Source organism: Aliiroseovarius conchicola (genome assembly GCF_041403445.1).
GTDB lineage: Bacteria > Pseudomonadota > Alphaproteobacteria > Rhodobacterales > Rhodobacteraceae > Aliiroseovarius > Aliiroseovarius conchicola.
Map to the genome: position 1 here is coordinate 57,672 of NZ_JBGEHL010000001.1, position 57,671 is coordinate 115,342.

52 protein-coding genes and 1 pseudogene (2 of these 53 cut by a window edge) are annotated in these 57,671 nt (G+C 56.0%); 21 read left to right on the forward strand and 32 right to left on the reverse strand.

Annotated elements, in window-relative coordinates:
- The 4 genes from V6N04_RS00255 to V6N04_RS00270 all read right to left on the reverse strand — a co-directional run.
- A protein-coding gene (locus V6N04_RS00255) for an ABC transporter ATP-binding protein (RefSeq protein WP_371168105.1) crosses the window boundary here: on the reverse strand, positions 1-45 show its beginning. It extends 1,053 nt beyond the left edge of the window; the window shows 45 of its 1,098 coding nt (coding positions 1-45); its start codon is at positions 43-45; the stop codon falls past the left edge of the window.
- Between the two features lie 5 nt (positions 46-50).
- Positions 51-944 carry a carbohydrate ABC transporter permease gene (locus V6N04_RS00260; protein WP_371168106.1) on the reverse strand — a complete coding sequence of 298 codons (894 nt, stop codon included), beginning with the start codon at positions 942-944 and terminating at the stop codon, positions 51-53.
- A complete protein-coding gene (locus V6N04_RS00265) occupies positions 937-1,809 on the reverse strand; it encodes a carbohydrate ABC transporter permease (protein ID WP_371168107.1) in 873 nt (290 codons plus the stop codon). The genes V6N04_RS00260 and V6N04_RS00265 overlap by 8 nt, the downstream gene beginning before the upstream one ends.
- A gap of 63 nt (positions 1,810-1,872) precedes the next feature.
- Positions 1,873-3,117 carry an ABC transporter substrate-binding protein gene (locus V6N04_RS00270; protein WP_371168616.1) on the reverse strand — a complete coding sequence of 415 codons (1,245 nt, stop codon included), beginning with the start codon at positions 3,115-3,117 and terminating at the stop codon, positions 1,873-1,875.
- A gap of 233 nt (positions 3,118-3,350) precedes the next feature.
- Here V6N04_RS00270 and V6N04_RS00275 point away from each other — a divergent pair, with 233 nt between their 5' ends.
- Positions 3,351-4,085 (forward strand): response regulator transcription factor, encoded by a 735-nt coding sequence (locus tag V6N04_RS00275; protein WP_371168108.1) that lies wholly within the window; start codon positions 3,351-3,353, stop codon positions 4,083-4,085.
- Positions 4,085-5,533 (forward strand): sensor histidine kinase, encoded by a 1,449-nt coding sequence (locus tag V6N04_RS00280; RefSeq protein ID WP_371168109.1) that lies wholly within the window; start codon positions 4,085-4,087, stop codon positions 5,531-5,533. Before V6N04_RS00275 ends, V6N04_RS00280 begins: the two co-directional genes overlap by 1 nt.
- A gap of 52 nt (positions 5,534-5,585) precedes the next feature.
- Here V6N04_RS00280 and V6N04_RS00285 read toward each other — a convergent pair whose 3' ends face one another.
- The 4 genes from V6N04_RS00285 to V6N04_RS00300 all read right to left on the reverse strand — a co-directional run bounded on the left by V6N04_RS00285 (position 5,586) and on the right by V6N04_RS00300 (position 10,606).
- On the reverse strand, positions 5,586-6,020 hold the full coding sequence (locus V6N04_RS00285; RefSeq protein ID WP_371168110.1) for a universal stress protein: 435 nt from the start codon (positions 6,018-6,020) through the stop codon (positions 5,586-5,588).
- Positions 6,017-8,629 carry a TRAP transporter permease gene (locus V6N04_RS00290; protein WP_371168111.1) on the reverse strand — a complete coding sequence of 871 codons (2,613 nt, stop codon included), beginning with the start codon at positions 8,627-8,629 and terminating at the stop codon, positions 6,017-6,019. Before V6N04_RS00290 ends, V6N04_RS00285 begins: the two co-directional genes overlap by 4 nt.
- Positions 8,630-8,772: 143 nt before the next feature.
- A complete protein-coding gene (locus tag V6N04_RS00295; RefSeq protein ID WP_371168112.1) occupies positions 8,773-9,741 on the reverse strand; it encodes a TAXI family TRAP transporter solute-binding subunit in 969 nt (322 codons plus the stop codon).
- Positions 9,742-9,772: 31 nt separating this feature from the next.
- Positions 9,773-10,606 (reverse strand): MurR/RpiR family transcriptional regulator, encoded by an 834-nt coding sequence (locus V6N04_RS00300; protein WP_371168113.1) that lies wholly within the window; start codon positions 10,604-10,606, stop codon positions 9,773-9,775.
- A 129-nt stretch (positions 10,607-10,735) separates the two neighbouring features.
- On the opposite strand from V6N04_RS00300, the gene V6N04_RS00305 reads away from it, so the two are divergent.
- The 4 genes from V6N04_RS00305 (at position 10,736) to V6N04_RS00320 (ending at position 17,499) form a co-directional block, all read left to right on the forward strand.
- Positions 10,736-12,055 carry an aspartate aminotransferase family protein gene (locus V6N04_RS00305; protein ID WP_371168114.1) on the forward strand — a complete coding sequence of 440 codons (1,320 nt, stop codon included), beginning with the start codon at positions 10,736-10,738 and terminating at the stop codon, positions 12,053-12,055.
- Positions 12,052-12,825 (forward strand): 3-keto-5-aminohexanoate cleavage protein, encoded by a 774-nt coding sequence (locus V6N04_RS00310; RefSeq protein WP_371168115.1) that lies wholly within the window; start codon positions 12,052-12,054, stop codon positions 12,823-12,825. The genes V6N04_RS00305 and V6N04_RS00310 overlap by 4 nt, the downstream gene beginning before the upstream one ends.
- 415 nt (positions 12,826-13,240) lie before the next feature.
- Entirely contained in the window at positions 13,241-14,383 is a 1,143-nt protein-coding gene (locus tag V6N04_RS00315; protein ID WP_371168116.1) for an efflux RND transporter periplasmic adaptor subunit, read from the forward strand.
- Entirely contained in the window at positions 14,380-17,499 is a 3,120-nt protein-coding gene (locus V6N04_RS00320) for an efflux RND transporter permease subunit (protein WP_371168117.1), read from the forward strand. Before V6N04_RS00315 ends, V6N04_RS00320 begins: the two co-directional genes overlap by 4 nt.
- Before the next feature lies 1 nt (position 17,500).
- Here V6N04_RS00320 and V6N04_RS00325 read toward each other — a convergent pair whose 3' ends face one another.
- From V6N04_RS00325 to V6N04_RS00335, 3 genes are read right to left on the reverse strand one after another with little or no spacing between them, the layout of a single operon-like run.
- A complete protein-coding gene (locus V6N04_RS00325; RefSeq protein WP_371168118.1) occupies positions 17,501-18,277 on the reverse strand; it encodes a LamB/YcsF family protein in 777 nt (258 codons plus the stop codon).
- Between the two features lie 9 nt (positions 18,278-18,286).
- On the reverse strand, positions 18,287-19,297 hold the full coding sequence (locus tag V6N04_RS00330) for a 5-oxoprolinase subunit C family protein (protein WP_371168119.1): 1,011 nt from the start codon (positions 19,295-19,297) through the stop codon (positions 18,287-18,289).
- A complete protein-coding gene (locus V6N04_RS00335) occupies positions 19,294-20,049 on the reverse strand; it encodes a 5-oxoprolinase subunit B family protein (RefSeq protein WP_371168120.1) in 756 nt (251 codons plus the stop codon). The genes V6N04_RS00330 and V6N04_RS00335 overlap by 4 nt, the downstream gene beginning before the upstream one ends.
- 309 nt (positions 20,050-20,358) lie before the next feature.
- Between V6N04_RS00335 and V6N04_RS00340 the strand changes: the two genes are divergently transcribed.
- From V6N04_RS00340 to V6N04_RS00350, 3 genes are read left to right on the forward strand one after another with little or no spacing between them, the layout of a single operon-like run.
- Positions 20,359-22,569, forward strand: a complete 2,211-nt coding sequence (locus V6N04_RS00340; protein WP_371168121.1) for a hypothetical protein — start codon at positions 20,359-20,361, stop codon at positions 22,567-22,569.
- 19 nt (positions 22,570-22,588) lie between these two features.
- A complete protein-coding gene (locus V6N04_RS00345; protein ID WP_371168122.1) occupies positions 22,589-24,538 on the forward strand; it encodes a caspase family protein in 1,950 nt (649 codons plus the stop codon).
- 39 nt (positions 24,539-24,577) lie between these two features.
- On the forward strand, positions 24,578-25,630 hold the full coding sequence (locus V6N04_RS00350) for a hypothetical protein (protein ID WP_371168123.1): 1,053 nt from the start codon (positions 24,578-24,580) through the stop codon (positions 25,628-25,630).
- A 5-nt stretch (positions 25,631-25,635) separates the two neighbouring features.
- On the opposite strand, the gene V6N04_RS00355 is transcribed toward V6N04_RS00350, so the two are convergent.
- Entirely contained in the window at positions 25,636-25,896 is a 261-nt protein-coding gene (locus tag V6N04_RS00355) for a DUF2312 domain-containing protein (protein ID WP_371168124.1), read from the reverse strand.
- A 150-nt stretch (positions 25,897-26,046) separates the two neighbouring features.
- Between V6N04_RS00355 and V6N04_RS00360 the strand changes: the two genes are divergently transcribed.
- Entirely contained in the window at positions 26,047-26,262 is a 216-nt protein-coding gene (locus V6N04_RS00360; RefSeq protein ID WP_371168125.1) for a hypothetical protein, read from the forward strand.
- Here V6N04_RS00360 and V6N04_RS00365 read toward each other — a convergent pair.
- From V6N04_RS00365 to V6N04_RS00400, 8 genes are all read right to left on the reverse strand, one after another.
- The gene (locus V6N04_RS00365) at positions 26,255-28,351 is read right to left on the reverse strand and encodes a 3-hydroxyacyl-CoA dehydrogenase NAD-binding domain-containing protein (protein WP_371168126.1); all 2,097 of its coding nucleotides are present in this window, start codon (positions 28,349-28,351) and stop codon (positions 26,255-26,257) included. The two genes, V6N04_RS00360 and V6N04_RS00365, sit on opposite strands and share 8 nt — an antisense overlap.
- A 213-nt stretch (positions 28,352-28,564) precedes the next feature.
- A complete protein-coding gene (locus V6N04_RS00370) occupies positions 28,565-28,777 on the reverse strand; it encodes a hypothetical protein (protein WP_371168127.1) in 213 nt (70 codons plus the stop codon).
- 66 nt (positions 28,778-28,843) lie between these two features.
- A complete protein-coding gene (locus tag V6N04_RS00375; RefSeq protein WP_371168128.1) occupies positions 28,844-29,170 on the reverse strand; it encodes a TraR/DksA family transcriptional regulator in 327 nt (108 codons plus the stop codon).
- Positions 29,171-29,262: 92 nt separating this feature from the next.
- The gene (locus V6N04_RS00380) at positions 29,263-30,279 is read right to left on the reverse strand and encodes a FliM/FliN family flagellar motor switch protein (protein ID WP_371168129.1); all 1,017 of its coding nucleotides are present in this window, start codon (positions 30,277-30,279) and stop codon (positions 29,263-29,265) included.
- Between the two features lie 64 nt (positions 30,280-30,343).
- Entirely contained in the window at positions 30,344-33,046 is a 2,703-nt protein-coding gene (locus tag V6N04_RS00385) for an ATP-binding protein (RefSeq protein ID WP_371168617.1), read from the reverse strand.
- A 2-nt stretch (positions 33,047-33,048) separates the two neighbouring features.
- Complete coding sequence (locus tag V6N04_RS00390) at positions 33,049-33,351, reverse strand: hypothetical protein (protein ID WP_371168130.1); 303 nt, start codon at positions 33,349-33,351, stop codon at positions 33,049-33,051.
- 54 nt (positions 33,352-33,405) lie between these two features.
- Positions 33,406-33,774 (reverse strand): response regulator transcription factor, encoded by a 369-nt coding sequence (locus V6N04_RS00395; protein WP_371168131.1) that lies wholly within the window; start codon positions 33,772-33,774, stop codon positions 33,406-33,408.
- Between the two features lie 131 nt (positions 33,775-33,905).
- The gene (locus V6N04_RS00400) at positions 33,906-35,249 is read right to left on the reverse strand and encodes a short-chain fatty acyl-CoA regulator family protein (protein WP_371168132.1); all 1,344 of its coding nucleotides are present in this window, start codon (positions 35,247-35,249) and stop codon (positions 33,906-33,908) included.
- Between the two features lie 259 nt (positions 35,250-35,508).
- Between V6N04_RS00400 and V6N04_RS00405 the strand changes: the two genes are divergently transcribed.
- The 6 genes from V6N04_RS00405 (at position 35,509) to aat (ending at position 39,697) form a co-directional block, all read left to right on the forward strand.
- Complete coding sequence (locus V6N04_RS00405) at positions 35,509-35,790, forward strand: glucose-6-phosphate isomerase (RefSeq protein ID WP_371168133.1); 282 nt, start codon at positions 35,509-35,511, stop codon at positions 35,788-35,790.
- A gap of 118 nt (positions 35,791-35,908) precedes the next feature.
- Entirely contained in the window at positions 35,909-36,451 is a 543-nt protein-coding gene (locus V6N04_RS00410) for a LuxR C-terminal-related transcriptional regulator (protein ID WP_371168134.1), read from the forward strand.
- A 163-nt stretch (positions 36,452-36,614) separates the two neighbouring features.
- On the forward strand, positions 36,615-37,028 hold the full coding sequence (locus V6N04_RS00415) for a hypothetical protein (protein ID WP_371168135.1): 414 nt from the start codon (positions 36,615-36,617) through the stop codon (positions 37,026-37,028).
- 150 nt (positions 37,029-37,178) lie between these two features.
- Positions 37,179-37,670 (forward strand): acetyl-CoA carboxylase biotin carboxyl carrier protein, encoded by a 492-nt coding sequence (accB, locus tag V6N04_RS00420; protein WP_371168136.1) that lies wholly within the window; start codon positions 37,179-37,181, stop codon positions 37,668-37,670.
- Positions 37,671-37,680: 10 nt separating this feature from the next.
- Complete coding sequence (gene accC / locus V6N04_RS00425; RefSeq protein ID WP_371168137.1) at positions 37,681-39,033, forward strand: acetyl-CoA carboxylase biotin carboxylase subunit; 1,353 nt, start codon at positions 37,681-37,683, stop codon at positions 39,031-39,033.
- The gene (gene aat, locus V6N04_RS00430; RefSeq protein WP_371168138.1) at positions 39,017-39,697 is read left to right on the forward strand and encodes a leucyl/phenylalanyl-tRNA--protein transferase; all 681 of its coding nucleotides are present in this window, start codon (positions 39,017-39,019) and stop codon (positions 39,695-39,697) included. The genes accC and aat overlap by 17 nt, the downstream gene beginning before the upstream one ends.
- Here the strand turns inward: aat and V6N04_RS00435 are convergent.
- The 12 genes and pseudogenes from V6N04_RS00435 to V6N04_RS00490 form a co-directional block, all read right to left on the reverse strand.
- On the reverse strand, positions 39,661-40,023 hold the full coding sequence (locus tag V6N04_RS00435) for a DUF2155 domain-containing protein (RefSeq protein ID WP_371168139.1): 363 nt from the start codon (positions 40,021-40,023) through the stop codon (positions 39,661-39,663). The genes aat and V6N04_RS00435 overlap by 37 nt on opposite strands.
- On the reverse strand, positions 40,020-40,475 hold the full coding sequence (gene mlaD, locus V6N04_RS00440) for an outer membrane lipid asymmetry maintenance protein MlaD (RefSeq protein ID WP_371168140.1): 456 nt from the start codon (positions 40,473-40,475) through the stop codon (positions 40,020-40,022). The genes V6N04_RS00435 and mlaD overlap by 4 nt, the downstream gene beginning before the upstream one ends.
- Before the next feature lie 44 nt (positions 40,476-40,519).
- Entirely contained in the window at positions 40,520-40,894 is a 375-nt protein-coding gene (locus tag V6N04_RS00445; RefSeq protein WP_371168141.1) for an NADH:ubiquinone oxidoreductase subunit NDUFA12, read from the reverse strand.
- 77 nt (positions 40,895-40,971) lie between these two features.
- Positions 40,972-41,460, reverse strand: coding sequence for a hypothetical protein (locus V6N04_RS00450; protein WP_371168142.1), 489 nt, complete (start codon positions 41,458-41,460; stop codon positions 40,972-40,974).
- Between the two features lie 7 nt (positions 41,461-41,467).
- Positions 41,468-42,736: an ATP-dependent Clp protease ATP-binding subunit ClpX gene (gene clpX, locus V6N04_RS00455; protein ID WP_371168143.1), complete on the reverse strand. Its 1,269-nt coding sequence runs from the start codon at positions 42,734-42,736 to the stop codon at positions 41,468-41,470.
- A 162-nt stretch (positions 42,737-42,898) separates the two neighbouring features.
- Positions 42,899-43,528: an ATP-dependent Clp protease proteolytic subunit gene (locus tag V6N04_RS00460; RefSeq protein WP_371168144.1), complete on the reverse strand. Its 630-nt coding sequence runs from the start codon at positions 43,526-43,528 to the stop codon at positions 42,899-42,901.
- Positions 43,529-43,765: 237 nt separating this feature from the next.
- Positions 43,766-44,617 (reverse strand): annotated as a pseudogene (locus tag V6N04_RS00465) (ABC transporter permease); the annotation flags it as partial.
- A 5-nt stretch (positions 44,618-44,622) separates the two neighbouring features.
- Positions 44,623-45,897 (reverse strand): ABC transporter permease, encoded by a 1,275-nt coding sequence (locus tag V6N04_RS00470; RefSeq protein ID WP_371168145.1) that lies wholly within the window; start codon positions 45,895-45,897, stop codon positions 44,623-44,625.
- 127 nt (positions 45,898-46,024) lie between these two features.
- Positions 46,025-47,131: an extracellular solute-binding protein gene (locus tag V6N04_RS00475; protein ID WP_371168146.1), complete on the reverse strand. Its 1,107-nt coding sequence runs from the start codon at positions 47,129-47,131 to the stop codon at positions 46,025-46,027.
- A gap of 108 nt (positions 47,132-47,239) precedes the next feature.
- Positions 47,240-48,340: an ABC transporter ATP-binding protein gene (locus V6N04_RS00480; protein WP_371168147.1), complete on the reverse strand. Its 1,101-nt coding sequence runs from the start codon at positions 48,338-48,340 to the stop codon at positions 47,240-47,242.
- A 402-nt stretch (positions 48,341-48,742) separates the two neighbouring features.
- Positions 48,743-49,951 carry an aminopeptidase P family protein gene (locus V6N04_RS00485; RefSeq protein WP_371168148.1) on the reverse strand — a complete coding sequence of 403 codons (1,209 nt, stop codon included), beginning with the start codon at positions 49,949-49,951 and terminating at the stop codon, positions 48,743-48,745.
- 196 nt (positions 49,952-50,147) lie between these two features.
- Complete coding sequence (locus V6N04_RS00490) at positions 50,148-50,909, reverse strand: metallophosphoesterase family protein (RefSeq protein ID WP_371168149.1); 762 nt, start codon at positions 50,907-50,909, stop codon at positions 50,148-50,150.
- Between the two features lie 373 nt (positions 50,910-51,282).
- On the opposite strand from V6N04_RS00490, the gene V6N04_RS00495 reads away from it, so the two are divergent.
- The 5 genes from V6N04_RS00495 to V6N04_RS00515 all read left to right on the forward strand — a co-directional run.
- Positions 51,283-53,157, forward strand: a complete 1,875-nt coding sequence (locus V6N04_RS00495) for a CAP domain-containing protein (protein ID WP_371168150.1) — start codon at positions 51,283-51,285, stop codon at positions 53,155-53,157.
- 102 nt (positions 53,158-53,259) lie between these two features.
- A complete protein-coding gene (locus V6N04_RS00500; RefSeq protein ID WP_371168151.1) occupies positions 53,260-54,996 on the forward strand; it encodes a type I secretion system permease/ATPase in 1,737 nt (578 codons plus the stop codon).
- On the forward strand, positions 54,989-56,284 hold the full coding sequence (locus tag V6N04_RS00505; RefSeq protein WP_371168152.1) for an HlyD family type I secretion periplasmic adaptor subunit: 1,296 nt from the start codon (positions 54,989-54,991) through the stop codon (positions 56,282-56,284). Before V6N04_RS00500 ends, V6N04_RS00505 begins: the two co-directional genes overlap by 8 nt.
- Before the next feature lie 165 nt (positions 56,285-56,449).
- Entirely contained in the window at positions 56,450-57,271 is an 822-nt protein-coding gene (locus tag V6N04_RS00510) for an ABC transporter substrate-binding protein (RefSeq protein ID WP_371168153.1), read from the forward strand.
- Positions 57,272-57,282: 11 nt separating this feature from the next.
- A protein-coding gene (locus V6N04_RS00515) for an amino acid ABC transporter permease (RefSeq protein WP_371168154.1) crosses the window boundary here: on the forward strand, positions 57,283-57,671 show its start. The gene runs 442 nt beyond the window's last position; the window shows 389 of its 831 coding nt (coding positions 1-389); its start codon is at positions 57,283-57,285; the stop codon falls past the right edge of the window.

Consider the following 57,671-nt stretch of genomic DNA (forward strand, 5'->3'; position numbering starts at 1 on the left):
ACCATAGTTTTTATAGAGCTTTTGGATTTCGAGAATGGGTGCCATGGGTCTTATCCCTTTACTGAGCCCGCGGTCAGACCGCGGATGAAATATTTGCCAGCGACGATATAGACAAGGAGTGTCGGAGCAGCGGCGATGATCGCGGCGGCCATGTCGACATTGTATTCCTTAACGCCAGTGGTCGAATTTACGATGTTGTTCAGCGCGACGGTCACAGGTTGCGTGCCGGCTTGGCTGAATGACACCCCGAACAGGAAGTCGTTCCAGATCTGCGTGAACTGCCAGATGACGGTCACAACGATGATCGGCAAACTAAGTGGCAGGAAGATCGACCAGAAGATGCGGAAGAACCCTGCCCCATCCACTTTGGCTGCTTTGGTAAGCTCGGCCGGGATGCTGACATAATAGTTGCGGAAAAACAGCGTTGTGAAGCCAAGCCCATAGATGACATGGACGAAGATCAGCCCCGGAATGGTTCCGGCAATGCCCATCATGCCAAGCAGACGCGCCATCGGCAGCAGCACAACCTGAAACGGGATGAAGCACCCAAACAACATCAGCGAGAAGATGATGTTCGCTCCGGGGAACCGCCACTGCGCCACCACATAGCCGTTCAAAGCACCGATAAAGGTCGAGATTGCGACCGCAGGGACCGCGATCAGGACCGAGTTCCAGAAGTATGGGCGAAGACCCTCACACTGGATGCCGGTACAAACGCCAGACCAGGCCGTTGCCCATGCGTCGAACGTGACCTCACGTGGTAGGGCAACAAGGCTGCCCGTGCGGATTTCTTCCAAGCTTTTCAGCGAGGTGGTAAGCATCACGAAGAGAGGCATCAGATAATAGAGCGCAAACAATCCAAGCAGGATATAGAGCACCCAGCGCAGAGCGATCTTTCCGAACGCGCTGCTTTTTTGTGCGGAAGGATTTGCAAGATCAGTCATTTTTAGCTCGCAGTTCCGAATAGAGGTAAGGCACGACAATCGCGAACACGACAAGCATCATGATCATGGCAGAACTTGCTGCCTGACCGATGTCACCGCGCGAGAACGCCATGGCATACATGTAAGTTGCGGGCAGATCAGTTGCGTAACCCGGGCCACCGCCAGTCAAAGCAATGACAAGATCGAAGCTCTTGATCGCAAGGTGAGCCAACACGATGAACGCGGACATGAAGATCGGTCCCATCGATGGGATGATGATCGCGGAGTAGATGCGCCAAGTTGGGATACCATCCACCTGTGCGGCTTTGATGATCTCATCATCAACAGAGCGTAGCCCCGCCAGAAACAGCGCCATCACAAAGCCCGAGCTTTGCCAAACCGCTGCAATAACAATCGTGTAGATCGCGTAGTCTGGATTTACGAGCCAGTCAAAAGTGAAGCTTTCAAACCCCCAGCTGCGCACTGTGGCTTCGATCCCCAAACCGGGGTTCAAAATCCATTTCCATGCCGTCCCGGTCACAATCATCGACAGCGCCATTGGGTACAGATAGATGGTGCGGATCACACCCTCGGTCCGGATTTTCTGGTCCAGTAGAATGGCAAGCAGCAGGCCCAACACCATCGCAATGATGATGAACAGCGCGCCAAAGATAAACAGGTTGTTCATAGCCGTATCCCAGCGCGGAGCAGAGAATAGGCGGTCGTATTGAATGAAGCCCTCGACTTCGTATTTGGGCAGCAGACGAGAGCGGGTTAAAGACACCCACGCAGTCCAAGCAATAAACCCATAAACGAAAACGAGAACTGCGATGAAAGAGGGTGCGAGCACCATTTTCGGCAGGTGCGTTTCCAGCCATTTCGTCATCAGATCAGTCCCCGGATTGCTTCGCCCCCGGCCCATTGAACGGCGGGGGCGAAGCGTTCAGTTTTACATGCTGTTCTTAACAGCAGCGGACAGTTGTTGAACGGCATCTGCCGACGACATGTCCGAGTTGAAATGTGCGGTTACAACATCGGTAATCGCACCGGCTTGAGCACCGCGAAGGGCCATTCCGTGAGCGTAGCTTGGCAGAAGCGATCCACCTTCAGAGCTTGCGGTCATGTCCGCGGACGACGTCAGCGCGCAGCTGTCAAACTCGTCCAGAGATACGTCAACACGCGCAGGGATCGAACCCTTGTTCAAGTTGAACACTTTCTGGAAGTTTTTGCCGACGATCAGCTCGGCCAACAGGTCCTGCCCGGCTTTCTTGTCGTCTCCGTCCACGTTGAACATTGCAAAGCTGTCCACGTTGTAGAGGAAGCCATCACCCGGCGTGGATTGGCACAGGAAATCTTCGCCCGGCTTTTTGCCTGCAGCTAGGAATTCGCCTTTTGCCCAGTCGCCCATGATTTGGAAGGCGGCTTCGCCATTCATCACCATCGACGTGGCCAGGTTCCAGTCACGACCCGAGAAGTTGGGATCAACATAGCCACGCATCTTGCGCATCTGATCGAACACCTGAACCATTTTGTCCGATGTCAGAACTTGATCATCTAGGTCGACGAACGCTTTTTTGAAATCTTCCGGTCCAAGAATACCCAGAGCGACGGCTTCAAATACGGTGGCGTCCTGCCAAGCTTGTCCACCATGGGCCAGTGGAATGATGCCCGCAGCTTGCAGCTTTTCGGCTGCAGCGTTGAACTCGTCCCATGTGTTTGGCATCGCGATGCCGTTGGCTTCCAGCACGTCAGCGTTGGCCCAGATCCAGTCGATCCGGTGCACGTTTACAGGTGCTGCACACCAAGTGCCTTCGCATTTCATGTGGTTCGCAATTGAATCTGGCAGAACGTCTGCCCAACCGTTGGCCTCGGCCACGGCCGAGATATCAGCCAGAACGCCTTCTTCGTACCATTCTTGAATGGCGGGGCCTTTCAGCTGAACGGCTGTCGGCGCGTTGCCTGACAATACACGTGCGCGCAGTGCGGTCATTGCGGCATCACCACCGCCACCAGCAACTGGCATGTCGGTCCATGTGCCACCGTTTGCTGCGAAATCTTCCTGCAGAACGGCCACGGATTTGGCTTCGCCACCCGAAGTCCACCAATGCAGCACTTCGGCCTGCGGTTCAGCAACGGCCACATTGCTTGCCATGAAAGCAAGCGCAGAGACAGCCGCGAATGCGGTTCTTTTCATCATAGAGTCCTCCCATAATCTGCCACCTTATGTGGTGGCGATGGCCCAAGCATGCGTCGCAGGGATACGCTGCGGCAACGCCCAAACGCGCCGGAAACGGGGCGCCAATGCAGTTTTTTTGTCGATCTGTTACAGCTTGTTACCTAAACCTTGATTCTGTTGCCTGTTGTTACAAAGGCTCGCAACAAGAAACCGGCAGAGGCCCGGTATTCACCGGAAGGAAGGGGCAAAACTTGGCGATTCCACGTCTTTTGGTCGTTGATGACGACGCCGACATGCGATCCATGATGACGCAGTTTCTGCGCCAGAATGGTTTTATTGCCTTGCCCGCTGCGACAGAAAGCGAAATTCGCGATCATCTGGAGGCAGGGCGTATCGACCTTATTTTGCTGGACGTCATGTTGGGTGACGAGAACGGGGTCGAGATTTGTGGCAAGCTGCGCGGCGAGCAGGACGTGCCGATCATCTTGGTGTCCGCCCTATCAGCCGACCACCAGCGCATGGCGGGATATGAAGTCGGCGCTGACGACTATATCGCCAAGCCCTTCAACCCGCAGCTAATGCTCGCGCGGGTGCGCGCGGTGTTGCAGCGCGCCCAGCGCACGGCCTCGCTGAGCTATCGCCGTCGGGTGTCGGTGTTTCAATTCGGCGGCTGGGTATATGATGGCAAGCGCGACGAGGTGCTGTCGCCTGAGGGCTTTCAGGTCGCCTTGTCCCAACGCGAAACGGCTTTGCTTAAGGTCTTACTAGCCAACCCACATATCCCATTGACCCGCGAAGAGATTGCGGGCGCACTTGACGTGACCAGCAGCGGTGAAATGGCCGAGGCCTCGGGCCGCGCCATCGACGTGTTGGTTGGAAGATTGCGTTCGAAGATCGAAAAGAACCCCAAAGATCCGCAGATGCTGCGTACAGAACGTGGTACAGGCTATGTCTTCGCCGTAGATGTCATGGTCGAGGACAGTTGATGACACGCGGATTGTCTTTGCGCGTGATCGGCGGTTCGTGGGTGGCGTTAGCCTTTGCCTCTGGGGTCACATCTGCTGTGCTGTGGCTTGGCTCATCCCGTGCGTGGGATCGCCATCTGACGCAGGCCTATACGGCAGGGTTCTCGGTCTATGAGGCGTTGCGGACCGGCGCACATCCGGGGCAGGATATCTCAATCACACGATTGCCGTTTGATGCTGCGGCGCTGGCTGAAATGGGCGATTTTGATCGGCTACCCAGCGCGCCCGTGCCCGCCTATACGACCAATGTTTCAATCCTGATTAACCCATCCAGCCCAACGGAACGCGACGTTCTAAGCCTTGGCATCGTTTCAGATGAGTTGGTCTATCCGGTCTCTGATATCGTCGTGTCCAGCAATCCGGTACCCGCAGAGAAACTTGGCAACATCACGCGCCTTATGGCGACCTATTGCAGCGAACCCGTCTTATACGCACGTTATGCCAACGCTCCTTGGAAGCGTGTTGATGGGACCGCGATCTGGGGTTGCGACGCCGCCCCTGCGGACATGCGGGTCCCTGCTGTGATCGCCGCCGTCGTCGCACTTGCAGCCCTTCTGACCCATGTGGGCAATACCACCGCCAGTTTTGATACGTTCGGTCATGCGCTTAGGTCGCGCCGTCGGTTTGGGGGGCCTAAGAGCTATGACACCGAAGGTCCTGCTGAGTTGCGCGAGATTGTCGAGGCGGTAAACTCGTATCTTGAAGCCGAACGCGAGCAGCTTGCCAAGCGGGCAATTGTGTTGTCCGGGGTGAGCCATGATCTGGGCACCCCAGCAACCCGTCTGCGCCTGCGCACAGCCCTCATCCCAGATGAGGAATTGCGCGGCAAGCTTGAGGCCGACATTGACCAAATGACCGGCATGATCGAAAGCGTGTTGACCTATACGCGCTCGGAAATCAGCGTAGAAGAGCCGCGACCACTTTCGTTGACGTCACTTATCGATGCTCTGGTCGCAGACTATCAGGACACTGGCCGACCGGTTTCGGTCCATGAACCAGATCCGTTGGTGGTGGAAAGTGCCGGTTCATTGTTCATGTCACGCCGGGGGCAAAGCACCGTTCCAGACGAACGCCGCGTTCTGGTCACCGCCCGCCCCATCGCATTGCAACGCGCCATCTCAAATCTGGTCGACAATGCTCTGAAATACGGCCGACGTGCGGTGGTCGAGCTTCAAACTGACGCCGAGACCGCGACGATCATCGTTGAGGACGAAGGCTCCGATTACTCGATTGAGGATGTCGAGCGCCTGATGGCCCCGTTCGAGCGCGGCGAGAACACGATGAATATCAGCGGAGTCGGACTGGGTCTAACCATCGTCGCCACGGTTGCCAACCAACATGGTGGCATGTTGCGGTTCGAAACTGGGGCGAAGGGTTTGCGCGCGTTGTTGACCATTCAACGGACATAGACGCGAGATAGGGCTGACCGCCCGACGCTTGCGCCGGACGGTCATTGTTTAACTAGTGGCGCACCACGTAGACTGAGCACTCAGAATGGCGCACGACGCGCGCTGCATTGGGGCCAAGCAGATAGTCCTTCAGGTCAGGGCGGTGCGCCCCGATCACAATCAGGTCAGATTTGCCCAGTTTGGCTGCACGCAGCACCTCTTCATAGACAGTACCCATCGCAACGATGTGACGGATACCCGCGTCGCGATCCGCACCCAGTGTATCGCGCGTAAGCTCTTTCAAAAGCTCACTTGCTTTGGTCTTTGCGCTATCCACCTGATGGTCCTGAAAATAGGCGCCCACCACCGACATGCCGAAATCCGGCACGACAGTGATGACGTCTAGCTGAGCGCCGTCTGCCTTGGCCAAATTGGCCGCCGTCATCAGCACTTCTTTCTCTTCACCAGCACGGTTGATGTCCAACGCGCAGAGGATTGTCTTACTCATGCCATTTCTCCTTGCATTGTTTCATCTTCGGCGCGACGCGATTGCAGGAAGGCCACAAGGGCCAGCAGCAGAAGCGCCGGGATAAAGATCAGCTCTTTGGGCAGTTGGTTCGACGGGGCTTGGACCGAAGCGATCTGCACCGGTTCGTCGCCGTAGAAGTCGAAGGATGCCAGCTTCTCAGACAGGAACGATCCGAACATTGGTTCGTCCAGTTTGATCGTGTCACCCTCAGGAACCGCTATGATGCCCAACTTGTCCATCCGCGCCTGAAGACCTTCTTCGTCTGGCACATCAAGAACCACCGTCAGGTCCTTTAGATCCAACGTATCGAAATCAGGCCCTGTGATAATTGCACGAAGCTGTGCTCCAGGCTCGGCATCTGCCAGTGCGGTCTCGAACTGAGCCGGAGGGATTTCGGTAAAGGGTGGCTGGATCTGGTTCATAAAGAAGCCCGGACGGAACAGCGCAAAGGCCACCAGCAGCAACGCTACTGTTTCCCAGATGCGCGATTTGGTCAGAAAGAACCCCATCGTACCCGCCGTGAAGACCAAAATTCCGATCGTCGCGATGATAAAGACGACAATCCCCTGCATCCACGTCACATCAATCAACAGAAGATCGGTGTTGAAGATGAACACGAAAGGCAGCGCCACAGTGCGAAGGCTATAGAAGAACGCGGTGAAACCGGTGCGAATGGCATCACCACCCGACACAGCCGCTGCCGCGAAGCTCGCAAGCCCCACAGGGGGCGTCACATCCGCCATGATCCCAAAGTAGAACACAAAGAGGTGCACGGCGATCAGTGGCACAACCAAGCCGGACTGTGCGCCCAGCTCGACCACGACCGAGACCATCAGGGATGACACAACGATATAGTTCGCCGTTGTCGGCAAGCCCATGCCAAGGATCAGGGACAAGATCGCCACGAAGATCAGCATCAGGATCAGGTTACCGCCAGACAGGAACTCAACGAAGTCTGCCATCACCTGACCAATACCGGTCAAGGACACTGTTCCCACGATGATACCAGCCGTCGCGGTTGCAAGGCCGATACCGATCATGTTGCGCGAACCGTCAATCATACCTTCGACCAGGTCCATAAACCCTTCACGCAGACGCCCCATCGGATTACCTTCGCCACGGAACATCGCCTTAAGCGATTTCTGTGTCAGAAGAATACCGAACAGCAGGAACGTCGCCCAGAAGGCCGACAGGCCTGGTGATTTACGCTCGATCATCAGGAAGTAAACCAGAACGATGATAGGCAGGAGGTAATAAAGACCTGATTTGTAGATCTTCGCAACATCCGGCAGCTCAACAACCTCGGCGTTGGGATCATCTGGCTCCAGATCGGGAACTTTTGCCGCGACATAAACCAATGCGATGTAAATCGCGAACAGCAGCAACGACAAGACCCAACCAGACCCCGACGGGAACAGCGATGTGATCCAACCAACAGGGTATTGTGTAGCGTAACACAACAGCGCAAATCCCGCGAAGAACGCGAACATTCCGCCAATGGTCTTGCCCATCGATACCACCTTGTTGCCGATGGTCGGCATCTTGGTTTTCACCGCTTCCAGATGCACGATATACACCAACGCAATGTACGAAATGATCGCAGGCAGGAACGCGTGCGTAATTACCTCGACATACGAGATCCCGACATACTCGACCATCAGGAAGGCGGCAGCCCCCATCACTGGCGGCATGATCTGGCCATTAACCGAAGAGGCAACTTCGACCGCGCCCGCCTTCTCGGCCGAGAAGCCTACGCGTTTCATAAGAGGAATGGTGAACGTACCGGTGGTCACCACGTTGGCAATTGACGAACCCGAAATCAGGCCGGTTGCAGCGGACCCAACAACAGCGGCCTTCGCAGGGCCACCACGTAGGTGCCCAAGCGCGCCGAACGCCATCTTGATGAAGTAGTTCCCAGCCCCTGCCCGGTCGAGCAATGCGCCGAACAAAACAAATAGGAAGACAAATTTGGTCGAAACTCCTAGCGCGATACCGAAGACGCCTTCGGATGTTGTCCACATATGGCTCATCGCTTTGCGAAGTGACGCGCCGGCCCAACGGATTTGATCGGGTACAAGTTCAGAGGAACCCCAGAACACATAGGCCATAAACAGCATTGCCAGCCCGACCATGACAGGTCCAAGCGTCCGGTAAGCCGCCACGAACAGGAAGCCAATCCCTGCTAATGCGAAATATGAGTCTGTGGTATCAGCAAGGCCGCCGTTGGCGACGATCTTGTTGTAGAAGAAATAGCCGTACATCGCCAGAAAGGCGCCGCCCAGACCAAGCGCCCAGTCATACCACGGGATGTAATCCCGAGGGCTGGACTTGAACAGAGGATAGGCCATTGCAGACAAGAAGATAGCAAACGCCAAATGGATTTGGCGCGAGTTGTTGATGAGATCACCGGGCAATACATAAGGCGACACCGGCGAGGCCAATAGCACCTGAAAAATTGCCCAAAATAGCGCAACGCCGGCGATCATCAAGCCAACCGGTCCATGCGGACTTCGGGCGCCTGTATCGCTGGCGGCGACCAGTTCTTGTAATTCTTCTTCGCTAAGTGCGCGTTCTTCTTTTGTGGACATAATGTCCCTCCCTTTGCCGCCCGTTATTCTAAACGGGGCAGCCCACACTGGTTCCATTCTCGTTCACATGTCCGATCTTGATGCCGGATCACAAAGGCCTGGGGGCAGCGCACCGCCCCCAGGCAACTCACAAACTGATCGGATTAGTCGATCAGGCCTTTTTCTTTGTAGTACTTCTCAGCACCGGGGTGCAGCGGAGCGGACAGACCGGCCGATGCCATCTCTTTTGGATCAAGATTAGCGAAGGCAGGGTGCAGACCTTTGAAGTCTTCAAAGTTCTCGAATACCGACGAAACGATTGCGTAGACCGCATCTTCCGATACTGCGTCTGACGACACGAATGTCGCGCCTACACCGAATGTTTTCGTGTCTTCATCGTTGCCACGATACATGCCACCGGGGATGGTCGCGGTCCGATAGAACGAATTGTCTTCAACCAACTTGTTCACGATGTCGCCCGACACTTCCACCAGAACCGAGTCACACGCGGTGGTCGCCTCTTGGATCGAACCCGATGGGTGACCAACGGTGTAAACCATTGCATCGATCTGGTTGTCGCACAGAGCAGCCGACTGTTCAGATGCTTTCAGCTCGGTTGCCAATGCAAAATCTGCTGTCGTCCAGCCCATAGCTTCCAGAAGAACTTCCATGGTGCCGCGCTGTCCGGAACCGGGGTTGCCGATATTTACACGCTTACCTTTGAGGTCTTCGAAGGTCTTGATGCCGCTATCGGCACGCGCAACCACTGTGAAGGGCTCCGGGTGGACCGAGAACACAGCGCGCAGGCCTTCAAACGGGCCTGCATCTTCAAACTTCGACGTACCGTTATACGCGTGGTACTGCCAGTCAGACTGAGCCACACCGAACTCCAACTCGCCTTCGCGAATTGTGTTGATGTTATAGACAGACCCACCGGTCGATTCGACCGAGCAACGAACGCCGTGGTCCTTGCGGCCTTTGTTCACCAGACGGCAAATTGCGCCACCTGTTGGATAGTAAACGCCAGTCACACCACCTGTACCGATGGTAATGAACTCCTCGGCCATCGCGGCCGGGGCCAGAACCGCCGACGCGGCGATCCCGACAAATGCGAGTTTAAACCTATTCAACATCACTATACTCCCTTGTGTTGATGTTCTGAATTCATTCGGACCACACTTCGGCCATCTGCCGATTATGTCGTTCGACTTCTGCTATGCGCTCTTGTGCGGCTGCACCAGAGCGACCGACAACCATGCCGATGATCGTCTCGATCAAAAACAGGGTCGTCACGTAGGATGAATAAAAATTGGCGCTGTCTGCTGGAACGACGAAACTGATCGAAGCGAATTCCAGCGCCGGGCAGGCATGGGTATCGGTGATGATGATCACAACGACGCCCAGCTCATGGGCCAGCTTGGCTGCTTTAATCACATTGGACGCAAACGGCGGTTTGGTCACAATGAAAAGCACATCACGGCTGTCCATACCTGAGAGCGAACCACCGAGAGATGCCCCCATCCGATTCGCCAAGTGCCAGTTATCTGAGCAAAAGTTGGCCATATAAGACATATATTCGACGATACCAGTCGACCCTAACGCACCAAGTAACAAAACCTTCCTTGCATTGACCAACAGATCGACGCTGTGTTCAAGGTCTTTTTCATCCAGAGACGAAACAGTCCGGCTTAAATTGCCCTGACTGATTGCGAAATGGGTATCAATAAATCGGTTGGTGCCGTCGTCATGTTGCTTCTGCAGCTCTTCGGCGCGCGCGGCAAAATTATTGACCCGTTGATCAATCTTTGCCCGCATTTCTTCACGGAGTTCTTCAAAGTCTTCATAGGACAAGGCCTTGGCAAGTCTGGAAAAAGCCGCCGGAGAGACGCCACTTATACGCGATACGGTCCGAAGCGGACGCGTCACAGCATCAAGCGGATTGGCCACAAGGAAATCGGCGGCGGCGCGCAAAGCGTCGCTTAGATCTGTGTACGCCACAGCCAGCCTCTGTTCGAAGCTCTTCTCCAAATTGCCCCCCAGTTTAGAAAGATCAGTGTTCCCTTTGTTTCATGCGTTGTCAATCTTGGTATTTTTTGTTTCAATAGCATCGAAATTTCGAGGGCTCGCATGTCACACGTATTCCCAAGACACACCAAGAACACACCACCCGTTGCGACACGAGGTGATGGTATCTACCTAATTGATAGTAAGGGTAAAAAATACCTGGACGGGTCAGGGGGTGCAGCTGTGTCCTGCCTTGGACACTCCGATAAGGATGTGACCGAAGCCATCAAGAATCAGGTCGATCAACTGGCGTTTGCGCACACTGGCTTCTTGTCTTCAGGCCCTGCAGAATCACTTGCAGATAGGTTGATCACCCATGCCCCCGACGGAATCGAGCGGGTTTATTTCGTCTCCGGCGGGTCAGAAGCGGTCGAAAGCGCATTGAAGCTTGCACGCCAGTATATGATCGAAATCGGCGAACCAACACGCACCAAATTCATCTCTCGCCGTCAAAGTTATCACGGCAACACGCTGGGGGCGCTGGGGACTGGCGGCAATGAATGGCGCCGCGAACCGTTCGCCCCGGTGATGGTGTCTGCCTCTCACATTTCACCCTGCTATGAATACCGCCTGAAGCATGATGACGAGACACCAAAAGAATACGGCCTGCGTGCGGCCAATGAGCTTGAGGCGGAACTGCTGCGCCAGGGCCCGGAAAATGTTATCGGCTTCATCGCTGAACCAGTGGTGGGGGCGACGGCCGGGGCCGTGCCAGCCGTGCCCGGATATTTCAAGCGCATCCGCGAGATTTGCGACCAGTACGGAATTCTGCTGATCTTGGACGAGGTCATGTGCGGTATGGGTCGAACCGGCACCCTGTTTGCCTGCGAACATGACGGTATTGCGCCAGACATGATCACCATCGCCAAGGGATTGGGCGCGGGATACCAACCCATCGGCGCGATGCTGTGTTCCGGCAAAATCTACGCCGCAATCGAGAATGGCAGCGGTTTCTTCCAACATGGCCATACCTATATCGGCCACCCTGTGGCCTGCGCCGCGGCCGATGCAGTGGTCCGAAAACTGACCGACGGTGGCATGGCCGCCCGGTCCGCCGAAATGGGTGACAGGCTGATGAAAGCACTGACCGCCGGGTTTGGCCAGCACCCGCATATCGGTGACATCCGGGGACGCGGTATGTTCCGGGGTCTTGAAATTGTCGAAGATCGCGAGACCAAAGCGCCCTTCGACCCGGCCAAAGGCATCGCTGCTCAGGTGAAGAAGCAAGCCTTCGCCAATGGTCTGATTTGTTATCCGATGGGGGGTACGATTGACGGGCGGCAAGGCGACCACGTTTTGCTGGCCCCGCCTTTTATCATCAACGATGATCAGATTGACGAGCTCGTTGGAAAGCTGGCCAAGACATTTGACGAGGTTCTATGACGCCACTTCCCAAGATGATGGTGGCCCCGAACGGGGCGCGTTTGACGAAAGCCGACCACCCTGCCCTGCCTATCACACTGCCCGAAATCGTGACGTGCACAAGGGCGTGTCGCGACGCTGGTGCCGATGGGCTGCATCTGCATTTGCGTGACACGGATCAATCGCACCTGCTTGATGTGGGCGCGTACCGCGAAGCACTTGCGGAGTTTTCGGTAAAGCTGCCAGGCTTCCCTGTTCAAATCACGACAGAGGCAGTCGGCCAATACGATCCCGCTGCCCAGCGCGAGGTTGCATTGGAATCCGGTGCCTCTTTGGTCTCTGCGTCCGTGCGTGAATTGTGTCGTGATCCGATCGACGCAACGCGCGCGTTTTACGAGGAATGCGCGGCAAGGGGCATCGCGATCCAACACATCCTTTATGACGCCTCAGATGGTGAACTTCTGGCTGAGGTCCTACCAAAAGACGTGCTACAATCACCCGATCTGCAGCTCATCTATGTGCTTGGCCGATACACGGCTGGCCAGGTCTCAGACCGACATGATCTGGACGCGTTTCTGAATTGGGCAACGCGTCACGAGATTTCGCCTGACTGGGCCATATGTGCCTTTGGTCAAAATGAAACTGCATCGCTGGTCTATGCCGCCCAAAAGGGTGGCAAGTGTCGCGTCGGCTTTGAAAACTCTCGCCTACACGCGGATGGGCGGGTCGCGTCAGACAATTCCGAACGGGTTCGTGAGGTGATAAAGGCGGTTCAAGCTCCAACAGAATGAGCAACTGCGGTCGCTCCTAGCCCCAATAGCCAAGACGCGCTGGTCGCATCGCGCAGCCTTAAACCTGTATAGTTTGTGAAGTATATTGTGCGAGATCCCTAAGTCGCCACGGCATCTACCGTCGTGATGTGGACCGAAGATAAAAACGCGTGCAGACCACCGCCAGAATGGTTGTGTGTTCTTGTGACAGGTATGAAACCACGAAACGTCACAATGGCGATGTAGTGTGAAATAGCTAAAGGTACGAAAAACCCACCCCATGGAAATCCGCCGCCAATGTTCATATTTCTTGCGGAAATTGATTTGTTTTGCGCTTTTGTGTGTTCGCGTCTGGAAAACCCATCAATGTGAACCTAATTAACACGTTCATACAGATGCGACCAAACCGCACGAGAATAATTTTGAAGGACAGCCGATGCCACGTGACGAATTGCCGGACTTGAATGGCAAGTTGAATTTTGAAAGCGAACAAGGCGCGGGCCGGTCCAAGTGGCTCGCGGTATTATTTTCTGTTCTCCTTGTCGGGTGGATGGGCAGCGGCTTCATCCTACCATCAAAAACCGACGATGCAGAAGCTGAGGACACGGCCCCGCGTGCCGTCGCCGTGGCTGTCATGACGTCAAATGCCCAGAGCGTGGACCTGATCATGACCGCCGAGGGTCAGTCTATCCCAGACCGCTCTACCGAGATAACAGCAGAGGCCTCGGGCGAGGTGTTGTCGGTGCTCGTGGCCCGCGGCGATATCGTCTCTGCCGCGCAAGAACTTGGTCGACTGGACGCCGAAACATTCGAGGCGCAGCTTCTGCAGGCAAAAACACAGCTAGATCAGGCGTCACAAGATCTGGAAAAAGCAACGACTTTGCAGCGAAATGGCGTCGCCACCGAAGATCGCGTACTGCAAGCCCGATCTGTCAAAGCAACCGCTGAAGCCGCTGTCACAGCAGCACAAGAGCAGTTGGACAATACAATTATCCGCGCGCCTTTTGCAGGCCGTCTGAACGACTTCACGCTTGATGAGGGCGAATATGTGAACAGTGGTGACGTTGTTGCAGAACTGCTGGACAACAACCCGCTTACCGTCGTGGTGCAAGTGCCTCAGCAGGCCCTGTCGCGGCTGAAAAAGGGGCAGACCGCGCAAGTCGCGTTCATCACCGGTGAAGAACGCACCGGGACAATCGCGTTCATAGGTGCCAATGCCAACAGTCAAACCCGCACATTCCGTGTTGAAATCACCGTCGAAAACCCGGACAGCGATATGCCCGCGGGCCTAAGCGCGCGGATCGCGATCCCCACCGGCACAGCCCGCGGTCACTTCATTTCGCCCGCAATCCTATCGCTTGGGCAAGATGGAGAGCTTGGGATCAAAACGGTAAAAGAGGGTGACACCGCAGCGTTTCTACCGGTTTCGATCGTGCGCGCCCAACCAGACGGCGTTTGGGTCACAGGGTTGCCAGACACCGCCGAGATTATCACGGTTGGTCAGGGCTTTGTGAACGCAGGGGACAAGGTTGATCCACGACCAGAAGCAACCTCTGCTGGCGCGGAGGCCAACCAATGAACGCGTTAATCTCGGCAGCGTTTAACCGCAGCAAGGTCGTTCAGCTCTTGCTTGTCTTTCTGTTGGTGATTGGCGCGTTTGCCTATTACGCGATTCCGAAAGAAAGCAATCCCGAGATCCCGATCCCGATCGTCTATGTCTCGACAGGATTGGATGGAATTTCACCCGAGGACGCCGAGGATGTACTTGTCGGCCCGATGGAGACCGAGTTCGCCTCGCTGACCGGTTTGAAGACGATGACGTCGACGGCAAGCGAAGGTCATGCGAGCGTTCAGCTGGAGTTTGAGCCCGGTTTCGATTCTGATGCCGCGCTCGACAAGGTGCGCGAAGCTGCCGACAAGGCGGAAAGCAACCTGCCACAGGATGCCCGCGTAACTGTGACCGAGATCAACACAGCGCTTTTTCCGATCCTGAACGTCATCCTGTCGGGGCCAGTCCCGGAGCGAACACTAAATGACCTTGCAGACGATCTGAAGGACGACATCGAGGCCTTAGCGGGCGTGTTGGAAGTCGATATCGGCGGCAAACGCGAGCAGCTTCTCGAAGTGCTCATCGACCCCACCGTGTTTGAAACCTATAACATCACATTTGACGAGCTTATCGGCTCGATCACACGAAACAACCAGTTGATCGCAGCAGGTGCCATCGAAAGCGAAGCCGGTCGCTTGGTATTGAAAGTTCCCGGCCTGATCGAGAACCTTTCGGACGTGATGGAGCTTCCCGTTCTGGTCCGCGGTCAAACCGTGGTGACATTTGCTGACGTGGCAACAATCCGGCGAACATTCAAAGACCCCACGGGATTTGCCCGCATCAACGGACAACCCGCGCTGGCGTTAGAAATCAAAAAACGGGTCGGTGCCAACATCATCGAAACCGTTGCCGAAGTACGCGGCGTGATCGAGGCCGCTCAGACAGACTGGCCTGACAGCGTGCACATCGCCTATACGCTAGACGAAAGCGAGCAGGTGAAATCCATGCTGTCGGACCTCGAGGCCAATGTGATTGCGGCCATCATCCTTGTGATGATCGTGGTCGTTTATGCGCTGGGGCTACGGTCATCTCTCTTGGTGGGCCTGGCCATTCCCGGCGCGTTCCTGACAGGTGTCGCGGGCCTGTATTTCATGGGCTACACGATGAACATCGTGGTCCTGTTCTCGTTGATCCTTGTGGTTGGCATGCTGGTCGATGGCGCGATTGTCACGGTAGAATTGGCCGATCGATATCTGCATGAAGGTAAAAGCTCGAAAGAAGCCTATGCCGAAGCCGCCAAACGGATGGCGTGGCCAATCATCGCGTCGACCGCAACAACCTTGTGCGTGTTTTTCCCACTGTTGTTTTGGACGGGCACGGTTGGCGAGTTCATGAAGTTCCTGCCGATCACCGTGATTTTCACTCTGGCAGCGTCCCTATTTATGGCGTTGATTTTTATTCCCGTTATGGGCGGCCTGATCGGTAGGAAACAACGCCAAAGCGCAAAGTCCAAGGCACAGCACTATGCGGCTGAACGCGGCGACCCAAGGTCTATGACTGGTTTTATGGGGGGCTACATTCGCCTGCTGAACTGGTCTATTCAGCGGCCCGGTACGACGCTCAGTTTTGCCGTGATTGCGCTTGTAACTTCATTTGTCGCCTATAGCTCGCTGGGCAATGGATTGACGTTCTTTCCCGAAGTCGAACCGGAATACGCGCAGGTCGAAGTGCGTGCCAAGGACAACTTCTCGGTCTATGAACAGGATGCGCTTGTTCGTCTGGTCGAACAGAAACTGGAAGACTACCCCGAGATCGTCAGCATCTATGCGCGCTCCGGTGGCGGCCGTGATGGCAGTGATGTTATCGGATCGCTGCAATTGGAGCTGGCCGAGTGGGATACGCGTCGTCCCGTGACGCAAATATCTGAAGACATCCGCGCCGATGTATCGACCATTCCGGGGATCGATGTTCAGGTCCAGACGGATTCTGGCGGACCAGGAGGCGGCAAGCCTGTTAACCTTGAGGTTCTGTCCAAAAACCCAACCGACCAAAGCGCTGCGGTTACGCGATTGCTCGCCGCAATGGATCGTCTCGGTGGGTTCACCGACGTTGTCGAAACACGCCCATCACCGGGCGTAGAATGGCAGATTTCCATCGACCGTTCCGAAGCGGCGCGCAGCGGGGCAGACATCGCGTTGCTTGGGCAGGCAGTGCAGCTTTTGACGCAAGGGATTACAGTAGCCGACTACCGCCCCGATGACACCGATGGAGAGGTCGACATCGTGGTCCGCTTCCCGGCTGTCGACCGCACGCTGGCCGAGCTTGAGAACCTACGCGTTCCCACTAGTGCCGGTCTGGTTCCGATCTCGAATTTCGTGTCATTTGTCCCTGCCCCGCGCAGCGGCGTTATCACCCGTATTGATCAGGCCCGCGTGGTCTCGATTTCTGCTGATGTCGCCCCCGGTGTGCTGGTAAATGACCAAATCCTAGCGCTTCAGGAAGACCTTAGAACTTTGGAGCTTCCCCCAAGCGTTGAGGTCAAGTTCGGTGGCGAAGCAGAAGAGCAGGCCGATGCGATGACCTTCTTGATCGGTGCATTCATCTCGGCGATTGGGCTTATGTTCCTGATCCTTCTGACCCAGTTCAACAGTTTCTGGCAGGCCTTCGTCGTCATGTCGGCAATCGTGTTTTCTATCGCCGGCGTTTTGTTGGGGCTGATGATCACTGGACGCCCGTTTGGCGTGGTCATGGGCGGCATTGGGGTGATCGCGCTGGCTGGGATCGTCGTGAACAACAACATCGTTCTGATTGACACCTACAACCTGCTCAAGGCCAACGGCGCCTCGCCTTTGGAAGCGGCACTCCGCACCGGAGCGCAACGTCTGCGACCGGTCGTTTTGACGTCGGTGACGACGGCGCTGGGGCTGATGCCAATGGTGATCGGATTGAACCTGAACTTCTTTACGCGAGAGATCGTCTATGGCGCGCCGTCGACCCAATGGTGGACCGAACTGTCTGCTGCGATTGCCGGAGGGCTTGTCTTTGCCACAGTACTGACGCTTGTGGTTACACCATCAATGCTGGTGCTGGGCGAAAAGCGCGCAAAGCGTAACTTGCCCACAAAGCTGGCTGTGCCTGCAGAATAAGTTATTGGACTGGGCGGCCCTTCAGGGTTGCCAGTCCAATGCCGCTTTCCAACAGCGCGCGTTTCACTTCAGCGGCAAGCGTCACTGCGGTTGGCGTATCGCCGTGCAGACAGATCGTATCGATCCGCGTGGGAATTTTTACGCCGTTTTCAGTGATGATTGCACCTGCTTTTACCATGTCAACGACACGCTGTCCGGCATGGATCGGATCGTGAATCACCGCACCGGGCAGGCTACGATCTACCAGTGTCGCGTCGTCATTATATGCCCGGTCTGCAAAAATCTCGCATGCGGTTGCGCACCCTAGTTCACGCGCGGCCTTATGCTGGGCAGTTCCTGCCAGCACCATGATCGTGATCGTCGGATCGACATCCAGCGCCGCAGTGTAGCACGCATGTGCCATGTCGAAATCCTCGGCCGCCATATTGGCCAAGGCTCCATGTAGCTTCAAATGGCGCACCCGACCCCCAGCCGAGCTGGCCATCGCTTGTGCCGCACCCAACTGATACCGAACCAGATTTTGCAACGACGCTTTCGGTAGCTCCATTCGCCGACGTCCAAACCCATATAGGTCGGGGAACCCCGGATGGGCTCCAATACCTACGCTGTTCGCGACTGCCTGCTGCATGGTAGCGGCCATGACATCCCAATCCCCCGCATGTAGCCCACAGGCGATGTTGGCCGACGTCACGATGTCCAAAAGTGCTGCATCGTCGCCCATCGTCCACGCTCCAAACCCCTCGCCCATGTCTGCGTTCAGATCAATTGAATGTGCCATTTGCGGCCCTCACTCTTCATCACCAGCGACGACGCCGCTGATCAGTTGATAGGATAACAGATCGGCAATCCCACGTGGGTCGCGGATCATCGGTTGGACCTTGCGGCCAAGCCCAGTGCGCGCGGCCGTGTCTGCACGTTGCAGTGCAACCGCCTGTTCAAGGCTAACCCATTCAAACCGCAGCGCAGCACCCGCAGGGGTTTGCGCAAGTTTCGGCATGTCACAAGGTACCACGGTGCCGATCCGTGGATAACCTCCTGTCGTCTGACATTCGGTCATCAATACAAACGGCGTGCCGTCCCCAGCAATCTGGATATCGCCCGGCAGCGTCACATCAGACACCACTGATCGACCGCTGTCGCTGTGAAACCCTTTGGCGGGTCCATCAAGTTGGATGCCCATCCGGTTGGCACGAGCACCACGTGTGAATTCAGTATTCGCAAACCGCTCACGCTCGGACGGGGAAAACAATGCGGATTGATAGCTCTCAACGATCCGCACGCTCCCGCCAGAAAACCGATCTGGCGGATCAATCATCTGTCCGGTAAGCCCGCCGCCATCCGTCCCAAGCACAAGCGTATCACCAGCATTCAACGCCCGCCCGATGCCCGCGGCAAAGTGCGCCGAGCGTGCGTTAAGTTGCAGCGGCGTATCAAAACCCGCGCCTATTGTCAGATACCCATAATTCCCGGCCGTCACTGCACCGATTGACAGCCGAGCCCCCGCTTGCATGGAATGGCTGGCATTCCAACGCAGAACGTCGCCGTCTAGTTTTGCGCTCATCGGGGCGCCGGTCAGCGCAATCCTAATATCGCAGCCTACCGAAAAATCGCCGCCCATACCTGCCATCTCTATGGCCATCATGGTCTGCGACCCGCCCAGCAACGCAGCGCCTTCGACCAATGCCAGCCCATCTGCGGCGCCCCCTTTGGACAACCCTTGATCAAGCCAGCCTTGGCGACCCTGATCCTGAATGGACAGGCCCGGACCTGCGGTTAGTATCTTTAGAACACCGCTCACAAGACCACCTCGGACGTAGCACCACCAAAGGCGTCCGACCGCATATTGGCAAGTTCCGACTGGTCTGTTTGCACGAATGCGACCTCGTCACCCGGGCGCAGAATGAACGGATCGCGCGCATCTGGTTGAAACAACCGAATTGCTGTTTGCCCCACATGCATCCACCCCGTTGGGGTCGAGATCGGGAACAGCACCAACTGCCGGATTGCCACCGCCAATGCCCCCTCTGGTATCCGCTTAGTAAGCTCTGACTGTCGAGGAATATCCCAGACCTCAGGCAACTGTCCAAGATATGGCAAGCCGGGCGCGAACCCGATGGTTTGAACCCGGACCCGCGCGTTAGTTAGAGAGGCCACGGCATCGGACTCGCTTAGCCCTGCAACCGCAGCCGCGTCCGCCAATTGCGAAGCCAAATCCGTGCCGAACACCGTTGGGATACGCCAGAGTCGCCGGCCTTCGGGCAAAGGAGCCCGATACCAATCGCGCGAAGTTACCATTTCCTCAAGACGTGCCTGAAGCGCAGCGTGCTCCAGATGCAGCGGATCAAATCTTACAAATGCCGACACCAGCGACGACGCTGTTTCTTCAACCCCGTCCCACCCGGCTTTCTCAATTGCGGCACGAAACGCCAAGGCGGCGCGGTTTGCCGGCTCTGACAGCTCCGGTGCAAAACTGACCAGCATCCCATCAACGCCAGCGGTACGGATGGTGGGAAATTTAGTGCCAACCGAGTTTAAGTCTGAATGCGTCACAACTGTCCTGACTAGAGGTTTCCGTCCGCTGAAGACTACTCTTCCCCCAACATAAAACGCTATGAGAAATTGCCAGACAGGATTGCGCAGAAGTGCCGAAACGGTTTGGCAGGCTTCAGTATTTCGTTCCACGGCACTTGAATTTCCACACCAGATAGAATCCCTGGAAAACCCTTCAAGAGCTTATTTTATTGACCAATACTGGCGCCTTTTTGCGTTCAGACCGATGTTCTGATACCATGCCCGGATATTATTCTCGATTTAGTAGATTTTTTGACGACTTTAATTTTCTGATTGGCGATTGTTTCGATGGCCCTGATATCGCGTTCTTTGATCAAGAATACCGGCGTACGCGCCGACTGGGTGGACCTGCGTGATCAAACCTATGTGCCGAACCTGTCGGTGCTGCGCGATACGGTTACGCTTAACCCTAAGCTGCTGACGGCAGACCCCAATACCGGGTTGCACATACCCGTCTTCGGAGCCCGAAACCAGAACGGCAGCGGGCGTTGTGTCGGGTTTGCATTGGCCAACCTCATCGACATTCAGCGGCATCTGCAAAAGTTGCGCACAGCAGAGGATGTCATTGACCCTGTTGCCCTGCAACAGGATGTGGTCAGCGCCGACATGCTCTATCGTATGGCCTCGTTTCATGATCGCTATCCCGAGTTGGAGAACGGAGAGGTGCTGACCGAAGAGGGGATTTTGACCCTTCGGTCAGCGATCAAGGGCTTTTATCATCATGGTGCCTGTCGCGACTGGCCTTTTGACACGCCAGCTACGGATGCGGATCGGTGGCAAAGCGATTGTTATCTGAAAACCGGCCCCGACGCTGGGCGCAAATTTACGACTGTAAGCCAAGCCAAGAAGGCGCGTGAAATTGGTTTGGGCGCATATTTCAGGCTGGCATCTGTGCTGAACCATTTCCACGCTGCACTAAACGACGCAGAAGCCGTGCTGACCACTGCAAACGTGCATGATGGTTGGCGCTTTGCGACCCCGGACCAGGGTGGCAGGATCGGTTGGCCACCGGCGCATGGGATTACCGGCACGCATGCATTCGTGCTCACTGGGTATGACGAGAACGGATTTCACGTCTTGAACTCATGGGGCCCGGAATGGGGCGGCTACAAAGGCCAGGCCGGGATCGCATTATGGAGCTATGCCGACTGGGCGCAAAATGTGGTCGATGCCTGGGTGCTTCGCCTTGGTGTTTTTGCGCCGGCCGCGTTTGGCGCCTCGGTGGGTGAAAAGGGTACGAAAGGCGTAACAGGACCTATTAAATCCGGCTCCACCCCATGTTTCGAGCTGATCGGGCACTACATGCATTTGGACGACGGCTATCACGTCGCCAACGGGTCCTATCCTTCCTTCAAAAACGGATGGTGTCGAACGCGAAAATACCTGACCGAGCGTCTGAACCCTAAGGTCAAACCCGCAAACGACAAGAATGAATATCGCGGCGTTCTGGTCTGGATCCCGGGCAGTCTGGAAGGCATCAAACCAGCCTTTACCGCGGCCGTTGGTCGTAAAACACCGATCAAAGATTTGGGGCTTTACCCTTACACACTATTTTGGTGCAACAGCTTTGTCGAAAAGTCGCTGGAAGTCCTACAAAGCTTGTTCGACAGTTGCGAAACGCAGGCAGGCAAGGACGCCGCCCACTTGGATGAGCTGATCGAGAACCGGGTGCGAGGCGTGGGGCGCGCGTTCTGGCGCGACATAGAGCTCAGCGCGCGGCGGGCATTGCGCGGAACCGAGGAATTGCCCTACGAGGATTTCGAGGCCGAGGACGCCGACCGCATCAAAAAAGGCTTTGTCGGTGGGTTTCTATCGGACCTCGTGAAGCTCAAACAGGACAGCGGGTGCGAGTTACACATCGTCGCAGAAGGCGCAGGCGCGCTGGTTTTGCACGAGATGCTGTCGATCCTTGAAAGCGACCAGCAAATCGGGAACCCGGACATGCGTATTTTCGGGGGGCTCACCCCGAAAGACTGCCTTGACACGGTGCATCTGATCCACCCCGCGATTGGCCTGCCGCGTGCGCGTAAGCTGCTCTTGCCGCTGATCACGGCGATGAACGGTCCAAGCGGGTCGGAGCGTAAGCGCAAAAGCGCGTCACGCAAACCGGTTGTTCAGGAGTATCTGAAGCACAAGAAACCGCCGCGTGCGCGGATTTATGTTCCCACATCCGAACTGGAGGATCGGGTGCATTTCGGTGCGTATGGCAAATCGATCCTTCACCTGGTTTCGCGCGCGTTCGAGGATCGCTACCCCCTGCCCCGAAACGCGGATGACACCGAGGCCCCCTACCTGCTCCGACCACGCCCATTTCTTGGCATGGCAAATCTGTGCAAGGACCCGCATATGCTGGCCCGGGGCGCTTACTATCGACTGAATCGAATTGCAGCGCAAAAGCACGATCTGGACAGGATCCCGCAATCCGCGCTGAACCGCGACCCCACCATCACCGACAGTATTTTTGAATGTATCAGGGAGTTTCAGAAACCGGGACATTGATCGCATGAAGGAGACCACCATGGCTAAGATCACAGTCGAAGAGTTGATGTCAAAGATGGCAAATCTGGATACCGAAGAGGCCGAGTTTGCTGGTTATTTCATTTTGGATGAAGACGCGTCCGGCGCGTTCGAACCAAGGTTCAAATTGAACCCTGAGACCGTGCAGATACCACGTGGCGCTGATGCAGAGCAGCGCTCGGCGGCGCTGATGAACTCTGCCAACTGGTTTGCGCGGATGAACCGCAAATCCAAGTTCCAAAAGAAAATTGCCGAAGGCTATGACGGGCCAATCATTGTGTCCGAGGGCGACAGCTGGTTTCAGTACCCAATCCGCCTGAAAGATACGATCGATCACTTGATGGACCGATACGCCATCTACTCGCTCGGTGCCGCGGGGGACCTTTTGAAACGCATGGCGGACAAGCAAGAATACCTGTCGGCATTACAGGAAACCGGGGCCAATATCCTACTGTTATCCGGCGGGGGGAATGATCTTGTAGCGGGTGGTGCGTTGGCCACACATCTAGAAGCCTTCGATCCCGACTTGACGGCCGCCGAATACCTGCGTCCATCGTTCCAAGCACTTTTGGACGACGCGCTCAAACACTATGGGCGTATGTTCAAGCAGGTCAGGCGGCGCTTCCCTCATGTCACCATTTTATGCCACGGCTACGACTATCCGGTCCCCAACAAGGACCGCTGGCTGGGCAAGCCAATGGAGAAGCGGGGGATAAAGAACAAGGCGCTGCAAAAAGCGATCGCGGCCGAAATGATGGATCAGTTCAACCAACGTCTGCGCCGATTGTCTCGGTCACAACCGCATGTAACCTATATCGATTGTCGGGGCGTCGTTGGCGACAGCCGATGGTTTGATGGATTGCATCCAACGAATGCAGGATACGGCGACGTCGCAACCAGATTTCACCAAGAAATCAGGAAAGTGAACCGTCTCCGCCAGGGGCCTCCCTTGGTCATTGACGGCCCGTTCGGTTCCGCCGAGCGCATCACCCGCGCGCTCGGTGCGCCCACGGTCATCGCCGGTGGCAACGCTAAGGGACTATCACTTCATGTTGGTGTGAATACGGTTGACCCTGCGCATTATGACGGGTGGGACGGCAAGCTTGCCGCCTGCGAAGCCGACGCACACGCCATGCAGGCGCTTGCAGAGGCCGAAGGGTTTGTCCCGAAAACCCTACTGACCAAGGACGCCTCACGGCAGAACGTTATCGACGAAATCGAGCGTGCAGCGCAATCGCTCGTACCCGGCGATATGTTTCTGTTCACCGTCTCGGCCCACGGTGGTCGCGTGCCAGATTTCAATCAGGACGAAGACCATGACGATGACAGCCAGCGCATGGACGAAACCCTCTGCCTTTATGACTTTCAGATCGCTGATGACGAACTTTACATGCTCTGGGCATCATTTCGGGAAGGTGTGCGCATCCTCACCGTGCCCGACACCTGCCACTCTGGTTCGATGGTGCGCATGGGTCCGGGAAATCCGACCGAGCTTTTCGGTCGCCCGGTGGCGCCTGTCGCCTCGGTCAGAGCCATGCCACTTAATGTCGAAAGCCGCGTTTGGCGGGCAAACGAAGGCGCCTACCGGGCTGCTTCGAATTCCTACAGCGCACTGAAGGAAAGCGTGATGACCGCACCTTTGACCAGCCCAATCCAAGCCTCTGTCCTGAATCTGGGCGCGTGCAAAGACACCCAGTTTGCCATGGACGGTGACAAAAACGGTGCCTTTACAGGTGCTTTGTTAAAGGTTTGGGACTCCGGAAGGTTCAGCGGTGGTTACCTCGATTTCAGGCACGCGATTGACGCCGAGATCAATAGCGAAGACCAAACACCTCAGTTGTTTGACGCCCTGATCCGAGAACCTGACTTTTCAAGCGATCGGCCGTTTACCATCAAACCAGTGGCACGTGTGGGATCAATGTTTACAGCAAGATCAGCTGGGACAAGCTGACTTGTCAGATCAAGCCGAGGGCACAGAAAGGACAGTTGTATGACCGCCACTACGTCACCGGGCAAGCTTCAAATCGCGCCGAAATATCTATTTCTGCTTTTGCTGCCAGTCGTCGTGCTGACCGCGTCAGAGTACATTTTAGGTACGTTCGGTGACACATCTATTGTGGTGCCGAACGTGACGCGAACTGCATTGTCGCCCTTGGCAGAGCTAAGTGCACGTTACAAGTTTTTGTCGGCCCTGTTCTTCTTCATCGCGGTCGCAATCTCCATGACAGCAATCTTTGTTTTCGAGTTGTTCGCCAATCACACACGCCGGTCCATACTCTACACGCTCATCGGCATTTTCGTGGTTATTCTGGTGTCCCTTAGCTTCTCCACAATCGAACCGGAGTGGATGCCAAGCGGGTTTGAAAGCCACGCACTTCTTGGCGACAACTTGTTCCACCAGGCTTTAGAACCCGGACAACTTCCGGGTTGCGCTGCCGACGGGGCACTGGTGACGATGTGTGACAACAAAGGCGCCTATTTTGCGCTGAAGTACCTGCTGGACCACGCCAATATCTTCTCGTCCCTCGCGGCCGCAGCAGTGATTGCTGGTATGGTCCTATCGCTGTCAAACCGGGCCAACGAGGAGGCCACAGGTCATGCACTGTTGGTGTCACAAGCACAGAGCCTTGAAGCGGCTCAGAGTACTGTTCAGCGTTACCTCTACTGTTCCGGCATCTTGTTGACCACCGGAATGGTGCTTGTCTTGTCATGGATGAAATGGCCCAGTGACATGATCGCAGACGAGGCAACGCGCATCGCTCATGACGACATGCTGACATCGCTATCCATGTTTCGGGGCGTGACTTATACGGTGCTGATCTTGTCGTTCTATCTGCCCGTGAGCCTACTTCTAAAAACCCGGATCGACGCGTTTAAAGCAAAAGCAGCAAGCGCTGGCGAACCGGAGCTTGCTGCAAAACTTGCAGGCTTCGACATAAATCGGATCGCTAGTCTGGACGCGGTGAAAACGATACTCGCCATCGCATCACCGATTCTGACCAGCGCCATTGGATCTTTCGTAGAGCTGTCGCTGTTCGAATAGGCGCGTCAGCTCATGCCCAGCGCTTCTTTGTACATCTCAAGCACCGCTTCTTCTTCGGCGATGTCGTCCTTGTCACGTTTACGCAACGCAATCACCTTGCGCATGACCTTTGTGTCATAACCGCGCCCCTTGGCTTCGGCCATCACCTCTTTTTGCTGGTCTGCAATGTCTTTCTTTTCCATTTCCAAACGCTCTAGGCGCTCGACAAATTGGCGCAACTCGTTCGCGGTGACACGGTAGCTGCTGTCGGCTTGGTTTTCTTCCATGATTTCCTCTTTATCGGGTTGCCTTTGACTAAAGCGTTCACCCGACCGCTTCAAGGCCTTGGGGTCGCGCAATATCGCAATCCGCTGGATCCCGGGGTTGCACTGTGCCAGCAACCGCGATACCCGAACGCATCTGAAATGGAGGACGCCATGGAATGGCTCATCATCATCGGCGCGGTAATGTCGCTGGTTGGCCTGATCGGGCTGGTCGCAAGCGCACTTAAAGTCATGAAGGCCAAGCGCGAAGATCTTGACGATGCCGAATTGCGTGCCCGAGTACAAAAGGCAATGACGCTAAACATGGGCGCATTGGCCCTGTCTGTGATCGGCCTGATGTGCGTTATACTGGGCGTGTCGCTTAGTTAGCGTCGTTCAGGTCGCTGAAATGGCGCCCGTTTTTGATCAAATCGTCAAATAGCACCGAAGGCTGCCAAAACGCAGGGGCTTCGTCTTGATAGGACAACAATCCGTTCCGAACTGACAACAATCCGCGTTGATCTGCCGCCATCATCGGGCCACCCCGAAACCGCGGAAATCCATAGCCGTAAAGCAGCACAACATCGACATCCGATGGACGCAGGGCGACGCCCTCCTCGACCAGTTTCGCACCTTCGTTTGCCATTGCATTCAGGCAACGCATCTGGATCTCGTCTTCGGTGAACGAACGCGGGGTGATCCCTTTCTTGCGGCGCTCATCTTCAATTATCGAAAGCGCATCTTCGTTTTCGACCGGACCCAGCCCGTGTCCATGCACATAATAGCCGCGCCCTGTTTTCTGTCCGAACCAACCTTTTTCGCACAGGCGGTCCCCAATCGCGACATAGCGCGCATTTGGGTCGCGGTCGGGCGCAAGACGTTTGCGCCGCGCCCAAGAAATCTCCAACCCAGCCATGTCGAGAACTTGATAGGGGCCAATCGGAAAGCCATAGGCGCGCATGGCTGCGTCGATCTGCGCCGGGCTTGCGCCATCCTCAAGCATAAAGTCCGCAGCGGTGCGATAGGCCGTCAGCACCCGATTTCCGATAAATCCGTCGGCGACGCCTGCTCGCACAGGTACCTTGCGCAACCGCTTTGCAAGTGAGAACCCGGTCGCAACGACATCGCGGTGCGTCTTTTCGCCAACGACCACCTCAAGCAATTTCATGATATGGGCCGGCGAGAAGAAGTGATACCCAACCACATCCTCGGGCCGAGAGATGGTGGCGGCCAGTTCATCAATATTCAGGTAAGACGTATTCGTGGCCAACACCGCACCACGGCGCATCACACCATCGAGCTGGGCGAACACTTCCTTCTTGACCGTTTCATCCTCAAACACAGCCTCGATCACCAGGTCAGCCGACGAAAGCTGCGACATATCCGTTGTCTTAGTAAGTCGGGAACGACACTCGTCAGCAGTCGCAGAGTCAATCCGCCCTTTGGCGACAGATTTCTCGTAGTTCTCGTCAATCCGGTCGCCTCCACGCATCAAGGCGTCTGCGTCCCGTTCAACAAGGGTGACCTGAAACCCGGCATCAAGGCAGGATATCGCAATTCCCGTACCCATAACCCCGGCGCCGACCACACCAATCGAAGCTATGTCTCGAACAGCCGCGCCGTCGAGCTCTGGCACCTTGGCGGCCCGGCGTTCGGCAAAGAAAGCATGACGCAACGCCGTTGCCTCGGCACCGGTTTCACAATCGTCAAAACACTGGCGTTCCAGCGCGACCCCAGCGTCAAAGGGCAGCAACAATGCGGCCTCGACGCAATCAACGATACATCTGACGGAGGGCACAAAATTGCCGGCCACACGGGCGCGCCATGATTTCACTGCGTCCGAATATGCGACTGGGTCGGCAAGACCTTCGGTGCGATCACGTGTTGGGCGTATCTCGCTGTGATGCGCAATCATGTTCTTCGCCGAAGCCATGGCGGCGCGCTCCAAGTTCTTCAAAATCACCTTGTCGATCAACCCGGCTTGTGCCCCTTCCTCAACCGTAATCGACTTTCCGGTGATCATAAGATTAAGCGCTGCGTTTGCCCCTATGATGCGCGGTACACGCTGCGTGCCGCCCCCGCCGGGCAGGACGCCAAGGTTAACTTCGGGCAGCCCCAGAGACGACCCTTGCAAAGCAATGCGATAGTGGCAGGCCAGCGCAAGCTCAAAGCCTCCGCCCAACGCATGGCCGTGGATCGCTGCGAGGACAGGCTTCTTGCATGCCTCGATCCGAGTGCAGACGTCGGACAGAATAGGTGCCTCGCGCGGGCGACCAAATTCACGCACATCCGCGCCCGCAGGGAAGGTCTTGCCTTCAGCCAGAAGCACGATGACTTTCACGTCATCATCTTCATCAGCCCGGACAAAAGCTTCCATTAGTCCCTGACGGACAGGTTGGCTCAGCGCATTGACCGGCGGATTGGTGATCTTGATAACTGCGACGTGATCTACGACATCGTACTGAACCTGACTTGCCATCTGCGCCTCCTAGCAACATTCCAAGCTTACGTGCGCTTGAACGCAAACCCAAAACGCATCAATGATCTGTCACTAGTCGCCAGATCATCCCCCATCTTGTCAATGGTCAGCTTTCGAAAAGCCTCATAAAACCGACCATTTGGTCAGCTTTAGTGATAGGGTGGCCACATCCGCCACCCCGTTTCCAGCATTGTCAGCCGGTGGCACATAACCTTAGATCGGCATGTTATCAAACAGATCCTCTGCATCATCTTCTTCCAACCCGGCTTCGAATGCCCGCAGGTCGGCAGGCACTGGTTGCCCAGTTTTCTCGAGCTCCGAGATCATTCCACGCAGCTGTTCCTGCAGCACATGAACGTCTTCCGGGTGCTTAGCTATCTCGTCCAGGATCATGCCAATTGATGCCTTCAATTCCTCAAAAGCCATTGTATCCTCCCGATTTCTCTAAGGTTGAGCACAAGCGGTACATTAGATCATGTACGCCCTCTGTGTTCAGCCGTGTTTTGCAGCGCAAGTTTGGCAAAACGGAGTAAACGGCACGACATCAAGACGTGCGGTCAGAATTTCAGAACCACAAGTGACGCAGTACCCGAACTCGCCCTCATCCATTCGGGCAAGCGCTGCATTGATCTTGATAATCTCATCTTGCCCCGAACTGCCCAACCCTTCAAGGACTTCATCCTCTTCGCGCTCAACTGCAAGCTCCTCCCAGTCCTTGGACTGATGGCTATCGAGTTCGGCCTCGATGCTGTGTAGCCTTGTGTCTAGCTCTTCCAGCCGTGCGTTCAGCACGCGGCGATACTTGTTTACGTCAACCATAGAACGCCTCCTTCTACCGTTGAGTTTAGCTCCCACACACCTGAATGCATTGATACAAATCAAGCAGTATTTGGTTCTATGGACGGGGGTATTCAGGCTGGTTCATCAAGAACTTGATCTGCCGCGGGCAGCGCATCGGTGACCGGGTTTGGTGGCACATCTGCAGAAAGGGAAGGTGGCATCATTTGCACCAAAGGCCCTTCAGCATCCTCATCGTCCGCTATTGGCAATGCTGCCTGATGCTGCCCAATTCGCAGCGCGCGATTGCCCTGTGCGCGACCCAATCTGCAACGCGCAACAGTCCTACCAGACAAATCCACCAACGACACTGCGCCCAGCGCAGCGCGCGGAAGTGTTACAATCATACCCTCTTCAAGCCCCGTGACGTCGGCCAGCGACATGCGGGTCTGATGCAAAACAGCGTGCAATTCCGTCGCAGAGGTCAAGACCACCTCGGGCGCAGATTGCCCTGTCGCAGCTATTGCTTTTTCTTGTGTGTCATGGGCCGGTTCGGTGTCAAACGGTAGCAACATAGTGAAACCACCCGATCGCGATCCGTCACCCAGTTTGAAACTCGTTTGGAAGCACCGGTATGGAATATCGTCCAACGCCATGTGAGCAGCGCGCAAATCGTCAAGTCGAACCGCGAAACGATACCCTGAGATTGCTGAAACCTCGGGCAGGCCGGCTTCAGCCAAAGCCCCCTCCAGACATTCAAGCACCCGATCAATAAAGTCTGCGCACATGGTGGCGTCAGTTTTGGTGGCCGAACGCTCGACCGCGACCGCATCCAGCAACCGCCCGATAGTTTGGATTTCTATGAGGGCCGCCACCAGCTCGTGATCCACCGCTATCAGGCCAAATCGGCTTTCTGGCCCTTCAACCAACGCTAAGAGCCCACGTTCAGGCAACAATTCCCGCAGGGCGCCGCGCACGCAACGCTGTTGGGTGATCGTCTCAGCAGCCAATACAAGTCCACCGATGTCCTCGCCCGCGCGCACGACGCTGTTGCCCAAGGCCGACGTCGCGGTGACCGGTGCGATTTCGGGGGCCGGTACGCGAAGGCCCGCCTTTTGCCGCATGGCGCTGATCTTTTCCGTATCAGCCATATGAACACCAATCTGGACGCATACCCTTAGACCTGCCAAGACAAGGTTTACAAATGGTTGAAATTCACTGCGAAAGAGGGATTTTTTCCGGGTTCAGCGTGACCCGAAACGCCGCTCCACTTTGACCAGGAAGGTAGCTGATTGAACCGCCGAGCCGAACCATGATTTCACGACAGATGGCCAGCCCAAGCCCAGCCCCGCCAGCGGCCGCATGGTCAGACAGGCGCGAGAATTTCTCGAATACCATGGCCTGACTGTCGGTTGGGATACCCGAACCGTTATCAACAAAGTCGATATGAACAGCACCTTTCCGCTTCCCAACCTTGATATACAGGCGTTTGTGGGGCGCATCACAATACTTGGCCGCATTCGCGATCAGGTTAATAAACACCTGCGCCAGCCTGTCGGTATCGGTGTTGACAAAAATGTCTTCGTCGGCTGGTTCGCGATAAATGCGCAGGTCTTCGGCATCAATCACGGAACGCGTCGCCCCCACTGCCCTGTCAAGTACGGCCGCCAATGCCTCGCGTTGTGGATTCAGTTGCACCTGCCCGTTTTCAAGAACACTCAAATCAAGCAGGTCATCCAAAAGCCGCGTCAGGCGAACCGCCTCGTCGTGAATGATTGAAGCGTGGCGATTGGCGGCATTCGGGTCTTGCACGCCGCCGTCGCGTAAAATCTCCGAGAACGCGCGGATCGATGTCATAGGGGTGCGGAGCTCGTGGCTAATCTGGCTTAGGAACGCGTCTTTCTGAATGGACAATTGGGTCAGCTTGTCATTCGCTTGAGACAGCTTTCTGGCTGTTCGCGTCAGCTCTTTCTGCTTCTCTTCAAGTTGTGATGAGTGCTCAAGCATCTGCTGCGTTTCGTCAGCAACCGCCATAAGATCATCCACCGAAACCGTAGCCCCACCCATAACCTGCGCAATCATGGCATGCGCCGTCGCTGCACCAACCGACCCCGACAACTCCCGCTCCAACCGGGACATGAAATCCGGAGTAGTATCAGGTAGATATCCCTCTTTCCCTTGCGCACGAGCCTGGGCTTGGAACAGCATCTGCGCGGGTTCTGATCCCATGGTACGCTGCGCCATGACCAACAAATCCTCAGACGCCGCGCCTGGAAAGCTCCAACCCTGCGTCGGATGGGTTTGCTCCAAGACGTTAACGAACTGCGCGCCCTGTAAGCGCTCCAGCGGGCTTGGGAACGAGACTAGTGAGAAGCCAACAAAGGCCAGACTGTTCAAGATCATTGACCAGAAGATCGCATGAACGACCGGATCCATCCCATCGATCCCGAACAATGCCTGGGGCTTGAGCCAAGACAACCCGAACGGCCCGTCCGTCAGCAAAACGGTGCTCATCACTCCGGCCTCACCAAAGCTTGGCAGAAACAGAGTGTAGGCCCATACCACAAACCCGGTGACCAACCCGGCTGCTGCACCAGTGCGCGATGCGCCACGCCAAAAAAGGCCGCCGGCCATGGCGGGCAAAACCTGCGCAACACCAGCAAACGAGATAAGCCCGATTGCCGCCAGCGCAGCGCCACCGCCAGACATACGGAAATAAAGATAACCCAGCGCCAGCACGCCGATGATCGACAAGCGGCGCGCAGTCAGCAAGATTTGCCGCACATCCCCCGAAACCGAGGCTTGTTCCGACCGGAAAGACAGCCAGATTGGCATGATGATGTGGTTCGAAACCATAGTGGCCAACGCAATCGAGGCCACGATCACCATGGATGTGGCCGAGCTAAAGCCCCCCAAAAACGAGAGCATAGCCAGGCCATCTTGTTCAAAATGCAGCGGGATGGTCAGGACGAATAGATCGGGGTTCTCGCCGGCTGGCAGGGTCGCCAGACCGACCACCGCGATGGGCAGAACAAAGAGGCTCATCAACAGCAAATAGGATGGAAATGCCCAAGCAGCGATGGACAACTGACGCTCGTTCACGTTCTCGACCACGAGGACATGGAACATACGCGGCAAAGTTAGAAAGGCGGCGGCAGATAGAAATGTCAAACCAACCCAGCGTCCGCTGGTGATGGTCCAAGCATTGTCAGGTGCAGCTTGCATCGCGCCTTCAATCGAACGGGCGATTTCAGATGGACCGCCACCGACGCCCCAAACGACGAACACGCCGACCGCAAGCAAGGCAACCAGTTTGACAACAGCCTCAACCGCGATGGCAGTTACGACCCCGTGATGGCGTTCATTCACGTCCAAATTACGGGTCCCAAACAAGATCGTGAACAACGCAAGCCCGCCAGCCACCCATAGCGCTGTCGCGTCAAGGTCAGGCAAGTTCCAACCCGCAGAGCGATCCCGCGCGAAGACAGCAAAAGATAGCGTAACTGATTGAAGTTGCAGGGCGATGTAAGGTGTTGTGCCAACCACCGCGATCAATGTGACGATCACACCAACTAGGTTCGACTTACCATATCGCGACGACAACAAATCCGCGATTGAGGTCACGCGCTGGGTGCGACCAACCCGGACCAAACGCCGTAAAAACCACCACCATCCGATCATCACAAGCGTCGGTCCAAGATAAATCGTCGCAAACTCCAACCCCGACCGCGCCGCGTATCCCACCGCGCCATAAAAAGTCCATGCCGTACAATAGACTGACAGCGACAACGTGTAGATCAGAGGGGCGCTGAGAAACCGGTTCTTCGTGCGAGCAGCCATTCTGTCCGCACCGAAAGCCACCAAAAACAGCACGATTACGTAAAGCAGACAAACCGCAACGAGTGTGTTGAACCCCAACACTATTCCGGTTCCTTACGTGATGTCAGAGTGTCGCCGTCTTTGCCCTGTTCCTGTCCGCCAGTGGATAGATCCGGCCCCGTCCCACCGCGCAGCCAGAACGAGATCACTGCGGTGGCCACGATCAATCCAAACCACGCCCCAAACAGAAACAATCCTTGCCGTGCGGTGCCTGCACCCGGTGCCAACAGTGGCAACAGAAACAGGAATGCACCGAGAACAGGCAACAGGCGGGCTGCGTCTTCCAACCTGCGCCGCCGGTAGCTTTGGCGCGCCAGGAACAAGGGTTCGCGCCGTGGCCTCATCCTGTGCGGCTCTTGAGGGCTAAGTATGTCAATCTGATACGTCGCATGACCCGGTTACGCCCCGACAAGATCGTTCAGCACCCGTAAAACTTCTGAGTTTGAAAAAGGTTTGGTCATGAATTGATTGACCCCTAGCCCCTCTGCTCGCTCCCGATCTGTCCGCTGACCGCGCGCGGTTAACATCAGAACTGGCAATCGACGCGTTTTTTGATTTGCGCGCAGGTCTTGCAAAATATCAAAGCCCGATCGTCCGGGCAACATGACATCCAACACCAAAACATCGGGGACGGCATCCAGCACCGCATCAACAGCTGTTTCTCCGTCGTCATGTGTCTCAACGGTCCATCCATCACGACTGAGAATGAACTTAATCGCTTCCGCGATATTCGGTTCATCCTCGATGACGAGCACCTGTTTTTGCATAAATCCCCCTATCAAAGCTCGGCGCACCGACCTTGGAAGGAATATCAACAAAGCGCACCACCATGTCAAAGCAAACTGGTGGCCGCGACGGACAGAGCACTGCAACGCAATTGCTGTCTTGGGTCGAGCGATCAGGCGGATGCGGGCGCAGACAGAAATGACGCCTCGCGCCGCGCCACGCAATCGTCGCGCGGGCAAATCCGACAGGAAGAGCCGACGGGCAAGATTGCCCCCGCGCGTGTCTCCCGCGATGTGTCGTCGACCGGTGCGATCAACATGACGGCTTCAAGAACCGGCGGTCGGTCAAAGCGGACGTCCCGTTTGGGCGCACAAATCGCTTGGCACATAAAGCGCTGCGGGGCTGGGCCGGGCATCTCAACAATCTCGCGCACTGGTTGCCCCGGACTACGCAGAGCACGGTACAGAGGCCAATAGGCGCAAGCCGCACCAAACCGCGGCACGTTGAAGCCTGCTAGTGGTTTTCGCAGTAGAAGCGCGCCAGTGCCGTCACAGGATACGAGGCCCATTGCCCTTTGCCCGGGCAAAGGCGGCACAGTGGCCAACCGCCGCATAACCGCTTGCAAAGGTTGGTCAAAATGCTCAGCTAAGCGGCTGAGGTCATCACTAAATTCGGCACGCGCCTTTTGAAAACCATCCAACGGCATCCACAACGCGTCTGCTGCATACTGCTTGAAATACGTCGCCCAGATTGCTTTGGCATTTGCCGTCGCATGGTCGGCCACATCATCGACAATTGCTTCAATCTTCGCGGCAAACTCCTGTTGCTCGAGCGAATAGGTTTCTTCCAGTTCTGGGAGAAAGTGCTGACGCGCCTCGAGATACGCGGCGAGTTCTTCGCCCGGGGCGACCGGAGCCATCTCGCGATCACTACCCGCATCCAAATACTCGACAAGCCCTTGGGCGGCGTCGGACAGCCGGCGCCCTTCCTGTCGCATATTGCCCATGAAGCGCGATTGCCAATCCGGGTCGACTTCGCCTCCGCCGGTCAAGATGCCAACTGTCGACCGGATCGCGGTCACGGCGGAAATAACCTCGTGCAAAGAAGCCGCGAGCTCTGGGTCATGAGTCAAGCGGTCAGACAGAGCCTCGACCAGTTCCTCAAGCTCGCGATTCCGTTGATATTGTGAGGCGATTAAAGCAGCCCAGCCGGGGAAACGCCCAGCCATATCTTCCACCCGAGCAAGTTCGGGTTCGGCTTTGGGCATCCGTTGAGCCGCCTCGCGCAGGGCAGCCAGCAACGCAGCCTCGGCACCTTCGCTTAACGAACGTGGGTCCGTCCGTAACGCCGTCGCGATGTCCGCCAATAGCGTCGTGCTGACCCGTCGCCGATTGTGTTCGATCAAATTGAGGTACGCCGCCGAAATCCCAACGGTCTTGGCGAGTGATGCCTGCTTTTGACCCAAAAACAAGCGGCGCTCGCGAATTCGACTACCTGTCAATCGTGATTGCGGCATAGGGGCCTCATGTGTGAACGCTAAATTTACAATTCGTCCAAGTATTGCGGGATTTGTTTACAAGAATTCCGTTTTGTTTGAAATGTTTGTTTACCTGTTTTCAGATCCACAACAGCAGAGACCAAACACTCTTCCAAAATCAAAGCCCTAACTTGGCGGGTTCCCGCCAGTTCTACGCCTGCCCTAGAAGACAGCATTCCCTTGCCTCTTAATTTCTTCCAAAGTTAGGATGAACGCAGATTTCATCCAGGAGGATATTATGAAAAAAACTGCATTGACCTTGGCCTGTGTGGCCGCGCTGGCCTTTACAGCCTGCAATCGACCGTTAACGGATCAGGAAAAGACCATCGTCGGTGGCCTAGGCGGGATTACTGCTGGTCTGATCACCGCAAATGCGATTGGCGCGAACAAGAACTGGACCGTTCTGACCACATTGGCTGGCGCCGCAGCAGGTATTATGGTTGCCCGCAACTATCAAACCAACATGTGTGCTTTTTCGAACGGCGACGGCACCTATCGCCAGCGCCCCTGCCCGACCTAAGGGCGATGTTGCAATTCTGTAATGCTAAGGCGCGCCACAAGGTGCGCCTTTTCTTTTTTGGGCAGATTGGTCACCTCAGTTGATTGAACTGCCCGTTCGGCTTTGGCAAGATAGCGACATGACGCAAATGGACCTTGCCTTCATGCACGCCCCGACCGGGCTTGCGCTGACCGAAAACCGGATCGTACAGCAATGCAATTTGCGCTTCGCCGAGATGTTCGGCGGCGATCTGGAGACATTCACGAACATGCCGTTTGAACGGCTCTATCCATCGACCAAGGACTACGAGAAAGTCGCCCAAGTCGGGGAAGACATTTTGCGTGAAACCGGTCGCTATGAGGACGAGCGCATTATGCGACGTTTGGATGGTGAGCTGTTTTGGTGCCGCGTTCGCGGGACCAGCATGACCCCGGATAACCCATTCCGCAAAGGCGTGTGGAGCCTTGCAGATCTATCTGCTGAACGTCCTGTCGTGGAACTGACACCGCGCGAACGGGAGGTTGCTATCCTGACGTGTCAGGGTAGAACCTCGAAAGAAATTGGGCGGCAGCTGGATCTAAGCTATCGAACAGTCGAAGCCCACCGTGCCCGTTTGTTGCAAAAATTCGGCGCACGCAAACTGCCCGAGCTGGTCGCAAAGTTCTCTGGAATGCCTCTTTGATTGGTGCAGGACCAAACTACGGACGATGTTTCCGCAGCTCCGCCTCCGAGAATTAACCAATGTTACTGATTGTTAAGCCCCGTTAACGGCGCGGTAACACAGATTAATTATCGTAGATACCGGCTGGTCTTGAGGACCAGTGCGAATGACAATGGAGCAACAAATGGAGTTTACAGTACCTGCCCCATTAGGGGCTCACGCCAGTTTGCTGGCACAGATGCCGACGCGAAAACCGCCCGACAGTTCAAAAGTCGAGGCCGCGCCTGATGCCGGCAAGGCACGCGCGCACATGCACAACTCAAACCGACATGGAACCGCTGATGATGGGGAACACATATCGCGCGCCGATGTCGATGAAGACATTCGCCCAGATACCCTGGCGGGCCCGCCTCCGACATTTCAGATAAACGTGTTGGAGATGGAGCAAAAGTTGCAACAACAGCTTGCCCTGATCGAAGCAGAGCGTGCACAGCAGAACCAACCAAGCCTACCCAAGTCCGATCAACCGGACAATTCAGAGGACGCGGATGCACGCCCCGAGACAGCAAAACACCCGACGCAAACCGATCTGACCTGACCAGTGCGGCGCACCCAGCGGGTCGCCCACTGACCCGATTTTCTGTTTTCGCTAACCTTCACGCTTTTCTCCCCTTACGTAGCGTCTTATAAGCGTTGCAATGATATATTGCCCGCACACAGGATGGGCGGCGAAATGAGGGTGAGGCCCATGACCAAAAAGAACCACCAAAGTGACGTGTCCTTCATTGAGGCACTGGCAAAACTCTTGCAGGAAAACGACCTGACCGAGCTGGAAGTGATGCGCGACTACGGCGAAAACGACAGCCTGAATGTCAGAGTCAGCCGCGCCAAGGAAGTGGTCCAGATCGCAGCCCCCGTGGCCGCAGCAGCGCCCGCCGCAGTGACAGCACCAGCCGCCGCTCCGGCGCCCCAAGCCGCCGCCCCATCAGATGATCCGTCCAGTCACCCCGGCGCAGTTGCGTCGCCCATGGTTGGCACCGTCTATCTTCAATCCGAGCCCGGAACGCCAGCCTTTGTAAGTGTCGGCGATCAGGTTGCTGAAGGTCAGACCATCCTCATCGTGGAAGCGATGAAAACCATGAACCAAATCCCGGCCCCCAAAGCTGGTACGGTGAAACGCATATTGGTCGAAGACGGTGCCCCGGTTGAGTTCGGCGCGCCCCTGATGATCATCGAATAAGGGACATCACATGGCCCAGTTCGACAAAATCCTGATCGCCAACCGCGGAGAGATTGCCCTGCGCGTCATCCGTGGCGCACGCGAAATGGGGATCAAAACAGTTGCTGTCCACTCGACCGCTGACGTTGACGCAATGCATGTGCGCATGGCGGACGAAAGCGTCTGTATCGGACCGCCTCCGGGCACCGACAGCTATCTATCGATCCCCGCCATCATCGCCGCGTGTGAAATCACTGGCGCGCAAGCAGTTCACCCCGGCTATGGCTTCCTGTCTGAGAACGCGCAGTTTGTGCAGGTTCTGGAAGATCACGAGATCACATTCATCGGTCCTTCGGCCGAACATATCCGCATGATGGGTGACAAGATCACCGCCAAGGAAACCGCAATCAAGTTGGGCATCCCCGTTGTTCCGGGTTCCGATGGTGGTGTCCCTGACATCGAAACCGCCCGTAAGGCGGCAGCGGACATGGGTTATCCGGTCATCATCAAAGCCACCGCAGGTGGCGGTGGACGTGGTATGAAGGTTGCCGAAACCGAAGCCGATATCGAAATGGCGTTTTCGACCGCACGCTCTGAAGCGAAAAGCGCCTTTGGGAATGACGAAGTATATATGGAGAAGTATCTCCAAACTCCGCGCCACATCGAAGTGCAGGTCTTTGGCGACGGCCAAGGTGGCGGTGTCCATCTGGCTGAACGCGACTGCTCGCTCCAGCGGCGCCACCAGAAAGTGTTCGAAGAGGCCCCCGGCCCCAGCATCACACCCGAAGAACGCGCCCATATTGGCGGCATCTGCGCCAACGCAATCGCCGAGATGGGATATCGCGGCGCCGGTACGATCGAGTTCCTCTATGAAAATGGCGAATTCTATTTCATCGAGATGAACACCCGCCTTCAAGTCGAGCACCCGGTGACTGAAGCCATTTTCGGCGTCGACCTGGTTCGCGAACAAATTCGCGTGGCCGAAGGGATGACATTGTCATTCGGTCAGGATGAGCTTGAAGTGAACGGCCATGCCATCGAGGTACGTTTGAACGCGGAAAAGCTGCCAAACTTCGCCCCCAGCCCCGGTAAGATTACCCAGTATCACGCGCCCGGCGGGCTTGGCGTTCGGATGGATTCAGCGCTGTATGACGGCTATTCGATCCCACCTTACTACGACAGCCTGATCGGCAAGCTGATCGTGCATGGGCGCGACCGGCCAGAGGCCCTGGCCCGCCTGCATCGTGCCTTGGGCGAGTTGATCATCGACGGGATCGAGACCACTGTGCCCCTGTTTGATGCGCTGTTGGCCGAAGACGACATCCAAACAGGCAACTACAACATCCACTGGCTGGAACGCTGGCTGGATGAAAATTTGGGTTAAGGGGCCATTGGCCCCGCCCAAAGATCCGCCACCTCTGAGCGCCGATCTGCTGTTGCGCGCCTACGCCATGGGAATTTTCCCGATGGCCGAAAGCCGCGATGATCCGCGCGTATTCTGGGTCGATCCAGAAGCGCGCGGTATCATCCCGCTGGAAGGGTTCCACATCTCTCGCAGTCTTGCGCGAACGATCCGGCGTGAACCCTTTCAGGTCAAGTTGAACACAGATTTCGAACGCACTGTCATGGCCTGTGCAGAACGAGACGAAACGTGGATCAACGCCACCATCTTTGACCTGTATCTAGAGCTACACGAGATGGGCCATGCCCATTCGCTAGAGCTTTGGGAAGGGGCGGAACTGATTGGCGGCGTCTATGGCGTTTCGCTTGGGCGGGCATTCTGCGGCGAAAGCATGTTCTCGCGTAGGCGTGATGCCTCTAAGATCGCGCTGGCGTATTTGGTGCGGCATCTAACATATACCGGCTTCATGCTTTTCGATACACAATTCCTGACACCACATCTCGCCAGCCTGGGTGCAAAAGAAGTACCGCGTGCCACGTATCACGAGCTGTTAGAGGCCGCATTGTCCGATGGTATCGCAGATATCGGCGCGCGCGCCCTGCCCGATGCCTATTCTATCGCGCAGCGCAACACCCACACGTCATAGCGCGGGTGGTCCAATGCATTCAGTGCCGGGGATGACGCAATCATCCAGCCCTCAAACGTCGTTTGGTCCGAGTTGCCATCACGGATGACCAACCACGCATAGGCATCGCCTGACGGGTTATCGGTTGGATAGCGGCATTCGCCAAGAGTCACACGAAGCTTACCCAGCTCGACCGTGTCTCCGATCTGCATCGAGAAATCGATCGGCGCGCCGGACACTTTGTCCAATCCGCGCAACATCGCCCCGCTGGCTTTTCCAGTCTGAGCGATGGCGGGGATCGCGGCTGTCAGGATGAACGCGACGGTCGACAGGGCGCGAAAGATCACTTCGCGTCCTCGCTGCCCGCGACGTATTTCAGCAAAAGCTGCACGAGGCTGACCGATCCTTGCGTGTCCTCGATCTCGGCACCGGGTTCAAGATTGAAGGGAGACCCGCCGGGCAAAAGCTCTACATAAGAGCCGCCCAAAAGCCCCTCGGACGAGATGATGACAGCGGTATCCTCTGGCAGTGCGACATCGGCCTGAACCGTAAAGGCCGCATCGGCACGATAGGTTTCGGGATTCAAATCTATGCCTGTCACAGCTCCGACTTTCACGCCGCCCAAACGTACATCTGTACCGACAGAGATACCGTCAGCAGTGCGAAACGACGCGCTGTAGCTGCTAACATCGCCAGCGCCAGACAAGCCTACAATCTGGCCTGCATAAAGGAAGAATCCGACCGCAGCGGCAAGCACAATGCTGCCTGTGATCACTTCTGTTGTGTGACTGTCACTCATGCCAAACCCTTTCGAACAGGCCGCTTACCTGATCGCGTTGCCAATTACTCCGGCTGCCACGCTTCATAGTCACGACGATCCGCAGGCTTTGCCTGACGCAAAGATCCTGACGGCGCATAGGCCATCGCCGTTCCGGTCATGTTATCCTGATGCGGCTTCTCCCAATCCTTGTGGACCAAGGGGGTATCTTCTGGGCAATTGTCGAACGTGTGGTGCAACCACCCGTGCCATTCGGGGCTGACGCGACTTGCTTCGGGTTCTCCATTGAAAATCACCCAACGCCGGCTGTCATCGCGGTTGCGGTAAAAGACGTTTCCTTGCGCATCTTCACCCACCTTTTCGCCTTTGCGCCAGGTGAACAAACGTGTGCCAATGGTTTCTCGGTGATACCAAGTCAGCAAGGACAGGATGAAACGCATATCAGTCTCCGGTTTTACTCTTACTTCATATGGCGCAATTCGGAAGGAAGGTCCAGCGAGTACCGCCAAACCGGCCATTAATCACCGTATCTAAATTGCACGGCAAATCCCTCCATCGGGGAATAAATGTTGATCTTTTCATGGTCTCCCCAATAGTAAGATCCTTGAGAATAAAGTGCTCTATCAAACATCACCCAAATCTTCCTTGGCATTAGACTTTCGCAAAGGTTCATAAGCGAGGTTTCACCCGAACCTGGCATTGTCTCCTCTGGAGCGGGTGTCTGTTGCCAATTCTCAGTGGCAAATGCCCCGAATGGACCTCTTACAATCTTTTCCGGTGGGAACGGGTCCGTCGGCTGCGAAAGCGCTACAAGGGCATATGTACATCCCGCTCCCCAATGCTCACTGAAGTGATGCCTGCGTGCGTGTAAAATTTCTGAGTAGTCAACAACGCCGTCAAATAGTTCCTTGGCATAACCACGACCCGAAACCCACTGGCGTACATGAAGCAATAACATCATCACGACAACCGCAATTGTAAGCCATTTGGACAGGGTGTAGAACATCTACAGTTTAGCTTGCGCTGACTTCTTCCTTGGCACCTTCGCCGTAGATTATCAGCGGCTTCGCGCCTGCATTAACGGATTCTTCGTTCACCACGACCTCGTCCACATTTTCCAGACCCGGCAAGTCGAACATGGTGTCGAGCAGGATATCTTCCATGATGGACCGCAATCCACGCGCGCCGGTCTTGCGTTCAATCGCACGCTTGGCGATGGCTTTCAGCGCATCCTCGGTGAAGGTCAGCTGCGCCTCTTCCAATTCGAACAGGCGTTGATATTGCTTGACCAGTGCATTCTTAGGTTTGGTCAAGATCGTGACCAGAGCGTCCGCGTCCAAGTCTTCCAGCGTCGCAATGACCGGTAGACGGCCAACGAATTCCGGTATCAGTCCGAATTTCAGCAGGTCTTCAGGCTCCAACTCTTGGAATAGCTCGCCCACACCGCGGTCATCGTTTTCACGCACATCGGCCCCAAAGCCCATGGCCGAGCCCTTGCCGCGCTGCGCGATGATTTTGTCGAGGCCAGCGAAGGCACCACCACAGATGAACAAGATGTTCGTTGTGTCCACCTGCAGGAATTCCTGCTGCGGGTGCTTGCGACCACCTTGTGGAGGAACAGAAGCCACGGTGCCCTCCATGATCTTCAGAAGCGCTTGTTGCACACCCTCGCCCGACACATCGCGAGTGATCGAGGGGTTGTCGGACTTCCGGGTGATCTTGTCGACCTCGTCAATATAGACAATGCCGCGTTGCGCGCGTTCAACATTGTATTCGGATGCCTGAAGCAGCTTCAGGATGATATTCTCAACATCTTCACCCACGTAACCGGCTTCGGTCAGCGTGGTGGCGTCCGCCATTGTGAACGGTACATCCAGAATGCGGGCCAGTGTTTGGGCCAGAAGCGTCTTACCGCAACCGGTTGGGCCGATCAGCATGATGTTGGATTTTGCCAGCTCAATCTCATCGCCAGCAGCGGCGGCGTGATTCAAACGCTTGTAGTGGTTGTGCACGGCCACGGACAACACGCGCTTGGCATGGCCCTGCCCAATGACATAGTCATCCAGAACTTCACAAATCTCTATCGGAGTTGGCACGCCATCGGCGGCTTTCAGCCCGGAGGTCTTAGTTTCCTCGCGAATGATGTCCATGCAAAGCTCGACACATTCGTCGCAGATGAACACGGTTGGCCCCGCGATCAGCTTGCGCACTTCGTGCTGGCTTTTGCCACAGAACGAGCAATACAGGGTGTTTTTGCTGTCGCCGGAGGAATTGTTCGCCATTATCTCGTCCTATTGGGTCCCATCGGGGATCCGGTTTGCGCGTTCGGGTCGTAATATTGCCCGTGGCCCTAATCCTAGGCCAGTGTCCGGGCAGGTACAATCCGGTTTTTCGGAAGGCCCGCCCGGTGTGTCATCGCCCGATCTTACGACCGGGCCATGCGTTTACTCTTCGTCATCGCCCTTGGCGCGATTTTCGACGATCTCGTCAATATGACCCCAATCCTTCGCTTCCTGAGGCGACATGAAGTTGTCGCGCTCCAGCGCTTTTTCAACTTCTTTCAGGGTGTTGCCAGTGTGTTTGACATAGATCTGGTGCAGTGTGTCCTTAACCTTCTGGGTCTCAGCCGCGTGGATCATGATATCGGTCGCCTGACCTTGGAACCCGCCCGACGGCTGGTGCACCATAATGCGCGAATGTGGCAACGAGAAACGCATGCCCTTTTCACCTGCAACAGACAGAACCGATCCCATCGAAGCCGCCTGGCCAATCACCAAGGTCGACACAGCCGGTTTGATGTATTGCATCGTGTCATAGATCGACAGGCCCGAGGTCACGACACCGCCGGGCGAGTTGATATACATCGAGATTTCTTTTTTCGGGTTCTCAGCCTCAAGGTGCAAAAGCTGCGCCACGATCAGGCTGGACATCCCGTCGTGAATGGGGCCGTTCACAAAAATGATCCGCTCTTTCAAAAGGCGAGAGAAGATATCGTAGGCCCGTTCCCCGCGTGAGGTCTGTTCGACCACCATGGGCACAAGAGTGTTGTTGTAGATTTCGAGTGGATCGTGCATTTCAGCCTGCTTTCATGTTCACGCCAGAGCCATCTGTTCGGCCCCTGTCGGGTGATGTTAGTGCCGGGCGAAACTGGCTGCAAGGGGGGCCGGTCAACATGCCTGACACACCCGGACACATTCGCATCAGGGATGCATGAAAGTGGTTAATAAATCGCTGAGCACGGCGCGCGCTCCGCAAAAAAAATACGGCGCCAAGAGCGGCGCCGTATCTGAAAGACTTGGTGGTGTCAGGTCTCAGCCCGGGCTGAGCCCCCTCAGTCGCTCTGAACGGCGGCGCAACAGCTCGACAACCGTCAGCAGTATAATCGATATTCCAACAAGAATGGTCGCGACCGCAAGGATGGTTGGACTGATCTGCTCGCGCAGGCCCGTAAACATCTGCCAAGGTAGCGTTTGTTGTTTGGCCGAGCCGACGAAGATCACCACCACAACCTCGTCAAACGACGTGATGAAGGCAAATAGCGCGCCCGAGATCACGCCCGGCAAGATGAGTGGCATTTGCACCCGGAAGAACGTCGTCACCGGATCGGCCCCCATATTGGCCGCCGCACGGGTCAGCGAGCGATCAAAGCCCACAAGCGTTGCCGTCACCGTGATGATGACAAAGGGGATACCCAGTGCGGCGTGAGCTAAGACCACCCCCCAATAGGTGCCTGCCAGCCCGATTTTTGAATAGAAAAAGTACATGCCCGCCGCCGAAATGATCAGCGGTACAATCATGGGCGAAATCAAGATCGCCATAATCGCACGTCGCGCAGGTACGTGCGACTGGCTCAGCCCGATAGCCGCCAGAGTCCCCAGCGAAACCGAGATGACGGTCGCTACCGGTGCAATCCTGACAGAGTTCCACAGTGCATCCTGCCAATCCGGGTTCGAGAAGAAGTCTCGGTAGTGTTTCAGCGAATACCCAGCGGGATCAAAGCTCAGCATTTCCTTGGTGAAGGTAAAGAAGTCCTGAGAGTTGAAGCTCAGCGGGATCACCACAAGGATTGGACCGATCAGGAAGAAGAAGATCAACCCGCAGATCACTCGGAATGTATAATGCCAGACCCGTTGGCCGGTGCTTGCATATGGAGGAAGTGCCATGTCCGTTACCCCAGCTTCACGTTGTCGATGCCGACGATCTTGTCATAGGCCCAGTAAAGAACCAGAACGACCGCCAGAAGGATTGCGCCAAGCGCCGAGGCCAAGCCCCAGTTCAGCGATGATGAAATGTGGAAGGCGATCTGGTTCGAAATGAACGTGCCCTTTGTACCCCCGACTAGAGCAGGCGTAATGTAGTAGCCAATCGCTAGAATGAAGACGAGGATCGAACCCGCCCCGATGCCCGGAATAGTCTGCGGGAAATAGACGCGCCAGAAGGCTGTCCAATCCGTCGCTCCCAAGCTTTTCGCAGCCCGCAGATATGTCGGCGGGATCGTCTGCATCACCGAATACATCGGCAAGATCATGAACGGCAGAAGAATGTGGGTCATCGCCACGATCGTGCCGAACTGGTTGTTGATGATCACGAGGCGCGCATCATCGGGCACCAGCCCGATATAAACGAGGATATCATTGATCACCCCCTGCTGTTGCAGCAGGATTTTCCAAGCCGACGTCCGCACCAGAAGCGACGTCCAGAACGGAAGCAGCACCAAGATCATCAGGAGATTGGCTTTTCGCGTCGGAAGGTTGGCCAATATCCAAGCGACAGGATAGGCCAAAACGATGCAGGAGAAAGTGATCAACAGCGACATCCACAACGTCCGCTTCAAAAGCTTCATATAGATTTGTTCGCTTTCAGGCCGGCTTTCCGCACCATCTGGCCCCACACGCATGTCAACAGCGTTCAAGAAATAGCCTGATGTTGTGGCAGGTGAATAGGTCTTGATGGTGCGCCAAACCTCTGCATCACCCCAACCTTCGTTGAGTTCGATCAACTGCTCTTTCCAGGGTCCGCCTGCTTCTAGATCGAATTTCTTCGCCTTCCGGCCCGTTTTTCGGAAAATGGACGCGATGCCCGGATTTTCATAGTTGAGACGAGTGCCAACTTTTGTGTGGGTTTTCTCGGCGGCAGCATCCTTCATATCGGCAGCCATCGCGGCGTAAACCGACTCGGGTGGAAGTTCTCCGGTATTGGGGTCCCATTCCGCCAGCGCCTCGACACTGCGTGGTAGCGTTTTGACGACGATCCCGTTTTCAATCGAGCGATACAACATGTCACCGATTGGCAAGATAAAGCTAACCAGAATGAACAGCAGCAACGGCGCAATCAAAAGCAATGCCCGCATTTTTTGACGCCTGAGGGCGCGTGCCAAGCTGCGTTTTAGCGGCGTTCCATCTGCGGCCAGAACGGGGCCGCCCGTATCGGTCATATCGCTCATATCTTCCCTGTCAGCGTTAGCTTTTTATTGTTTCAGAAGCGGTCAAAGTGACAAACAAAAGGCGCAAAAAGCGTCGTCATAAAATAAAGGGTGAGAGGGGCCAGACAGCCCCTCTCGAAAGCCAGTATTACTTGGCCAACCATGCTTCGAACTTAGCGTTCAGATCGTCGCGGTTGTCTGCCCACCATTCGTAGTCATAAATATGGACGTTACCTGCGTTTGCAGGGTCTGTCGGCATATGCGGCGCCATGTCGATGCCCAGGTCGGCGTGCTTACCAACCAGAGGAGCCGACGACTTACGGGCCGGACCGTACGAGATGTACTTGGCCTGATCTGCCAGACGCTGCGTGTCAGTTGCGAACTTCAGGAAGTCCATAACACGTGCTTTACGTGCATCGGTCAGACCAGCGGGAACAATCCAACCGTCAAGGTCGAAGGACTGCATGTCCCAAAGCATACCAATCGGCTGATTCTGCTCAGCAATTGCCGAGAACAGGCGACCGTTATAGGTCGAACCCATGACAACTTCACCGTCTGCCAGCAGCTGAGGTGTCTCAGCACCAGCTGTCCACCAGACAACATCATCTTTGATGGTCGCAAGCTTATTCAGCGCCTGTGTCACACCCTCGTCGGTACCCAGAACGTTGTAGATCTCGTCCTTAGCAACACCGTCGCAGTAGAGAGCCCATTCCATGTTGTCGATTGGGCGCTTCTGCAATGCACGTTTGCCTGGGTATTTCGCCAGATCAAAGATGTCACAGACAGAGGTTGGAGCCTCTGCACCAACCAAGTCAGTGCGGTATCCGAACGTGGTCGAGTAAACGATCTGCGGTACGAAGCAGTCCGACACGATCAGGTCGCCGAAATCTTCTGATGCAGATGTGCCGTCAGGAGCAGCTGCCAGATCTTCGTCATGGTTCAGCTCTTCCGCAAGGCCTTCGTCGCACAGACGCATGGCGTCCGAGGCCACTGCGTCAACAAGATCCCAGGTCACATTGCCGGTTTCGTCCATCGCACGCAGCTTGGCAACGGCCTCGCCAGATGCTTCTTCCCAAGTGACTTTAACCTCGGGATGCATTTCAAGATATGGCTCGACGTAAGCTTTGATTTGGCTGGCCTGATACGCACCACCCCAAGATACGAGCGTCATCTCGTTGGCCATGTCTTCAGCCGACGCCGCACCTGCGGTAGCGGTCAGGGCCGAACAGGCCAAAAGACTCTTCACTAGTTTCATTATTTCTCTCCCTAGTTTTCCCGTTTGGTTGGTTGGGTTCACACGAACGGGCACATTGTGAACCACTGACTGAATTGCTTTGCACCTGATGGCCCAAAGCAAACGGTATCAAGCGTCCAGCGCGCGACAATCGGATGGCACCCAGCCGATTTCGATCTGTTGCCCTGGTTTCAAGCGGTCAACATCCGGAGCATTCCGGGTCTTGATGATAAACTCATCATTGCCAGCAACCCGAAGACGGGTGCGGAAAATGTCGCCCATGTAGATAAATTCGAGCACTTCTGCCTTGAGCGTATGAGCGCCCTCTTGCAGACGTTCCTTGTTGTATTCCACGCGCTCTGGGCGGATCGAAACTGTTGTGCGGTCACCAACCTTCGTCACGTTGATCGGCGTCGCATCAAGTTCTTCACCGTCATCCAAACGCACAACACAATGGTCACCGGATATCTCGGTTACGACACCCTCCAAAGTATTGTTTTCGCCGATGAATTGCGCCACGAAACTATTTTCCGGCTTTTCATAGAGAAGGTCTGGCGGCGCCAGCTGCTGAATGCGGCCATCATCAAAGACCGCGACGTTATCTGACATCGTCAGTGCTTCGGTCTGGTCGTGGGTCACGTAAACGGTGGTGATGCCCAGCTCATGCGCCAAGTGGGTGATTTCGAACTGCATCTTTTCACGCAATTGCTTATCAAGCGCGCCCAGCGGCTCATCCATCAACACCAGTTCCGGCTCGAACACCAGAGCCCGCGCCAAAGCGACACGCTGTTGCTGACCACCCGAAAGCTGCGCCGGACGGCGGCCACCGAAGTCACCCATCTCGACCATATCGAGCGCGCGTTTCACCTTCGCCTCTCGATCCGATTTACCGATCTTCCGCACCTCCAGTGGGAAAGACAGGTTTTCGGCAATCGTCATGTGGGGAAATAGTGCGTAGTTCTGGAAAACCATCCCGATGCCGCGCTTGTGGGGCGGGATGTTGTTGATGGGCTTACCGCCCAATCGGATGTCGCCATGCGTGGCAGTTTCAAACCCCGCCAACATCATCAGGCATGTGGTCTTGCCCGACCCGGAAGGCCCGAGCATTGTCAGAAATTCGCCCTTCGCAACCGAGAGGTTAAGGTCTTTGACGACCAGCGTTTCCCCGTCATAGCTTTTCTGGACACGATCGAAAACGACGAACCCGTCGTCGGAAATTGAATCAGCCAAGTGACCCCCCTGGTCAGTTTTTTTACTTTTATTTGTCAGACATAAGCCAACACGAACGCCATTCGAAGATCAACAGGAAATCTTGTCTTCTTTGCTTTGCGTCATGAGAAATTGCACCCTTTTGGCCCCCAATTTCGGTCGACCATGGTACACTTTCAAAAACCGCTTTTACGCGGCTCGCCTCCATCTGTTTTCCCGTATCAAGACGCGGTCTCGCCCCTATCAACGTTCGTTTTATTTCGCGGCAGATGTCGTTTTTATACGATTCTTTCCTCTGCCGCGAATTCATCATATTGCCGTTCTCGCGACGTTTTTTATCGAATTCCTGCATCTTACGATGTTTTTGGTCACATTTTTACAGTCAAACGACGCGCCATGAGAAGATTGCGTCAGCCGATTGGCTTAAAGCGACACGACGTTGTGGTCAGGCCCGTAAGGGAATCCGGTGATGTTCTCCGCGCCTGTTTCGCCGATGACGAGAATGTCGTGCTCGCGATACCCACCTGCCCCGGCCGTTCCTTCGGGCAAGAACAGCATCGGCTCCATTGAGACGACCATGCCAGGCTCCAGCACCGTGTCGATGTCCTCGCGTAGCTCTAGCCCGGCTTCGCGACCATAGTAGTGCGACAGAACCCCAAAACTGTGCCCATAACCAAACGAACGGTATTGCAAAAGGTCTTCGCTTTCAAAGAACCGGTTGATCTCGGCTGTGATGCCCGAACAGGTCGCGCCGGGTTTGATCAGTGAGATACCAAGTTCGTGTGCCGCCACGTTCGCCTGCCAAATACGCAGGCTTGCTGCATCCGGTTCGCCAAGAAACAAGGTGCGTTCAAGCGCAGTGTAGTAGCCTGAGATCATCGGAAACGTATTCAACGACAGAATGTCGCCAGCTTGCAGCTTGCGCGTAGTCACCGGGTTATGCGCCCCATCGGTGTTGATCCCGGACTGGAACCAAACCCAGCTGTCACGTAACTCGCTGTTCGGATGAGCGCGGGCAATTTCGACCTCCATCGCATCACGTCCCGCCATCGCGACGTCAATCTCACGTGTGCCCACACGGATCGCATCACGAACGGCAGCCCCTCCGACATCGGCGATACGCGCGCCTTCGCGGATCAGTGCGATTTCTTCGGCAGACTTGATCATGCGCGCTTGCATTGTGTCGGGCGCGATGTCGTGAAATTCGCTGTCCGTTAAGAAGCTCTCTGCCAGCCCGCGCTGTGCCAGCGTCATGTGATCGCCTTCGATCCCGATGGATTTTGAATTTCCCACCAGGTTCTTAACCGCGCGCCAATAGTTGTTCCGTTCCCAATCAGTGTAGATGACATTGTCACCATAGGACCGTCGCCACGGTTGACCGGCATCAATGTTGGCCGACACGGTTGTGCAGCGATCCGCCGTCACAACGCAGCCATAGGGCCGCCCGAACGCGCAGTACAGGAAGCCTGAATAATAGGCGATGTTGTGCATCGACGTGAACACAACCGCTTCGACCCCACGATCCGCCATAATCTGACGCAGCGCGGTCAATCGGCGCTCATACTCAGCGTCCGAGAACGGCAGTGGTGCTTTCTCTCCGTTCTCACAAACAAAATATTGGGTGCGTGACATATCTCGTGTCTCCGTATTCCGAGGCCGAGTAAGCAATATCCCGGCCAACCAAACTCCCCGGCGTGCAGGGCGGTTGATCTCCGGACCTTGCGATGGTGCTTCCATCGCAGGGCAGCGACGCCATCGCTGCGGATGGACATATGAATGGAGGCTTCGTTGAATTCTGTCAACAGACAGATGAGGTCTTCAACCGACGCTAGGAAATAACCGCTGCACCGGTATCCGAGATGCGGACGAAACTAAGATCGCCAGTTAGATACGCCCCGGTATCGATCGATATCCGCCCTTCTTGCGTGGACACTTCAGGCACGATTGTATGACCATGCACGACCCACTGACCATCTTCACGGGCGCGTTTGTGAAACTCTGGATGTCCCCAGATCAGCGCGTGCCGATCCTGACGCTCCATATCCACCGCCGGATCCGCCCCTGCATGCGTCACCCAAACATTTCCCGACCGCCAACTGACCGGCAGACTGCTAAGCCACGCCCGCAAGTCTGCGCCCAGCTGCGCACTGAGTTCATCCCGAGCGTCCAGAATTTCAGACTCGCGTTCGTCTTCTGGAGACATCACGTTGAAACTTCGAAGTGTCTCGGCACCCCCATTTCGCAACCAAAGGCGATGATATCTGACGGGGTCATCCAGAAAACCAAGCAGCATGTCTTCGTGATTGCCAGCAAGGCAGACAACTTGATCAGGCTTGGCAGATTGAAGGTCAAACAGTCGACGCAGCACACCAGCGCTGTCTGGCCCGCGATCAACATAATCGCCCACAAATACCGTAGGATGGGGTTCGTCGACTTGCTCTAGCTGCCGCAGAACACCTTCCAAAAGGTCCAGCCGTCCGTGAATATCTGCGACTGCGAAAAATGGTGCATCCGGCACTATGGGTGCACCGAATTTAGGCTCTGCCGAGCTATCCTTGCTTCCCCCAAACAATCCCTTGATCCACCGCATCGGCCTGATCGTCTTCCCTGTTTATGCGCAATCCGGCGCCTCCGATGGCAGAACATAGGACGGACCGGGTCGTGATGACCAGCGCGCAAATCATTCTTCGCGAACATGCGATCCGGGGACCGGATGAATCAACCAACCGGTTTCAACTTGCAACCATACCCCGTGCTTCGGCGCGTTCATGCCAGTTTGCCGAGTCGCACTCGGCGGAAAATGGGTCTGTCAAAGCCCTGAAAAACCGCTGAGCACCTGCCCGCCGAGGGTTTCGACACGAACCAGCATTCGAATGCCGAAGAGAGCCGCGATCACAGACCGCCCTACCGGTTGGCGTACGCATCCCCCTTTCTAGGGCTCCAAACCACTCACGGAGACTACAATGCCACTATCAAACGAAGAACAGTATCGGATCGAACTGCTCAACCGGGCGCGTCTTGACCCAGAGGGTGAAGCCGCGCGTTATGGGATTGATCTGAACAAAGGCCTTGGGGCCGGAACGATCTCAAACGATGTGAAGCAACCGCTCGCGCCGAACGAGTTTCTGAACCAAGCTGCGGAAGGCCACTCACAGTGGATGCTTTCGACAGACAAGTTCAGTCACACAGGCGCAGGCGGCAGCACCCCTACTGCTCGGATCCAAGCTGCAGGCTATGATCTAAACAATGGATCTGGCTGGGGCACTGGCGAGAACATCTCGGTCCGTAGCATTTCGGACAACCCGAGCGCTGAAGACGCCATCAAAACCATTGACGCCCATCACGAAGGGCTTTTCAAAAGCGACGGTCACCGCACCAATATTATGGGTGAGGATTTCCGCGAAGTCGGTGTTTCGCAAGAAATTGGACAGTTTAACTTTGGTGGCGGTGAATGGCCGTCTTCGATGCTGACCAACAACTTCGCCTATGCGGGCGATAAGGTATACGTCACTGGCGTCACTTATAACGACGCAGACGCGGATGGCTTTTACACGATTGGCGAAGGCACTGCTGGCACCACGTTCTCTGCCGGTGATGTTACCGCTGATACCGCCTCTGCTGGTGGGTATTCGCTGGGCGTGACTGCTGCCGAGACAACCAAGATCACCATTTCTGGTCCCGACAATGTGAACGGTGATGTCGAAGTCGACACATCGAAAGGCAACGTCAAACTTGATCTGGTGGACGGTAAAACGCTGCTGAGTTCGGCCAACACCACACTTGGTCAGGGCATCAACGACGCCCGCCTTCTGGGCACCGCAGCGCTGAGCCTTGCCGGGAACGAAGCCGCCAACAAGCTGACCGGGAATGCAGGTGATAACATGCTGAATGGCGCTGGTGGTGATGATGTCATCTCTGGCGGTGAAGGCAATGACACTGCTGTGTTTGGCGTGGATAGCACGGCGGTCAAAGTCTCTTTTGCCGAAGGTGTTTTCCAGATCGAATCTTCGGAAGGCAAGGACACAGTCCAACAAGTTGCTGCGTTCAAGTTCAACGACAAGACCTTGACGGCTGACGAAATGCAGACGCTTGCGGAGAATACACCGGACCCAGAGCCCACGCCTGATCCGGAGCCTACCCCTGATCCAGAACCAACTCCCGATCCAGAGCCTACTCCCGATCCAGAACCTACTCCCGATCCGGAGCCCATTCCTGATCCGGAACCTACCCCTGATCCGGAACCTACTCCCGATCCGGAGCCTATTCCTGATCCGGAACCCACGCCCGATCCGGAACCAACTCCTGATCCAGAACCAACTGGCTGCCCATGGGATGATGATGATCGTGCAACCAACGAAGCCGATACAATCACTCTGAACGACGATGGCGACATGATCTTTGCCCGTGCTGGCGATGACATGATCGCCGGCGGCAATGGCGACGATCTGATCGAAGGAAATTCTGGCAAAGACACCCTGATGGGTGGCGCTGGGAATGACTTCATCGGTGGTGGTTATGGTGACGACACCATGGATGGTGGCGCAGGCCATGACTATTTGGTTGGCGATCAGGGCGACGACACCATGACCGGTGGAGCTGGACATGACATGTTCGACTTCAACGGCGGCAACGACACCATCACGGACTACAAGGCCGGTGAAGATCTGATCATCACCGACATGGAGCTTCTTGGTGGTCTGTCCGAACAGGAGTTCCTGCAATCCAATGCCAAGGTCGAAGATGGCAACACCATCCTTAGCTTTGCCGATGGCAACAGTCTGACACTGGAAGGTGTCGACAGTGTCGATGGCATCGATCTTTGGGCCTTTGGCTGCTGATCCTCCCCCCAACAGATCCATCGCGGTCTGTCTAAGAAATGCGCCCTCCTTTTCGAAGGGGGGCGTAACTGCTGTCAGAAACCATAAAAAAGCGGAGCGGATATGACCGATCCAAAGAACAAAACACGAGAGCTAAGCCAGACACTGGCGCAGTTCAAAAGCGAAATCATCGGCGTTGCGATCTTCAGCGCTGCGGTCAACATCCTGATGCTGACTGGCCCTCTGTTTATGCTACAGGTCTATGACCGTGTGCTGTCCAGCCGATCCTCGGCCACGCTGGTCGCATTGTTCGCTTTAGTTGTTTTTCTATACGGACTAATGGCATTTTTAGACCACATACGCGGACGCGTGCTGGCACGCGTCGGGGCTGGCTTCCAATCCGCCCTTGATAACCGTGTCTTTGACGTGGTGCTGCGACAAGCAGGTGATCCCGACAAGCGGCCGCGCCCTGCAACAGGATTGCGAGACCTGACCAGCATCCAATCGCTCCTCGCCTCGCCCGCCCTGACCGCTCTGATCGACTTGCCATGGGCTCCTGCTTTTCTGGCGCTACTCTTCGTCTTCCACCCGCTGCTGGGTTGGTTCGCCCTTGCAGGCTGTGCGGTTCTGTTGGTGCTGGCCTTCGCCAACCAACGCGCCACCCGCATTGCGCAAAAGGATGCAGGGCAACTGGCCGCCGAGGCCGAGGGACGTACCGAATACATGCGTCATTCGATCGAGACCATTCAGGGCCTCGGTATGAAAGAACCGCTGACCAATGACTGGCGCAATGTGCGAGACAAAGCGCTCGCCAGCCGCATTCAAGCTGCTGACAAACGCGGTGGTCTGTCTGCGGCCACCAAGGGATTTCGGCTTTTGCTGCAGTCAGGCGTTCTGGCACTTGGCGCTTGGCTCGTCCTTCAGGGCGAATTGACACCGGGCGCGATGATCGCGGGCTCTATCCTGCTTGGCCGCGCCTTGGCTCCGGTTGAACAAACTGTCGCCCAGTGGGGCTTGGTCCAGAGCGCAATGCAAGGATGGTCATCCCTGAACGCGATGTTGTCCACGACACCACCTGAGCCCAAGATGCTTGCGCTCCCAAATCCACAAAGCCGCATGACAGTTACCGGTCTGGCTGTTGCGCCTGCAGGCGTGTCCAAACCCATTCTGATGGGGGTAAGCTTTGATATTACTCCCGGCGAAGCGGTGGCTGTGATCGGCCCAAGCGCGGCGGGCAAATCGACGCTTGCCAAAGCTCTGACTGGCCTTTGGCAACCCCGCGCTGGTGAAATCCGGATGGGTGGGGCTGACCTTCATCAATATCCGTCAGATCGGCTTGGCCGACTGCTTGGATATCTACCGCAAGAGGTCGTGCTGTTTCCGGGAACCGTGGCGCAAAACGTTGCGCGGTTTGACCCCGACGCAAACGATGATGACATCGTCAAAGCGGCGAAATCTGCGGGTGCGCACGACCTGATCCTTGGCCTGCCCAACGGATATGACACGAAAATTTCTGACAGTGGAAGCCGCCTGTCAGGCGGTCAACGCCAACGTGTTGGGCTGGCACGGGCATTGTTTGGCAACCCGGCGATCTTGATCCTTGATGAGCCGAACTCAAGCCTCGATGACAGCGGCATCCAATCACTTAATCAAGCGATTGCCGATGCGAAAGACGCGGGCCAAGCAGTGATCATCATCTCGCATCGCCCCTCGGCGTTGGCACAGTGCGAACGCGTCGTACTGATCGACAAAGGCAAGATGCGCGCCTTTGGCCCACGCCAAGAAATCCTTGAGAAGTTCGTAAGACGAAGCCCGGCTGTTGTCCCGGCACAACCTGATCGGAGAGTTGAAAATGCCTAATGACTGGAACACGAAGAAGTATGTACGACACGGCGTTTTAGCTCTGTTTGTTGGGTTCGGCGGGCTGGCCATATGGGGCGCCTACACGACCATCAACGCGGCGGTCGTTGCCTCGGGGTTCATCGAAATCGATCAACGAAAGCAGGTCGTGCAACACCCCGACGGCGGCGTGGTTGCAGAAATTTTAGTCCGCAATGGCGACGCAATTAAAGCTGGCGAAGCGATCATCAAACTAGACGATGCGGAGCTGCAGTCGGAACAGAACATCCTAAGTCGTGCGCTGTTTGAAGTTCAGGCCAATATCGACCGACTGACGGCCGAAGCTGCCGAGCAAGATCAGATCAGTTTCCGCCCCGCACTGACCGAAGCTGCGGGCGATGATGACGAACTGAAATTACTGCTGGGCACCCAACAAACGCTCTTTGACAAGCGGCACACGACGCTCGGCCAGACCGATGATCAACTGCGCGAGAGGCGCGCCCAGTCCGAAGCATCGATCGTTGGCCTACAGAAGCAGCTTGCAGCGAACCAAACGCAGGCGGAATTGTTGCAAAACAATCTTGAAACCTTCAAGGATTTGCTGGCTAAAAAACTGACGGAGCGCTCGCAAGTCCTAGAGCTTCAAAAGGAGCTGGCACAAGTCGACGGCAGAACCGGCGAGACCGAGGCCCAGATTGCTGCCACCCGGAACGCTATCGCGGGTTATGAAATCGAGCGCTTGAAAGCCCGTTCCGAACGTCAAGAAAGCGCGCAGGAGGAGATTAGAAACCTTCAACCTCGCGAGGCTGAGTTGCAAGAAAAGCTGCGGGCGGTCGAAACCCGTCTGTCACGTCTTAGCCTGACAGCCCCGGTCGATGGCATTGTCTATGGCATGAACGTCTTCACAGTCGGATCCGTGGTGCCCGCGGGGGGGGAGATCGCCTCGATCGTGCCTGATGAAAGTGCGCTGATTGTGACAGTGCAACTGGCCCCGACGGAAATCGACCGCGTAACGGTCGGCCAAGACGCCGTCTTGAAGTTTCCCGCTTTCAACGCGCGGACCACCCCTGAGGTCTCAGGTCAGGTCAGCTTGATCTCGGCTGATGCGATTACCGATGAGCAAACCGGTCAGCGCTATTTTGCGGGTGAAGTGATCATCGATCCGTCAGCCTATGATCTTCTTGGGGATCGCGAGATCATCCCCGGGATGCCGGTTGAAACCTTCATTCAAACCGGCGCGCAAAGCCCGGCATCTTATCTGCTGAAACCCTTCACGGACTATCTTGATCTCGCTTTCCGCGAAGAATGATCGGCAAACATAGCCTGCGCGCGGCCCTGAACATCGGGCCGCGCCACGTCCCAACACGCTCTCAAATTGAAATACGCGCGTTACTCATCAGAAAATAAAGGTTGATCTGGACACTTGTCTCGCCCGCGCCGTAAACTCGCAGGCGCATCCAATTTGGAGAACCTGATGAAACCGATTTTCACAACTGCCCTGATGCTTGGCTTGCTAAGCTCCACTTCCGCAATTGCCCACAACCACTGTGCCGATGGAAAAACTCTGACACCCGGTGTGCTGACCGTTGCCACCGGCAACCCCGCGTATTTCCCGTGGGTGATGGATGATGATCCAGCCAGCGGCGCAGGTTTCGAAGCCGCAGTGGCCTATGAGGTCGCCAAGCGAATGGGTTTTGAGAAGGACGCCGTTGTTTGGACACGCGCCACATTCGATCAGTCGATCCAACCCGGTCCGAAAGATTTCGACTTCAACCTGCAGCAGTTCTCGATCACCGAAGACCGCGAAAAGGTCGTTGACTTCTCAGACCCCTATTACTCCGCCGCAATGGCCGTACTTGTTCGCAAGCCCACAGTTGAAGGTGGGGCAACCGCCGAAGTTGATTCATTGAAGTCGCTGAAATGGGGCGTCATGGCGGGCACAACAGCACTCGAAACGGTGAATGATGTCATTGCTCCCGCAGATACACCGTTGCTTTATGACGATAACGTCAACGTCGTAGAAGCGATGAAGGCCAACCAGATCGATGCAGCTTTGTTTGACCTGCCGACGGCGCTCTATCTCAGTGCAGTCGTTCTGGACGACGGCGCTATGCTGGGCCAGTTCCCAGCGGATCGAAGCGAAAACCCGGATCAGTTCGGCATGTTGATGGAAGAAGGCAGCGCGTTGAAAACTTGCGTGAACGAGGCATTGGCCGAAATGACCGCAGACGGCACACTTGCGGCAATCGAAGCCCAGTGGCTGCAAGAAACCACCGGCGTTCCGCTGATCAAATAACGACGACTATCATGAAAAATCAAAGCGCGGGCCTCACGGCCCGCCAAATTTATGAGCGCAAGGCGCGGCGTAAGTCGATCACGGTTGCCACCGTCAGCACGGCCATCGTTGTCGCGCTGATCGTCATTTTGCTCCCCCTAACGCCCGGCTGGGATCGTGTTAAGGCAAGTTTCTTTGACTGGGACATTCTGGTCAAAACCTTCCCGTCCCTGCTGTCGGCATTCAAGTGGGATGTGGCTATTTTCCTGTGGTGCACACCCGCGATTGCCTTCCTCGGCCTCTTCATTGCACTTTGCCGCGACGCGCGCGCGCCTGCGCTGTTTCCATTGCGTATTTTCGGTGTTCTCTACACCGATATTTTCCGGGGTGTACCTGTCATCCTGATCGTATTCCTGGTGGG

Coding starts and splice junctions, on each gene's coding strand:
- V6N04_RS00260 (WP_371168106.1), bottom strand. CDS start 944: ATGACTGATCTTGCAAATCCTTCCGCACAAAAAAGCAGCGCGTTCGGA.
- V6N04_RS00265 (WP_371168107.1), bottom strand. CDS start 1,809: ATGACGAAATGGCTGGAAACGCACCTGCCGAAAATGGTGCTCGCACCC.
- V6N04_RS00270 (WP_371168616.1), bottom strand. CDS start 3,117: ATGAAAAGAACCGCATTCGCGGCTGTCTCTGCGCTTGCTTTCATGGCA.
- V6N04_RS00280 (WP_371168109.1), top strand. CDS start 4,085: ATGACACGCGGATTGTCTTTGCGCGTGATCGGCGGTTCGTGGGTGGCG.
- V6N04_RS00285 (WP_371168110.1), bottom strand. CDS start 6,020: ATGAGTAAGACAATCCTCTGCGCGTTGGACATCAACCGTGCTGGTGAA.
- V6N04_RS00290 (WP_371168111.1), bottom strand. CDS start 8,629: ATGTCCACAAAAGAAGAACGCGCACTTAGCGAAGAAGAATTACAAGAA.
- V6N04_RS00295 (WP_371168112.1), bottom strand. CDS start 9,741: ATGTTGAATAGGTTTAAACTCGCATTTGTCGGGATCGCCGCGTCGGCG.
- V6N04_RS00305 (WP_371168114.1), top strand. CDS start 10,736: ATGTCACACGTATTCCCAAGACACACCAAGAACACACCACCCGTTGCG.
- V6N04_RS00310 (WP_371168115.1), top strand. CDS start 12,052: ATGACGCCACTTCCCAAGATGATGGTGGCCCCGAACGGGGCGCGTTTG.
- V6N04_RS00315 (WP_371168116.1), top strand. CDS start 13,241: ATGCCACGTGACGAATTGCCGGACTTGAATGGCAAGTTGAATTTTGAA.
- V6N04_RS00320 (WP_371168117.1), top strand. CDS start 14,380: ATGAACGCGTTAATCTCGGCAGCGTTTAACCGCAGCAAGGTCGTTCAG.
- V6N04_RS00325 (WP_371168118.1), bottom strand. CDS start 18,277: ATGGCACATTCAATTGATCTGAACGCAGACATGGGCGAGGGGTTTGGA.
- V6N04_RS00340 (WP_371168121.1), top strand. CDS start 20,359: ATGGCCCTGATATCGCGTTCTTTGATCAAGAATACCGGCGTACGCGCC.
- V6N04_RS00345 (WP_371168122.1), top strand. CDS start 22,589: ATGGCTAAGATCACAGTCGAAGAGTTGATGTCAAAGATGGCAAATCTG.
- V6N04_RS00350 (WP_371168123.1), top strand. CDS start 24,578: ATGACCGCCACTACGTCACCGGGCAAGCTTCAAATCGCGCCGAAATAT.
- V6N04_RS00355 (WP_371168124.1), bottom strand. CDS start 25,896: ATGGAAGAAAACCAAGCCGACAGCAGCTACCGTGTCACCGCGAACGAG.
- V6N04_RS00360 (WP_371168125.1), top strand. CDS start 26,047: ATGGAATGGCTCATCATCATCGGCGCGGTAATGTCGCTGGTTGGCCTG.
- V6N04_RS00365 (WP_371168126.1), bottom strand. CDS start 28,351: ATGGCAAGTCAGGTTCAGTACGATGTCGTAGATCACGTCGCAGTTATC.
- V6N04_RS00370 (WP_371168127.1), bottom strand. CDS start 28,777: ATGGCTTTTGAGGAATTGAAGGCATCAATTGGCATGATCCTGGACGAG.
- V6N04_RS00375 (WP_371168128.1), bottom strand. CDS start 29,170: ATGGTTGACGTAAACAAGTATCGCCGCGTGCTGAACGCACGGCTGGAA.
- V6N04_RS00380 (WP_371168129.1), bottom strand. CDS start 30,279: ATGGCTGATACGGAAAAGATCAGCGCCATGCGGCAAAAGGCGGGCCTT.
- V6N04_RS00390 (WP_371168130.1), bottom strand. CDS start 33,351: ATGAGGCCACGGCGCGAACCCTTGTTCCTGGCGCGCCAAAGCTACCGG.
- V6N04_RS00395 (WP_371168131.1), bottom strand. CDS start 33,774: ATGCAAAAACAGGTGCTCGTCATCGAGGATGAACCGAATATCGCGGAA.
- V6N04_RS00400 (WP_371168132.1), bottom strand. CDS start 35,249: ATGCCGCAATCACGATTGACAGGTAGTCGAATTCGCGAGCGCCGCTTG.
- V6N04_RS00405 (WP_371168133.1), top strand. CDS start 35,509: ATGAAAAAAACTGCATTGACCTTGGCCTGTGTGGCCGCGCTGGCCTTT.
- V6N04_RS00410 (WP_371168134.1), top strand. CDS start 35,909: ATGACGCAAATGGACCTTGCCTTCATGCACGCCCCGACCGGGCTTGCG.
- V6N04_RS00415 (WP_371168135.1), top strand. CDS start 36,615: ATGGAGTTTACAGTACCTGCCCCATTAGGGGCTCACGCCAGTTTGCTG.
- accB (WP_371168136.1), top strand. CDS start 37,179: ATGACCAAAAAGAACCACCAAAGTGACGTGTCCTTCATTGAGGCACTG.
- accC (WP_371168137.1), top strand. CDS start 37,681: ATGGCCCAGTTCGACAAAATCCTGATCGCCAACCGCGGAGAGATTGCC.
- aat (WP_371168138.1), top strand. CDS start 39,017: ATGAAAATTTGGGTTAAGGGGCCATTGGCCCCGCCCAAAGATCCGCCA.
- mlaD (WP_371168140.1), bottom strand. CDS start 40,475: ATGAGTGACAGTCACACAACAGAAGTGATCACAGGCAGCATTGTGCTT.
- V6N04_RS00445 (WP_371168141.1), bottom strand. CDS start 40,894: ATGCGTTTCATCCTGTCCTTGCTGACTTGGTATCACCGAGAAACCATT.
- V6N04_RS00450 (WP_371168142.1), bottom strand. CDS start 41,460: ATGTTCTACACCCTGTCCAAATGGCTTACAATTGCGGTTGTCGTGATG.
- clpX (WP_371168143.1), bottom strand. CDS start 42,736: ATGGCGAACAATTCCTCCGGCGACAGCAAAAACACCCTGTATTGCTCG.
- V6N04_RS00460 (WP_371168144.1), bottom strand. CDS start 43,528: ATGCACGATCCACTCGAAATCTACAACAACACTCTTGTGCCCATGGTG.
- V6N04_RS00470 (WP_371168145.1), bottom strand. CDS start 45,897: ATGAGCGATATGACCGATACGGGCGGCCCCGTTCTGGCCGCAGATGGA.
- V6N04_RS00475 (WP_371168146.1), bottom strand. CDS start 47,131: ATGAAACTAGTGAAGAGTCTTTTGGCCTGTTCGGCCCTGACCGCTACC.
- V6N04_RS00485 (WP_371168148.1), bottom strand. CDS start 49,951: ATGTCACGCACCCAATATTTTGTTTGTGAGAACGGAGAGAAAGCACCA.
- V6N04_RS00490 (WP_371168149.1), bottom strand. CDS start 50,909: ATGCGGTGGATCAAGGGATTGTTTGGGGGAAGCAAGGATAGCTCGGCA.
- V6N04_RS00495 (WP_371168150.1), top strand. CDS start 51,283: ATGCCACTATCAAACGAAGAACAGTATCGGATCGAACTGCTCAACCGG.
- V6N04_RS00500 (WP_371168151.1), top strand. CDS start 53,260: ATGACCGATCCAAAGAACAAAACACGAGAGCTAAGCCAGACACTGGCG.
- V6N04_RS00505 (WP_371168152.1), top strand. CDS start 54,989: ATGCCTAATGACTGGAACACGAAGAAGTATGTACGACACGGCGTTTTA.
- V6N04_RS00510 (WP_371168153.1), top strand. CDS start 56,450: ATGAAACCGATTTTCACAACTGCCCTGATGCTTGGCTTGCTAAGCTCC.